The organism is Acidobacteriota bacterium (assembly GCA_022340665.1).
In the GTDB taxonomy this organism is placed as follows: Bacteria; Acidobacteriota; Thermoanaerobaculia; order Thermoanaerobaculales; family Sulfomarinibacteraceae; genus Sulfomarinibacter.
Genome location: JAJDNM010000106.1, coordinates 1 through 57,671, shown reverse-complemented (window position 1 = coordinate 57,671; position 57,671 = coordinate 1). Strand labels below are relative to the sequence as shown.

The window sequence follows — 57,671 nt, the reverse complement described above, 5'->3', positions numbered from 1 at the left end:
TGACGGACACGGATGCATCGCCGGGATTGTTGATATACAGATCGGCAATCCAGCGGTTGGTGCGTGCGGCCCCGGCGATCAAGAGATCGTCGCTGGGCGAGATCGCGCCGACCTGGGACGCCGCCAGCAGGACGGCGAGGCACATGACGGTAAGAGCTGAACGATTCATCGGAGACCTCCTTGGTCGTATCATCGGGTCGCAATCTGACAGACGATAACAAAAACAAGCCAATATGTACCGCGTATTTCCATGATTGTCAGTGAAAGCATACGAGAAACCCCTGGAAAAGTAGGCTGAAGGACTCGGTGGCGCCCCGCCACCGCAGCAATCTCCGGGATCGGATAAGATGCCCGGATGACCTATCAGGTACTCGCGCGCACCTGGCGGCCGCAGAAGTTTTCCGAGCTTTTCGGCCAGGATGCCGTCGTCCAGACCCTGTGTAACGCCCTCGATTCCGGGACATTCGGCCAGGCTTACCTGTTTTCCGGGTTGCGTGGCGTCGGTAAGACCACCGCCGCCCGCCTGTTGGCCAAGGCTGTCAACTGCGCGGAGGGCCCAACAGCGGAGCCCTGCGGCACGTGCGACTCCTGCCGGGAGGTGGTCGAGGGATCGAGCATCGACGTCATCGAGATCGACGGGGCTTCCAACCGCGGTATCGACGACGTACGGGAATTGCGCGAGCTCCTTCAGTTCCGCCCGACCAGAGACCGGTTTCGCGTCATCATTGTCGACGAGGTCCACATGTTGACGCGCGAGGCCTTCAACGCGCTGCTCAAGAGCCTTGAAGAGCCGCCGCCGTACATTCTCTGGATCTTTGCCACGACCGAGCGGCTCAAGGTCCCGGACACCATCCAGAGCCGATGCCAGCAGCTCGAATTTCGGCCTGTTGGAGCGGAGCTGATTCGTGGCCGTCTCGAGGAGATCGCGGCCAGCGAGGGTTTCACTCTGACCCCTTCCGCCGCGGCTTCGATCGCCGCCGCATCGGACGGGAGCGTCCGCGACGCGCTTTCGCTGCTCGATCAACTGCGCGCGTTCGCGGCGGACGAAGTTGATGATGAGGCCGTAGCAGCGATTCTCGGTGTCCCTCCGATCGAGGTAACTGTTGGACTGGTGGGCGCTCTGGCGGAGGGCCGAATCGGCGACGGCCTGGCGCTCCTCCGCGAGCAGCTTGCAGCAGGCCAGGATCCATCGGTGCTGTATCGGGAGGTCGGTCGCACCCTGCGAACCGCCCTCTATCTGGCGATCGATCCGAAGCTCGCTCCGGTCATATCAGATTCACATCGAAGACTGTTCAGCAGCCTTGCTGACGGGCTCGGAGAAAACGCGCTCGGCCGGATGCTCGGGCTGTGGCTCGACCATGAGGCGTTGCTGCGAGGGGCCGGAAACCGCGAGGTGGCACTCGAGGTAGCATGCCTCCGGCTCGCCCGATGGCCGTCGGTGCGCCGGGTCGAAGATTGGCTCGGGGGATCCGGCGCTGCTGATCCGGATGCCGGAGCAGGCGCGGCCGGTTCGGGCTCCGAACGTGGTCCCGGTTCGCAGGCTGGGCGGACGTCGGCCGTACCCGGAACATCTGCCACGGAGGAGGGCGCGGCACGGGAACAGGTGCCCGACGCTGAGGGAACACAACCGGACGATGCCGTCTTGACGAAGGAAGCCGGTGCCGACCCCGGCGTGATTCTCGCGACCCGGATTCTCGGAGGAGAGGTTGTAGCGGTGCAATCGGACGGTGACGGCTCGTGAAGATGAGGATGTCGCACATCCTCCGGAGTCACTGATGGATTTGCGGCCACCGATCGTCCGGTCACTCCTGGAGCATCTCGAGCGTCTCCCAGGGGTCGGTCCGCGGACTGCACAACGCCTCGCAGAACATCTGTTGACCATCGACCCGGTTGAAGTCGCTGACTTCGCACGGGTCCTTCACGAGATCCGTCAATCCGTAGGTTTGTGCTCGAGGTGCTCATTGCTGACGGAGGATGACCCCTGCGCGGTGTGCACCGATCCAAGCCGCGATCGCGGCGTGATCCTGGTTGTCGAGGAGCCGACGACCGCCTGGGCTGTGGAGGCAACCGGAGAGTTCCGCGGCCTTTACCACGCGCTGCTCGGCCATCTTTCCCCACTTCACGGTGTCGGTCCGGAGGAGCTGACAATAGATCGGCTGGAAACGCGCTGCAGGTCGGGAGAGGTGAATGAGGTCATCCTGGCTACTGACCCGACGGTCGAGGGCGAGACCACCGCGCTTTACATAGCAAGGCGGTTGCAGCCGCTTGGTATTGCCGTGAGCCGCCCGGCGTCCGGCATCCCGATTGGTGGTGAGGTGGCCGCAGTGGATCGTGTGACTCTCGCTCAGGCGCTCCAGCTACGGCGCAAGGTGTAGGCTCCATTTTCCAGAAAATGCGGGGTTTATGACTACCCTCGAGGGGCAGGGCGAAATGCGTCCGGCTTGCCTCGAAGGACCGGTTGGGTTTAGAATTGAGACTACTGGGAGCGTAACGGATTGAATACGTCTTTTGTCATGTACGAGGAGGAGTTCGAGCGAATCAAGCATCTCCTCAACACGCTGCGGATGGATGCCTCCGCGAAAATCGTGTTTCTGGTTGACAAGAACGGCCAGCAGATCGCGGGCGCCGGCGAGGTGAACCTGGTCGATAGCACCTCTCTGGCATCGCTCACCGCTGGCAATGTAGCCGCCACAGATGGCCTTGCCAGGTTGATCGGCGAGAAGGAGTTTTCGATCCTCTTCCACGAGGGACGGAAGGACAATATTCACATCTCGATCGTCGGCCAGAAGTTGATTCTGGTCGTCATTTTCGACGAACGCTCGTCGCTCGGCCTGGTCAGACTTCGGGTGCGCAAGGCGTCGGCCGATATTGAACGGGTGCTCAACGAAATGGATTCCAAGGCTCAGGTAGTCGGTTCCGTGGAGGCCGCTTCGCCCTTTGCAGAAATCACTGACGACGATATCGACGCTCTGTTCTCCGAATGAGCTTCATCAATTACGCCGCCCGTGAGATCAACGTCAAGATCGTATTTTACGGTCCTGGCCTGTGCGGTAAAACAACCAATCTCCAGTACATCTACGAAAAATCCAGCCCGCAGCAGAAGGGCAAGCTGATATCTCTCGCGACCGAAACTGATCGGACGCTCTTCTTCGATTTCCTGCCGCTCGACCTCGGAGCGGTGAGAGGGTTCAAGACGCGGTTCCACCTCTACACGGTCCCCGGACAGGTCTTCTACGATGCCAGCCGCAAGCTCATCCTCAAGGGTGTGGATGGTGTTGTGTTTGTCGCCGACTCGCAGGAGGCGCGGATGGATGCCAACGTCGAGTCGCTCAGAAATCTCGAAGAGAACCTCGCCGAGAACGGCTTCGAACTCAAGACCATTCCGTACGTGCTGCAATTCAACAAGCGAGACCTCCCGAGCGCAATGTTGGTCGATGACATGTATCGCCTCCTCAATTTCAAGGGCGAGCCGACCTTCGAGGCAGTGGCTACCAAAGGGATCGGCGTATTCGAGACCCTCAAGGCGGTGGCCAAGCAGGTTCTGTACGAACTCCGGAGCCGCTGAGCACCATAGCCGGTCAGCATCAAATCTCGACACGAAAGCACGATGTCAGAATCCAAACCGGCAGTGGTAGGCTGCCGGTGGCGGAGAGTCCCACACGAGGAGGAGCCGTGTCCCACCACTTTGATGAGGTCGATCAACTCGCGGTGACCACCATCCGTACGTTGGCGATAGACGCCGTCGAAGAGGCCAACTCGGGACATCCGGGAGCGCCGATGGGACTCGCCCCGGTTGCCTTTGTCCTGTTCTCGAAATTCCTCAAGCATGATCCGGCAGATCCCCAATGGCCGGATCGCGACCGCTTCGTGCTCTCCTGCGGTCACGCTTCGATGCTGCTCTACAGCGTCCTCCATCTCATGGGGTATGACCTCGACCTCGAAGACATCAAGAACTTTCGCCAATGGCAATCGAAGACCCCCGGCCACCCTGAGATCGGAGTGGTGCCAGGCGCCGAAATGACAACCGGGCCACTCGGCCAAGGTGTTGCTACGTCGGTCGGAATGGCCCTTGCGGAAGCCCATCTTGCTGCAACCTTCAATCGCCCCGGTCATGCGGTGGTCGATCACCGGACATGGGTAGTGTGCTCAGACGGCGACCTCATGGAGGGCGTGAGCGCCGAGGCGGCGTCGCTTGCCGGGCATCTCCGTCTCGACAAGTTGGTGTGGATCTGGGATGACAACCGCATCACGATCGAGGGGAAAACGGATATCACGCTCTCGGACGACATTCCCGCCCGGTTTCGCTCTCATGGCTGGCGGGTTCTGGAGGTCCAGGACGCCAACGATTTCGAGGCGCTGGCCGAAGCCTTCGAGACCGCAAAGTCCGGGGGAGGGAAACCGACTCTGATCAGGGTGCGAACTCACATCGCGTACGGCGCGCCGACCAAGCAGGACACGGCCGGAGCTCACGGTGCGCCGCTCGGGGCGGATGAGGTCCGTGCTACCAAGGCCGCATACGGGTGGCCACATGAGGAACGCTTTTTCGTGCCACCGGAAGTTCGCGAGCATTGCCGGCAGGTCGGTCAACGGGGGAAGGAACGGCGGAGCGACTGGGAGGAGAGGTTGTCAGACTGGATGGCATCGGAACCGGAGTTGGCCGCTGAGTGGGAGAGACGGCTGGACCGGCGACTGCCGGGATCGTGGTCCGATGCGCTGCCAACCTTCGATGAAGGTGCCAAGGTCGCCACCCGCTCGGCCTCGGGAACCGTACTGAATGCAATCGCCGAAAAACTGCCCGAACTCATCGGCGGGTCCGCCGATCTCGCGCCTTCGAACAAGACCTTCATCTCCTCGAGCGGGGTACTCCAGGCCGATGCGCTCGCCAACCGCAATCTGCGATTTGGAATTCGCGAGCACGCGATGGGCGCGATCCTCAACGGTCTTGCCCTGCACGCAGGTGTGCGCCCCTATGGCGGGACATTTCTCGTCTTCTCCGACTATCTGCGTCCCGCCATCCGCCTCGCAGCACTCATGGAGCAACCCGTGATTTACGTGTTCACACATGACTCGGTGTGGGTGGGGGAGGATGGCCCGACACACCAACCGGTCGAGCACGCGATGGCGCTTCGCACAATTCCTGACCTCGTCGTGTTGCGTCCTGCAGACGCCAACGAAACGGCAGCGGCCTGGAAGGTGGCGCTCGAACGGACCCACGGCCCGACCGCGCTCCTTTTGAGCCGCCAAGGCCTGCCGACACTCGAGGGTGCCCGTCAACATGGGCGTGAGGGCGTGGCGCGAGGGGCGTACACGATTGTCGATGCGGTGGACCAACCTCCGGCCATCGTGCTGATCGCGACAGGCGGCGAGGTGAGCCTGGCCGTCGATGCTGCGCGCCAGCTCGCGGATCGTGGCATCGGGACGCGTGTTGTCTCGTTGCCCTCATGGGAGCTTTTCGCCGAGCAGTCCGAGGCATACCGGCGGGAAGTCCTGCCGCCAGGTATCCCGCGATTGGCGGTGGAGGCGGGCGTGACGCTCGGGTGGCGGGACGTCGTCGGCGACAGCGGGTCGGTCATCGGGATTGACCGCTTCGGCGCCTCGGCGCCCGGGGCCGAGGTGGCCGAGAAGCTCGGATTGTCAGCCGAAGCGCTCGTGGGGGAGGCGATACAGTTGTTGGGAGGAGGAAGCTGACGCTTTCTCGATCTGAACGGAACGAGATCACGGAGACGGCATGAATAAATTGAAGAGATTGTGGGATGAGCACCAGCAGGCGGTGTGGCTGGATTTCATCGAGCGCGACCTCCTGACCGGTGGCGGGCTGGCAACATTGGTAGCGGAGGACGGAGTTCGGGGCGTCACTTCGAACCCCTCGATCTTCCAGAAGGCGATCGAGGGCGGTGGGGCGTACGACGAAGCGGTGGCAGGCTTGCTCGCCAACAACCCGGAGATGGAAACCATCGCTCTTTATGAGACTCTCGCGATCGAGGATATCCGCGGAGCGGCAGACCTTTTGCGAGCGGTGTGGGACTCGAGTGAACAGTCTGACGGGTTCGTGAGCCTCGAGGTATCGCCCCATCTCGCCCGTGACACCGAGGGTACGATCGCCGAGGCGAAACGACTGTGGGCCGCGGTAGACCGACCGAATCTAATGATCAAGGTGCCCGCGACCCCCGAAGGAATTCCAGCGATCGAGTACCTGATCGGTGGCGGAATCAATGTCAATGCGACCTTGATGTTTTCTCTCGCCGACTACGAGGCAGTGGCGAGTGCATACCTTCGCGGCATCGACACCAACCCGCACCCGGCGGGTGTTGCGTCGGTCGCATCGTTCTTCGTCAGTCGGGTCGACACCAAGGTTGACGCGGCGCTCGAGGAGATCGGGACGCCCGAGGCCCTCGGGCTGCGTGGTCAGGCGGCGATCGCCAACGCCAAGCTCGCCTATCGTCGATTCGAGGAGCTTTTCGGAGCCGACTCCTTTGCAGCTCATGCGGCGCGGGGCGCTCAAGTGCAGAGGCCGCTGTGGGCGTCGACGAGTACGAAGAACCCGGATTATCGAGACGTGGTATACGTCGAGGAGTTGATCGGTTCGGAAACCGTCAACACCCTTCCGGTCGCGACCCTCGAGGCGTTTCGCGATCACGGAGAACCGCGTGCAAGCCTGAAAGAGGACGTTTCCGGGGCAGAACGCGTCCTTTCGGAGCTCGAGGGCCTTGGAGTCGGCCTCGACGACATCACCATGGAGCTTCAGGTGGAGGGAGTAGCAGCGTTCGCCCGCTCCTTCGATCAACTTCTGGAGGCTCTCGACAGGGCACGGGCTGGAGTGGTGGCAGGCTGAGTCCAACGGGAGGTCGAAATGTGCGGCATCATCGGTTACGTCGGCTCTGGCGAGGTCGTACCGGTTCTGCTCGATGGCCTGCGCCGCCTCGAATATCGCGGATATGACTCTGCCGGCATCGCCGTGATGGGTACCGCTGGTATCGAAATCCTGCGTGCCGCGGGAAAGCTCGGAAATCTCGAGCAGAAGGCCTATCTCGAGCCGCTGCACGGCTCGGTTGGGATCGGTCATACAAGGTGGGCAACCCACGGCGCACCCACCGAGGCCAACGCCCATCCGCAGGTCGATAGCAGCGAACAGGTGGCCGTCGTGCACAACGGAATTCTCGAGAACTATGGTGCTCTCCGCAAGGAGCTTCTCGAGGCTGGGGTCGAACTGCAGTCGGATACCGATACTGAACTCATCGCTCAGCTTCTGGGCCGCGAGGAAGGCACCCTCGGTAAGCGCGTCCTTGCGGTGTTGCCTCGTCTCGAGGGTCAATACGCGGTGGTGGCTGTTCATCGCGCCGATCCCGATGTCGTGGTTGCCTTCCGCAACGGGCCGCCGTTGGTCGTCGGGCTGGGCGAAGACGAAAACCTCGTGGCCTCCGACGTCACCGCGCTGCTGCATCGGACCCGCCAGGTGGTGTATCTCGAAAATGGCGATGTGGCCGAAGTGAGGAGAGACAGTCACAGGATTTTCGGCGCCACGGGCACCACGGTCGATCGTGCGGTCGACAGGCTCGACTGGGATGCCGCCCGGGTGGAGAAGGGCGGCTATCGCCACTTCATGCTCAAGGAGATCTATGAGCAGCCCGACGCAATTCGCAACACGGTTCTCACCTACCTTGACGAGAATCGCCTCGGAGTCAATCTGGATGGACTCGGATTCTCCGACCAGCAGCTGGAGAATCTGCGCCGCGTACACCTGGTGGCTTGCGGGACTTCGTGGCACGCATGCCTGGTCGGGAAGTTCGTGCTCGAAGAGCTGACTGGCCTGCCGACCGAGGTCGACTACGCGTCGGAGTATCGCTATCGTTCGCCCCTGGTCGGTGAAGATGTCCTGGTCATCGGCGTCACGCAATCGGGCGAGACGGCCGACACACTTGCGGCGATGGAGATGGCGAGTGACGCCGGCGCCTTGCTGGCGACGGTCTGTAACGTCCGTGGCTCCTCCGCCTGGCGCCTCGCCTCGTCGCAGATCTTGACCCAAGCGGGACCCGAGATCGGAGTTGCTTCGACCAAGGCCTTCACATCCCAGTTGGTGGCGTTGGTGCTGATAGCGCTTGGCCTGCGGTCTGCCGGTGGGCGAGCCGACGCCACTGATGTCGAGCTCGTGGCTGGTCTGCAACGGCTCCCGCAGGCGGTCGAGCGAGCGCTGGCAATCGACGCGCGGCTTTTTGAGCTGGGAATTGACATGCTGGCCGACGCCACCGATTCTCTCTACCTCGGGCGCGGCATTCTCTACCCGATTGCCCTCGAGGGAGCGCTCAAACTCAAGGAGATCTCGTATCTCCATGCCGAGGGCTACCCGGCGGGCGAGATGAAGCACGGGCCGATCGCTCTTCTTCAAGAGGGGTTTCCGGTGGTGGCGGTGGTACCCGGCGGCTCCAATCGCGAGAAGCTGATCAGCAACCTGATGGAGGTCCGAGCCCGCGGTGCGGTAGTGCTCGCGGTGGCGGAAGAGAACGCAGAAGGCCTGTCAGATGTTGTCGACCTGATGTTGGCGGTTCCCGCGGTGCACCCGCTTCTCCAGCCAATCGTGACGGTGGTGCCGCTGCAGCTGCTCGCCTATCACGTGGCGGTTGAACTCGGGCTTGACGTCGATCAGCCGCGCAATCTCGCGAAGAGCGTCACCGTCGAGTGATGCGTCCACCCGCCTGATGCTGGATTCTTGATACTGGATTCCCGATCCACTCGCCCACCCCGGGAGAATTCAACGAGAGAGATTGTTGATCCGGCGCCTCTAGTATCGAGCATCCAGCATCTCGCATCCAGGGAGTTGAGTCTCTGCCTTCGTGCTGTTACCTTCTTGCCTCCCGTGGAGGTGGGTGCGGCGTGAGCTTCCCTTTCGATGATCTCAACCAGCAACAGCGCGTGGCAGTCGCTCACGGCGAGGGGCCGCTGCTGGTATTGGCGGGCGCTGGTTCGGGCAAGACCCGTGTTCTCACCTACCGCGTCGCCCACCTGCTCTGGTCGAAGGCCGCCGGTCCCGCAGAGATCACGGCAGTGACGTTCACCAATAAAGCGGCGAGCGAAATGCGAGACCGTGTCGAAGCTCTTCTTGGGCAACCTCTGCATGGCGGCTTCGTCGGCACCTTTCACCGTTGGGCACTGGAAGTTCTGCGCCGATATCCGGCCGCGGCGGGTCTTCCTCCCCGTTTCGGAATTGCCGACGGAGACGACCAGCGAGTCTTTGTCAAGAAGGTACTCAAAGAGCTCGGCTTGGACCCGAAAGAGCTGCCACCACGGATGGTATTGTCGCGGATTTCGGGCATGGTCAATCGTGGGCACGACCTGAGGACATTCACGAATCGAGCAGCCAGCGCAGCGGACGAGAATTTTGCTCGCCTTTGGGAGCGCTACGAAGAACTCAAGAAGAGGGCTGCTGTAGTCGATTTCGATGACATGCTGGTGCGCGCGCTGAGCGCGGTCAAGGCTGACTCCGCTGTTCGCGATGCGGTTTCCCGGCGCGCTCGATACCTGCTCGTCGACGAGTTTCAGGACACAAACAGCCTGCAGATGAATCTGCTCACGGTGGTCCTGGGCGGCCGCGGCAACCTCACTGCGGTCGGTGATGAAGATCAGTCGATCTATCGCTGGCGTGGCGCCGAGCTCGACAATATTCTCTCCTTCGAGCGCTTCTTTCCGGGTGCCCGCGTCGTCGCTTTGGAAGAGAATTACCGTTCCACCGAACCCATTCTCAGAGTTGCAGGCAGACTCATCGCTGCGAACCGCGGGCGCCGTGGCAAGAAGCTGTTCACGAGCCGTGAAGGCGGCGAATCGGTGAGGCTCCATATCGCGGTCGATGATCGCGGCGAAGCTCGCTGGGTCACAGACCGTATCGAGGAAAGACGTAGCGATCTCCGGCTCGAGGAGATGGCCGTGCTCATGAGGACCAATGCGCAAACCCGGCCGTTCGAGGAGGAGCTGACGCGTCGACGCATTCCCTACAGGGTGTTTGGAGGACTCCGCTTCTGGCAGCGTGCCGAGATCAAAGACGCGCTCGCCTATTTGCGGCTGGTGGTGCGGCCGGATGATCTCCTCTCCTTCGAGCGGGTGGTCAACGTCCCGGCGCGAGGCGTCGGAGCCGCCACCCTCGATGTGCTCCATCGCGCGGCGCGAGAGATGGGCGTTGCTCTCCCGGAGGCCGCCCGTCAGCTCCCTGAGGGTCTCAGTCCGCGCGCACGCCAGTCACTGGATACGTTCTTTGCGGTTCTGACAGAGGCGCGAGCTCAGCGCGAGGAGCTGTCGCCCGGGGACCTTGTCGGATGGTTGCTCGAGGCTTCGGGGCTCTTTGCCATGTATGAGGGTGAAGCAGAAGATCGGGTGGCGAGGCGGGAAAACCTTCAGCAGCTGGCTGCTGCGGTGGCCGAAGCTGCGTTGCGGGGTCAGGACCTTGACGAGTTTCTCGACGCGGTAGCACTTCTTGAAGAAACCGATGACGAGGGTGCGGCGGAAGGCGTGGCCCTGATGACCCTTCATTCGGCCAAAGGGCTGGAGTTCGACGTGGTCTTCCTAGCCGGTTTGGAAGACGGCCTGCTGCCGCATGCCAATTCGCGAGACGAGCCGGAGAACCTCGAGGAAGAGCGTCGCCTGGCTTATGTCGGAATGACGCGAGCGAGAAAACTGTTGTATCTAACTGGTGCCCGGAGCCGGTTCCTCTTCGGCCAGCGGCAACCCACCCGCCTTTCGCGTTTCCTGGATGAACTGCCGAAGGGCGGTGTTGAAGATGTTTCAGAATCGGCGTTCAGCTGGGAAGATCCGTCCACCAGGCGCGCTTCCCGGAGGCGCGAGAGCCGGGGTGGATTCCCCCGACCATCGAAGCGACGGGCGGCTAAGGTCTCGGCGACTGTCACCGACGGCGACGGAACCGGGTGGCGGCCGGGAGACCGGGTCCGGCACCGGAGATTCGGAACCGGGGTCATACTCGCCTGCCAGGGAAGTGGCGCCCAACTCAAGTTGGTGGTTTTCTTCGATCGGGCCGGACGCAAGACCCTTGTCCCGACGATCGCCAAGCTCGAAAGGCTGTGACCAGGAATCCGGCGGGAGTATTCTTCGTATGTTTCGTCCGCCCAGCTCGGATGGACAACGCACACTGGAGGCAACATGAATAATGAATGGCACCACACGACCGTGGTGGCGGTCCGACGCGGAAAAGTCGTTGCGGTGGGCTCAGACGGCCAGGTAACCCTCGGAACGACGGTTCTCAAACATGGGGCGGCAAAGGTACGAAAACTCGCCGGCGGCAAGGTCATTGCGGGATTTGCCGGCTCGGTGGCCGACGCGCTGGCGCTTTTCACGCGCTTCGAATCCAAGCTCGAGGAGTTCGGCCACAACCTCGAGCGGGCAGCCGTCGAGCTTGCCCGCGATTGGCGGACAGACAAGGCGTTACGCCACCTCGAGGCGCTTCTGATCACCGCAGACGCCAAAACCACGCTGCTGGTTTCAGGCACCGGCGAGGTCCTCTCCCCGGACGACGACGTGGTGGCGGTTGGCTCGGGCGGGAGCTATGCGTTGGCCGCCGCGCGAGCGCTCCTCAAGTACACCGAGCTGAGTGCTGAAGAGGTGGTCAGGGAAAGCTTGTCGATCGCCTCCGACATCGACATTTACACCAACAACCACATTACGGTTGAGGAGCTGAAAGCGTGAATCTGGACACATTGACCCCGCAAGAAACGGTATCGGAACTCGACCGGTTCATCGTCGGTCAGGACGCGGCCAAACGTGCCGTTGCGGTGGCGCTGCGCAATCGCTGGCGCCGCCAACAGCTCGAACCTGAGCTGCGCGAGGAGGTGGCGCCGAAGAACATCATCATGATCGGGCCAACCGGTGTCGGTAAAACCGAAATCGCACGGCGGTTGGCGCGCCTCACCGCGTCACCCTTCATCAAGGTCGAGGCGTCGAAATTCACAGAGGTCGGATACGTCGGCCGTGACGTGGAATCGATCGTCCGCGATCTCGTAGATGCGGCGATTCAGCTGGTCCGTTCTGAAAAAGTAGCTGAAGTCGCAGTGCGCGCTGAAAGGATTGCCGAGGACCGGCTCCTCGACCTGCTCGTGATGAGCTCGGGCTCCGCGGCGGAATCCTCGCTCGAGGAAAAACGGCGAGCGATGAAGCGTCCCCTCAGAGACGGCCTTCTCGAGGAGAACGAGGTCGAGCTCGACGTGTCCGAAGACCGCACACCGACGGTGGAAATGTTCACTCCGCAGGGCATGGAATCGATGGGAATCAACCTCAAGGACATGTTTGGCGGCCTCATGGGACGCAAGGCGCGCAAGCGCATGACGGTGGCGGAGGCAAGGAGAATCCTGATCTCCGAGGAGGAAGAGAAGCTCATCGATCGCTCGCAGGTGGAAGCCGAGGCCATCAGCCGGGTGGAGAATTCAGGCATCGTTTTTCTCGACGAGATCGACAAAATCTGCTCCCGCGAGGATGCGGGCGGACGGGGGCCGGACGTGTCGCGCGAAGGCGTACAACGTGATCTCCTGCCGATCGTCGAAGGCACGCATGTCAACACGCGTTACGGCGTGGTCAGCACCGACCACGTGCTGTTTATCGCGGCTGGTGCCTTCCACGTATCTCGTCCCGCAGACCTCATACCGGAGATGCAGGGACGCTTTCCGATTCGGGTTGAGCTCCAATCGCTCGGTGCGGCAGAATTCGAGCGGATCCTGACCGAGCCCGAGAACTCGTTGATTCGGCAGTACACGGCACTTCTCGGGACCGAGAATCTCGAGCTTCGGTTCAGCGAAGACGCTGTCCAGACGATTGCGCGAATGGCTGCCGAAATCAACGAGACGGCGGAGAACATCGGTGCGCGACGCCTTCACACGGTTCTCGAGCGCCTGCTGGAAGAGATCAGTTTTTCGGCCACCGAGCACTCCGGGGAGCTTTTCGAGGTTACGGCTGACATGGTGAAGGAGCGGTTGGGCGAGCTCGTTGGTGACAGTGACTTGGCGAGGTATATCCTGTAGGCATGAATTCGGAGCTCGGAGTTCGGAATTCGGAATTTCCGAACCCGGCGATACTGCCGGTTATGGGATCAATGTCAGAGATTCGTTCACCGGGCCTTTTGCTGGCTGGGATCATCGTGCTTCTCTGCCTGGGGTGCGGGAAGGAAGGTGCGCCGATGCCGCCGCTGATCCGGGTGGCCGAGCGGACGACTGATCTTGCTGCTTTCCAGGAGGGTCACGAGGCGGTCTTGCGGTGGAGCTATCCGTCCTTGACCACTTCCGGTCAAAACCTGACCGACATCGAGGAGATCCAGGTCTGGAGGGCAGTCCTCCCCCTCGGCCAGGAACCCCCACCGCCAATCTCTGCCCAGGACCGCCAGATGCAGCGGCAGCTTTTGCAGACTCAAGGGGAAATTCTGCGGTCGATTGACCCGGAAGACATACCTGAATCGACCCGCGGCTCGGACATCGTCATTCGTGACGATCTCGACCTGTGGCGGCAGAGCGTTGAAGATCCGAGCTCTTGGGTGCTCTGGTATGGAGTTCGCACTGTGTGTTGTCGTCATCGCGAATCGGAGCTTTCCAACGTTGCGCGCCTCGCGCCTCAGGCCCCCCCCGAGCCACCGGTTGATCTCGCACTGAGTGCAGACAGCGGCGGTATCGAACTGACGTGGACGCCCTCTTCCGAATCGAAGACGCTGGTCGAACGGTCGCCTGACGGCGCCAAATGGACGGCGTTGACGTCTGAAGGCGTGGAGGGGGGCAGCTGGAAAGATGAAAAAGCGCCCCAGGGGCAGGCCTGGAGCTATCGACTGCGGTCGGTGGTTACCGCGCCCGGCGGCGGCCGAGTGGTCGGCCAGCCATCTTCGCCAGCTCGCGTGGATCATCCGGACACCTATCCCCCCGATGCGCCCTCGAATGTCGTGTGTCTTCCGGAGGGCGCTCAGGTCCGCATCCGTTGGCGATCCGTGGCGAGCGCGGCGGTCTACATCGTTTCGCGCAAGGTGGGTGACGGGCCGGTGAAGATTCTCGCCGAGGACCACCGTTCGATCGAGTTCACCGATGATGAACCGCCACTTGGCGAAATTGTTTATCAAATCGCTGCCCGGGATGCTGCCGGGAATCTCGGCGGCACGTCAAGCTGTGTCGTCGTGATGGGCGCGGTGCCATGACCTCGAGACTCTTCAAGCTCGAGGGCGCCGGGAACGACTTCCTTCTTGGCATGGGAGCCTGGGCCGAACGTTTCGATTCCGAACCCGACCTCGTACGCCGCCTCTGTGATCGTCGACGCGGGATCGGAGCTGACGGGACTCTCGCCCTCGAGTCTGTCGCAAGCGGCCGGGTTCGTCTCGGATACCGGAACGCCGACGGCAGCAAGGGCGATTTCTGCGCAAATGGCACGCGCTGCGCCGCTCGCGCTGCAGTCGAGATCCTCGGTTGCCAGGAGAATCTCGTGGTAGAGACTGGCTGGGCCGAAATCCCGGCGGAGGTCAGCGGCAGACAGGTGAGCCTGGTCCTGCCTCTGCCACCTCCTGGAGTTCGTGTATCTGAAATCGAAATTCCGGAAAGCATCTCTGGAGTCCGCCTGATGAAGATTGGTGTTCCGCACCTGGTCATCGAGACTAAGGGACTGTCGGACCTCGACCTTCGATCCATCGCTCCGTCACTTCGTCGGCATGAAGCGTTGGGCCCCGAAGGGGCAAATGTCGATTTCTTCGAGGTGGCGCCGACCGGTGAAGTGTTGCTGCGAACCTGGGAGCGCGGGGTGGAGGGAGAAACCCTGGCATGTGGATCGGGCATGGTAGCGGTGGCGCTGATCGTCATGGCTGAACGAGATACGGAAAGGGTAGAGCTCGTTCCCGCATCTGGTGATCGCTTGGTGGTAGATGCGCTGGGCAAGGCTCCTGTTTGTGCGACGCGTCTCACAGGTCCGACACGAATCGTGGCCTCGATCGAGCCCGCGGAAGAGCTCCTGAGTTAGCCCACGATCATCCCGAGTTGGTTCCTCGATCGAACTGAAGCGCTGGCCAGAAATTTACCGCTCTCAGGTCAACACCCGCCATCCGACGGCCAGGCAGGCGGCGGCTATATATCCGGCCGCGAGATCATCGGCGACGATGCCGATTCCGCCAGGCAACTTCTCGAAGGCCTTGATCGGCCAGATCTTGACGATGTCGAAGACGCGGAAGAGGAAGAACCCCGCTGCGGCGAAAATGGCGATTTCAGTCGTGGTCAGAAGCGGCAGGAACGGCAGCGCGACGAGATAGGTCAACCATTGGCCGGCCGCCTCATCGATGACGATTGGACGTGGATCGGCGCTCTGTCTGCGCTCCGCCTCGCGTTCGGAAGACCAGATGCCGGCGACCGTGAAGATCACGAGGCCGATGGCTGTCGTCACAATGCGAGGGGTATTGCCCGATGCGATAACGCATATGCCGAACCACAGTAGGGCTGGCAGCAACGACCCGACGGTTGTTCCCGGTGCCGGGAGCTTGTCCCCAAGCCCGCCAAAGGTTGCAACTGCTCGTGCGAGAGCCTGGTTTGTGCTCATCTCTCGTCTCCAGATTGCAGGGCCTCGATCAGTTTTCTGTGCATGCCGCCGAAGGCGCCCGAAGAACAGCCTATCACCACATCACCTGGTTGGAGGACCCCGAGGAGTTGGTCGACCACGTCGTCTTCTTCATTGGGCATGAGAGCCGTCACTCCGCGTTCCTCGAGCGCCCTGGCGAGGTCGCATCGGTCGAGGACATCGGTGGCTTCAAGGCGATTGCGATGGTAGGGAGGCGCTACCATCACGAGGTCTGCGCCGGCCAGGTTTGCAACATACGCGTCGTGGAAAGATCGTCGGGCTGCAGTCAGAGAGCGGGGCTCGAAGGCGACGACCAGTCGGCGGTTTGGCCATCGCTGTCGGGCGGCAGCAACCGTCACCCCGAGGGCCGTCGGATGATGAGCGAAATCGTCAACCACAATGACGCCAGCAGCTTCACCGACGACGTCCATCCTCCTCGCAACGCCCGGAAAGGACTTGATACACGTCACCGCCGTTGCGATCCCTATCCCGGCCGAAACAGCAGCAGCAACCGCCATGGCGGCGTTTTGTAGATTGTGAAGGCCGGCGTGCGAGAGCTCAAGAAGATGCTCCTCCCCCCGCCACCGGATGATGGCTGTGCTGCGATCGCCCTCAGGCTGCCACGAGGCGAGCTGCAGCGGGCAGTCGGGATGAGGTCCAACGAGGATGATGTGCGCTGTCGCGTCCCGGGCTGCGGTGACCGCCTCCTCGCGCCATGCGTTGACGATTACCGAGCCGTCACGCGGGACGAGAGCCGCCCCGGCGCGGAAAGCGGTCAGGATACCGTCCAGGTCAGGGTATAGGTCGGCATGGTCGAACTCGACCGGACCGATCAGGAAGATCCGCGGACGGTAATGAAGGAACTTCGCGCCTCGGTCAAAGAACGCAGAGTTGTACTCGTCTCCCTCGATGACCAGGTGGCGCCCACCACCGAGGCGGAAGCCACGTTGGTTCCATCGTGGCAGGCCACCAATGAGATAGCTCGGGTCGACTCCCGCCCGCTCCAGGATCCACGCCACCATAGCTGACGTGGTGGTTTTTCCGTGGGTTCCTGCAACGACTATACTGTCGAGACCGCGAGCGAGGACGTAATGCGCGACAGCCTCCGCTTGCGACAGGTGGGGAATGCGTTGCTCGAGGACCGCCGTAGCCTCCGGATTGTGACGGGGAATTGCGTTGCCGATGATGACTCGGTCGATATCGGTCGGCATCTTCTCGGGATCGAAACCGAGCCGAACCGGGATGCCAAGCTCTGCGAGAAGGGTGCTCATGGGGGGATAAAGCTCAGAGTCGACGCCCTCGACGTGATGACCGGCCTCATGCAACATCCCGGCCAGTGGCGCCATCGCCGTGCCCCCGATCGGTAGGAAATAGAGACGCTCGGCCCTCTCGTATAAGTTCTGCAAAAAAACGCTCCTGTGGTTGCGGCTCGATAGGCAGCTCCCTAAGATTGTCTCTGTTTGTGGATGAGAAGACAAGGAGGACAGAAAATGTCGAACCGTCGTTCCGTGATTATTACGACCGCTCTTGTAGCGGCAATGGTAGTGGCCGCTGCGGGGTACAGTGCCGCTGCGGACGGACCCAAGATGGTCGTGCCCGAGAAAATCAAGGACATGGGCAAGGTCGCTCAGGGTGATGTTCTGAATGTGGATTTCGCAATCGTCAACGAAGGTGATGAGGCGCTCGAGATCAAGGCCGTGAGGCCAACGTGTGGATGTACGGTGGCGGACTTCGATCGTGAGATCGCTCCCGGCAAGACCGGGTATATCAAGGCGAAGCTTGAAACTCGCGATTTTACGGGACCGATATCGAAATCTATCCTGATCATGACCAACGACCCTCAGGATCCGACGACCACTGTGGTTATCAAGACCACGGTCCATCCCTACGTCCAGGTTTTGCCGAGACCGCTGGTTCGTTTCAACGCTGTTCAGCACGAGCCGATGGAGCAGAAGATCACCGTTGTTGCCGATGAAGAAGAGAAGAATTTCAAGGTGACGGGAGTGAAGAGCTCGGTGCCGTTCCTGCTCGCATCGGTCAATCAGGTTCCGAGCGATCGACTGCTGGCCGGAAAGTCGCCGCAACAGTACGAGATCGTGCTGTCGATGGAGGAGAAGCCTCCGGTTGGTCCGGTCAACGCGGTGCTCGAGATCGAGACCAATCATCCCAAAGCGAAGATGGTGCCGGTCAAGGTCTTTGGTGTCGTTCGTGCGCTGCTTCACGTGACTCCGTCGCAGGTTCAATTCGGCTCGGTGGAGGCCAAGAAGCAGCCCGGGCGGAACATCATCGTTGTCAACAACCGCTCAGCAGGAGTGGCTGTCACGGTAGACGACGCTTCGGTGAACGACCCGGCGTTTGATGCCGAGATCGTGACGATCGAGCGTGGTCGTCGATACCAGGTGACGGTAACCGTCAAGCCGGACGCCGATGCTGGACCGAGGGATGCTGTGTTGACTCTCAAAACCTCCGATGCCGAATTCCCGGTCATTGAGGTGCCGGTGAGGGCGAACATCGGCTGAGCCGTTGATGTGGATACCTTCGACGGGGAGGCGTTGCCTCCCCGTTCTTGTTCGTAACACCGGTTGTGTCAGGATCAGATGAACATGCTCCGAACACTGGGTGTTGAAACCTCCTGCGACGAGAGCGCTGTGGCGATATTGGACAGCGACGGCGCGGTGGAGGTGAGCTTGTTGTCGAGCCAGATCGAGGCCCATGCCCGATACGGGGGTGTGGTCCCCGAGTTGGCTTCGCGCGAGCATCTCAAGGCCCTGCCATTCCTCGTCGATCGTGCTCTCGAATCAACCTCCGGACCGATTGAATTGGTCGCGGTGACTGCTGGCCCGGGCCTGGTCGGCGCGCTCCTGGTGGGCGTTCGTTACGCAGCAGCCTTTGCCTGGGCGAGACGCCTTCCGCTGGTCGCGGTCGATCATCTGGAGGGCCACCTGGTGTCGTCGCTGTTGAGCCTCGAGGGAGAGCCGGCGAAACAGGAAGCCCACCGTGCGCTGGCGTTGGTGGCCTCGGGTGGCCATTCGAGCTGGTACCTGATGGAGTCTGGCGCTCGGAATCGCCTTGGACGCACTCGTGATGACGCAGCAGGGGAGAGCTTTGACAAGGTCGCGCAGGTGCTTGGCCTCGGATATCCGGGCGGGCCTGCGATTGACGATCTCGCCCGACGTGGCGACCCGACAACGGTTGTTCTGCCACAGCCCCGCCTCCGAGGTTCGCCATTCGACTTCTCGTTTTCGGGTCTCAAGTCGGCAGCCATTCGCTGGATCCGTGCAAATGAGATGGCCGGGGTTGCCACAAAAACCGAAATTGCGCCGCCGGAGATCTGCGACTTCGCCGCGTCCTTCGAATCTGCGGTGATCGGGCAACTTCTGGCCCCGTTACCGGAGCTCGTCGAGCTCCACAAGCCGACGCAGATCACGGCGTCGGGAGGTGTCGCAGCCAACTCGCTGCTGCGCCAGCGCCTCGAGGAGAGTGCTCACGACTTGGGGCTGGAGTGTCTCCTTCCCCCGCTCCCCTGGACCACCGACAACGCCGCAATGATCGCCCATGCCGGTCAGCTCGCTCACCGCGACGGTCGCACCGATGACCCACGGCGTCTCGATGCCCGTGGTCGTGAACCCTGGCAACCTCCGGGAATGCGAAAGCCACCGATCCGGGTGAGTGTGTAAAATCCTCCGATGTTGGGAGAAGCCTGATGTCGAAATCAGTCGTTCGCGAGTACTACGAAGCCATTCTCGTGGCGTTCATTCTTGCTCTGTTCGTCCGCACCTTCGTGTTCGAAAACTTCAAGATTCCGTCGGGGTCGATGGAGGACAATCTTCTCATCGGCGATCATCTCGTGGTCAACAAATTCATCTTCGCCGGAAACGCAGACACCGTCCTTCACCGACTCTTTCCCTACCGCAGTCCTGAACGAGGTGATGTCGTTGTATTCAAGTTCCCAGAAGATACCCGCCGCGACTTCATCAAGCGATGTGTGGCTGTGGCCGGGGATATCGTAGAAATCAGGAAAAAGGAGCTGTATATCAACGGCGAGCTTCAGATCGAACCAATGGTTGTCCACAAGGACACGCGTGTGTACGAGGATTCCTCGTCGACTCCGATTTCATCTCGAATCCGCGACAATTTCGGGCCGTTCACGGTTCCGCCCGGGACCATATTCTGCCTTGGCGACAATCGCGACAACTCGCTCGACTCGAGATTCTGGGGTCCTGTACCTTTGAGCTACGTCAAAGGACGGGCGGTGATCATCTATTGGTCCTACGAGGCCGGGCGAAATGATTGGCAGTGGCAGGGCTTCGGACATCGGCTGAAACAGCTGGCTGGGGTGTTCTTCAATTTTCTTACGAAGACCAGGTGGGAGCGTGCATTTCGACTCATTCGGTGAGAAGACCGGGCTAGGATGATACGATCGAAAAGAGATCGCACTCGGAGGCGCTTCCATGAGAATGTGGCGATATCAACGCGGTGACGTGCCCCTCGGTTGCCTGGTCGGCGGCCTTGTGGCGCTGATAGTTGTGCTTGTGGCCATCAAGGTCACACCGATCATGCTGCGTGTCGGTGAACTCGACAAGGAGATCGGTGCTCTCTCGGATCGTGCCAATCGGCGGGTATACACCGACAAGCGAATCGAGAAAGATATTCTCGACAAGGCGGAAGAACTTGACCTTCCGGTAACCAAGAAGAATGTGACGATCAAGCGGTCATCGAACAGGATCAAGGTAACGGTCGTCTACGACCTCCCGATCGAGTTTCCTGGCTACACGTATGTCTGGCACAAAGAGCATTATCACGAACGACCGCTCTTCTACAACTGACACCGGGCCGAAATAACGGCCCCACTATCGCATCACCGCGGCCATCTCTTCGACGATGTCTGAAGCAGCCTGAGCGGGATCGTCCGCACCGGTAACGGGTCGTCCAACCACCAGAACGTTTGCTCCCGATCGGACCGCTTCGGCAGGGGTGACCACGCGACGCTGGTCGTCGGTTGCGCTCGTTGCCGGCCTGATCCCCGGCGTAACGATCAGGAAATCGACTCCACAGTCCCGCCGCACCGCGGCAGCCTCACAGGCTGAGGACACAACACCGTCGAGCCCGCTATTCTGTGCGAGGCGTGCCCAGGTCACGACCAAGTCTCCGATCTGCGCCGGAATTTGGAGTTCCGCGAGAGACGCGCTGTCAAGGCTGGTGAGAACGGTCACCGCAACGACCTTCGGTGGACTGGAGGTCGATCCCTGATGGGCGCCTTCGACGGCGGCCTCCAACATGTTTCGGCCACCGGCCGCATGAACGGTGAACATCGATGCACCGCAGGCGGCACAGTTGGCTGCCGCTCTCCGTACAGTTGCCGGGATGTCGTGCAGCTTGAGATCGAGAAAAACCTGCGGACCAAGAGCAGCCACCTCGTCCACGAGATCAGGACCATGGGCTGAAAACGCCTCGAGACCGACCTTGAGCCAACCGACGTGACCAACGAGCCTCTTGGCGGTCGTGACGACCCAATCGCGATCACTGCTGTCGAGTGCCACACACAGCGATGGTCTTCCGCCCATTCCACTTCCCCTGCAGAATTGAAATTCCAGCTTCCGTGACGAGTCTACGCCATCCGGTCACGGTACCATTCAAGGACCATGAAACTCCGCCTATGGATCGATGCGTTGGGTGCGGGAGCCGCCGCGGGCCTGGTTGCCGAGGTCCTCGTCCTGCGAATGAACCCCGAGGTCACGCAGACGGTCCGCGGTGTGCTCATCGGAGTGCCGCTGTGGGCTTCGTGGGGTATGGTCATGGTTGGGGTGCCGCTGCTCATCGGGTTGGTCGTCATCGAAAGACTGCGGCGGCGAGACGACCGTTGGGCGGCACCAGCCCTGAATGCGGGGGTGTATTTCGTGGCCGCTGCGCTGACTGCGGTAAATGCGAAATTTCACGCCCAGCTGCTTTCCGGGCCGGCGCACCGCGTACTCGTCCAGGACTCCGTGGCCTGGGCGATCGTCGTCGTCCTCGCGGTGTTCACCGGGTGGCTTGCGGGACGGTCCGACAACCGCACGAAATGGCGCGTCACGTTTTCGATCGTGATGGCAATCCTACCGGTCGTGCGACTGCTGACCGCACCGACGCCGCCGCGCGAGTACCTCGAAGTTGCAGCGCATCCTCTCGGCGAACCGGAGAGAACCTTGCTCGTCATCGGGCTTGAAGGGCTCGACGCCAAGGTCTTTCTGGCGGATGCGGTGAGCTCGAGCTACCCGAACCTCGCCGAACTCCGAGAGCAGGGGACCTGGGCGCCGATCTCTCCCCATCGGCCGTTTCTGAGGTGGGCTCTGTGGACGTCTGCCGCGACCGGCACCTATCCGGGGCGACACGGCGTCAAGGACAATCGGGGTTGGGATCTCCCCTTGATCTTCGACGACACCCTCCGCCTGTTGCCCTGGACGCCCGAGGGATCGCGGATGATCCTTCCCTGGGGCATCTCCGAACAGGTCGCGCCGCCACCTGCGACCGTCGCTCCGTTGTGGGCGCGCATCGCAGCGTCCGGGGTCGAGACTACGGTTCTCGGGTGGCCGGGTTCGTGGGGTGACGACCCCTCCCTGCAGTCCCCTGCACAAGATGACAACGAAGACCTCCTGGAGCCGGCGATGCGCGCGTCCCTTGAAGCTGCTCTCGAACCTTTTCCCGAACGGCGCTTCCAGATATGGTCGGCGATCGAGCGGGACCAGGCCAATCTGGCGAGGGCCGTAGACGCGCTGGATTCGGGAGCCGGGAATGTATGGGTTCATTTCGAAACCCTCGCGGTGGCCCGGCGCTTCCATGAACCCCTCAAGCCGCGGCACACGCGCGAGCGTTTCTTCCTCGAGCTCGTGATGGAGCTTGTCGACCTCCAGGTCGGAGCGTTGCTCGATGCCGGTGATCGGCACGGGCTCACGGCGGTGGTGTCTCCCTTCGGGCTCGAAGCGCCGGGTTCCTTTGAAAAGCTGAAGAGGACGTTCGGCGCTGGCGGCTCCTGGCACACGTCGTCCGAGGGGTGTCCGGAGGGATTGTTCATCCTCCTCGGGGACGGTGTCACTCGTGGCGGGAAGGCGCAAGCGGTACGCCCGCCGGACGTTGCACCGACCCTGTGTTATCTGCTTGATCTCCCGGTTGCACAGTACATGGAGGGGAGCGTGTTGGTTGCCGCCGCGACGCCGGCATTCGTCGAAGAGCATCCTTTGCGGGTGGTGGACTAGTGTGAGTTAGAGTTAAGAGTTGAGAGTGGAGAATTTCGAGTTGGGGATGCTTTTTGAACTGGAGGGGGTCGGCTTGAACTCTCGACTCTTAACTCAACAATCTCGGGTGCGCTACGCTTGACTCGATGAAGCTTTCAGTGGTGATTCCGGTCTACAACGAGGAAGGGACGTTGAGCGCCCTCCTCGACAAGGTTGCGATGGCGCCGTTGCCAGACCCGGTCGAGGCGCTAGAAATCGTCGCGGTCGATGACTGCTCATCTGACGGAACCTGGTCGGTGCTCGAGGCATGGGTACCACCGGGTCGTGGCGACCAGCGCCCGGCGACGATGAAGCGCGAGCGCCACCAGGTGAATCGGGGCAAGGGTGCGGCCCTGCGGACCGCGCTCTCCGCCGCCACTGGTGATGTGTTGCTGATTCAGGATGCGGACCTCGAGTACGACCCGGCGGAATATCCGGTCCTGCTGCAGCCGATCATCGACGGGTTTGCAGACGTGGTCTACGGCTCGCGCTTTCTCGGTGGACCGCATCGAGTTTTGTTCTTCTGGCATTACCTCGGCAACCAGTTCCTGACCCTGCTGTCCAACATGTTCTCCGACCTCAACCTGACCGACATGGAGACGTGTTACAAGGTATTCGTGCGGCAGGTCCTGGACCGCCTCACACTGAAGTCGGATCGTTTCGGTTTTGAACCGGAATTCACCGCCAAGGTCGCCCGCCTCGGAGTGAGGATCTACGAGGTACCGATTTCCTATCATGGTCGGACCTACGCCGAAGGGAAGAAGATCGGGTGGCAAGACGGCGTGTCGGCGATTTGGTCGATTCTGCGCTTCAACCTCTGGGATCGATGAGGCGCTACCGACCTGTATGTTGACGACCTTCGGACGAGCCTGTGCAGCTCGACCAACGCTATCGCGCTCTCATCGCGATACTGGCAATCGGCTCACGCTTCGAGGCAAGAGCGAACCCGGGCAGTTTGTTTTCGCCTGAAAACACGACGAGCTTGTCGTGTTTTTCGCGTCTCGATCAACGCTAAGAGGGCGACGAGGATGAAGACATGAGCCACCAGCTGCTGATGCATGATGCTCGGCATCCGCAGGCTGGAAAATGCGAAAAGCCAGGCTCCCGCGGGGCTCCCAAAGGTCGCTGTTTCCAGGTGTTGCCGCAGGAGCGAATAGCAGGTCACGAATGTGAGAGCCGGTCTGGATCTTGCGATCTTCCCATATCAAGACTCTTTCGCTATCTTAGCGCCTGCGATCGGCGCCGAGCCGAACGAAGGTGAAGGAGAACTCGACATGACGAAACGATCCGTGATCGTGATGCCCGGCGACGGAATTGGAAACGTGGTGCTCCCGGAGGCCCTGCGAGTGCTCGAGGCAGCCGGATTCGAGGCCAACTGGATTGAGGCGGGTATCGGCTGGAAGCACTGGATCGCGGAAGGCAACCCTCTTCCTGAGGAGACGGTCGACCTGATCGCGGAGCACAAGGTAGCGCTCTTCGGCGCGATTACGTCGAAGCCGAAGGACAAGGCTGCGGCGGAAATCAGACCGGAGCTCAGAGACAAGGGCTTGGTGTATTTCTCGCCGATCGTCGGTCTGCGTCAACGCTTCGATCTCGATGTGTCGATTCGGCCGTGCATTACCTTCCCTGGAAACCCGCTCAACTTCATTCGCCGGGGCGCCGATGGCGGTACGGAGGAGCCCCGGGTCAATGCGGTGATCTTCCGCCAGAACACCGAGGGCCTCTACGGTGGAGTCGAGTGGACCAACCCCCCGGATCAGGTATGGGAGGCCCTCGACACGCATCCGAAGTTCCGCGCCTTCAGAGACGTCCCGCGAGAGGACCTGGCGGTGTCGACCCGAATCTTCACCCGTGCCAAATGTCGTCGAATCTGCAAAGAGGCGTTCGCCTACGCTGCAGCCCACGGTTACGGCAGCGTCACGGTGTGTGAGAAGCCAAACGTTATCCGCGAAACCTCGGGCATGATGTTGGCGGAAGCCCGGAAGGTCCATCAGGAGTATCCGCAGATTCAACTGTGGGACACCAACATCGATGCCCAGATGATGTGGTTGACCAAGAACCCCGAGGATTACGGTGTCATTGTCGCCGGCAACATGTTCGGTGACATCATTTCCGACGGCTTTGCCGGACTCGTTGGCGGACTCGGTTTCGCGGCCTCCGCCAACATCGGTCAGGAGGTCGGAGTCTTCGAGCCGACCCACGGCTCCGCGCCGAAGTACGCCGACCTCGATCCCTCGATTGTGAATCCGATCGCCATGGTGCTGTCGGCGGTTATGATGCTCGATTGGTTGGGCGAGGCCGAGATCGCGACCAGGATCCGAAATGCGGTGGCAGCCGTGATCGCGAGTGGTGAGGTGAGGAGTTACGACATGCTCAAGTTGCGTGGCGGGCCGGACGCGATCACCCAGGGCGCGGCGACCACGACCCAGATGACTGACGCGATCATTGCGTCGCTCTGACGTTTGAACGTTCAACGTTCAACGTTGTAACGTTGTCGGGTCTCAGGAGGTGAGCATGGGTGAGGCCAGGATCAAACCGGCTTCCGCGGGCCCCGCGGGAGAGCACGTGCGCTCGGACCTCAACGTGAGATTCGAGCCGACTTCCGAGCCGCTGGCTGTCGAGCTGTTCTCGAAGGTCGACTATCTCTACGGTGAGGTGATCGATAATGCGGTCCGTCGAGTCACAGACGCCTTCGGCGTCACCACGGGGCGGATCACGGTCACGGATGCGGGAGCGCTCGAGTGGGTGATTCTCGCCCGCACCGAAAGCTGTCTTCGCCGTGCTGGACTGGACGGGCCGCCGGTTCTGCCAAATCCGGCGCCCGGGGCGGACGCTCCTCGTCGGCGCTCCCGGCTTCGCCGCAGCCGTCTCTACATACCCGGCAACCAACCCAAGTTGATGATTTCGGGCGGCTTGTACGGCGCCGACGGCATCATCCTCGATCTCGAGGACTCGGTCCCGCCGGCCGAAAAGGACACCGCCCGCCTACTCGTCCGCAACGCCCTGATCGCCCTTGACTGGGGGCAGTCGGAGCGAATGGTGCGGATCAACCAGGGGCCGCTGGGCGAAGAGGATCTCGACGCCGTAGCCATCCACAACCCGCACACGGTGCTCCTGCCGAAAGTGGAAACGGAGGAGTTGGTCAGTGCAACGGCGGAGACGCTCCAACACCTCGCAGGAGAAGGTGCAGCATTCCTGATGCCGATCCTCGAGTCGCCCCGGGGTATCCACCGTGCCTTCGAAATCGCGTCGGCGGACCCCTCCGTCGTCGCCCTGACTCTCGGTCTCGAGGATCTGTCGGCAGAGCTCGGCGCGCCACGAACAACCGACGGCTCCGAGAGCTTCCTCGCCAGACAGACGACGGTCTTTGCGGCGCGCGCGGCGGGCATTCAGCCCATCGCCTCGGTCTTCTCGGATATCGAAGATGAGGGTGGTCTTGCCGCATATGTGCGACGTGAGCGCGGCCTCGGGTTCGATGGTATTGGCTGTATCCATCCGCGCCAGATCCCGGTCGTTCATCGTGAGATGACGCCATCCGAGTCCGAAACCGAGCGCGCTGTTCGAGTCGTGCGGGCGGCTCGCGAGGCCGAGGAGCAGGGGCTGGGAGCCGTCGCGGTCGGCTCGAAGATGGTGGATCCACCGGTCGTGCAACAGGCTTTCCGCACCGTGGAACTCGCGGTGGCGGGCGGCTTATTGGCGAAGGACTGGGACGCGGAAGGGTAGGAGATTGATGAATTCGGAATTCGGAATTCGGAATTCGTTATTCCCGCCCGAACTCCCGAAACCGGGGGATCGGGGTCAGCGAGAGCGGGAGTCTGAATTATGGCAATGAAGTTGGAACGAAACGCTGCCGGACGGATGGTCCCGGTGGAGGTGAACGGCCGGGCATCCATACCGTATCAGGGGTTCGGAAACCACCGACCCGACGGGGTGAAGGCCGCTCCACGAATCGCGAGCTGCGTCGACTACCCCGCGGACGGTGACAAGAGAGTGTCTTCTCTGAAAGAGGCGCTCGAAAAGGTCGGTCTGACGGACGGCATGGTGGTTTCGACGCATCACCACTTGCGCAACGGCGATGCCGTTGGAAATCTCATCTTCGATGCCGCCGCCGAAATCGGGGCCAGGGACCTGATGTGGTTCCCCTCGGCCTCCTTCCCGGTTCACGCCAACCAAATCGGACACCTCGACTCCGGCGTGATCCACCACATCGAGGGTTCGATGAACGGTCCGCTCGGAGCCTATTGCTCGGCCGGCAAGATGCGCGGGCTCGGAGTGCTGCGTTCGCACGGGGGGCGCTGGCAGGCGATCCAGGATGGGGAGGTCCACATCGACGTGGCGGTGATCGCCGCCCCGACCGCTGATAGCTTCGGCAACGCCAACGGGCTCCGAGGTCCGGCAGCCTGCGGCCTGCTCGGTTTCGCGCTCGCCGACTCGATCTACGCCGAGAAGGTGATTGTCGTGACCGACAATCTGGTGCCTTTCCCGTGCCTGCCGTGGCAGATCCAGGGCAACAACGTCGATGCTGTCGTGGAGATCGGGTCGATTGGCGACCCCTCGAAGATCGTTTCCGGCACGACCCGGATTACGCAGAGTCCTGACAGGCGCCGAATCGCGGAGCTTGCGGCGAGGTTTTGCGCCGAGGCCGGCATCATGCGCGACGGGTTTTCGTTTCAGGCGGGGGCGGGTGGCACGACCCTCGCCTTTGCCATGTATCTCGCCCAGCTGATGCGCGACGCGGGCGTTACCGCGCGTTTCGCGCGAGGCGGGTCGACGCAGCACATGGTGGAAATGCTCGACGAGGGTCTGATCGAGTTCATTCTCGACGGCCAGACCTTCGACCTCGACGGTGTGCGATCGATGCGCGAAGACGCTCGTCACCAGGACACTTCCCCCTTCACCTCGTACAACTTCCACGGCAAGGGCAACTTTGCGTCGATGGTCGACGTCGCGGTACTGGGCGCGACCGAGGTCGATCTCGAATTCAACGGCAACGTCGTGACCCACTCCGACGGTCGCCTTCTGCACGGCATCGGCGGATGGCAAAACTGCCTCGCCGCCCGCTGCGCGATGCTGCTGGTGCCGTCGTTCCGCGACCGAATCCCGGTGATCGTCGACGAGGTCACCACCCTCTGCGGACCCGGCGAGCTCATCGATGTGGTGGTGACCGAACGGGGAATCGCGGTCAATCCACGCCGCCAGGATCTCCTCGATGCCGTTGCGGGGTCGAAGCTGCCAATCCGGCCGATCGGTGACCTCAAGGCAGAGCTCGATCGGATCTGTGGCGTACCGGCCAAGCCGGCGCTCACAGAGGAGCCGGTGGCGGTGGTCAAATGGGTCGACGGCACCGTCATCGACACCGTCTGGCGCGTCGATTGATATCGACTCGCCAATCTGGCCTCAGGAATACCAACTCGTCTCTGATCTTACTCGGCGGCCGGGTGGGTGGACGGGAATTCCGATTTCCTGACTCCTAATTCCTAATTCAAAGAGACTTGCACTTGAGTTCGGATAGGTGTAAGATCCTGCGTCCTTGGTTCGAAGGAGCCAAGTGGAGGTGTGAGATGAAAGCAGGAGTCCATCCCGAGTATCACGAGGTCGAGGTTCGTTGCGCATGCGGCAACACCTTCAAGACCCGATCGACGAAAACCGAGCTGCGGCTCGAAATCTGCAGTGCGTGCCATCCGTTCTACACCGGTAAACAGAAGCTGGTGGACACGGCCGGTATGGTCGAGAAGTTCGAGCGCCGCTACGGCAAGACCACCGACGCCAAGTAGCTCACCCGAGCCGCCGAAAGGCGGCGTGCCGACCCGCGCGCAAAAAACCGCGCGGGTTTTCGTTTGCGCCGAATTGCGGGTTAAGATCACGGCGGGATCAAGAGAAACACATGTTGGAACGACTGAAAGAAATCGCTAAGAAGCACGAAGCCCTCCTCGAGCAGCAGGCTGACCCAGAAATCGCAGTCGATCCCAAGCGTTCGCGCGAGGTGGCGCAAAAGCTGGCCGAAATCGAACCGATGGTGGTTGCCTACCGCGAGCACCAGACGATTGCTTCGGAGCTCGAGGGCGCCCGTGAGATCGCGGCCGAGGCGGACGATTCCGAAATGAGACAGATGGCCGAGGCCGAAATCGAAGAGTTGTCTGCGCGGATGGAAGACAACGAGCAGAAGCTGAAGCTGTTGTTGCTGCCAGTGGATCCCAACGATCGTCGCAACGTCATTCTCGAGGTGCGTGCCGGAACCGGAGGTGACGAGGCGGCTCTCTTCGCTGCGGAACTCCTGCGGATGTACGGCCGGTACGCCGAGTCCAGGCGATGGAAGATGTCGATCACCGATTCGTCTGACACCGGCCTCGGTGGCATCAAGGAAGCAGTAGCGGTGATCGAGGGGGATGGCGCGTTCTCCCGCCTCAAGTACGAGTCCGGAGTCCACCGCGTGCAGAGAGTCCCCGCAACCGAAGCTTCGGGACGCATCCACACCTCCGCGGCAACAGTCGCGGTAATGCCGGAAGCCGAGGCGGTTGAAGTCGAAGTTGACGAGAACGACCTCCGAATCGACCGATTCTGTTCCTCGGGCCCGGGCGGACAGAGCGTCAACACGACCTATTCGGCGGTCCGCATCACCCATCTGCCGAGCGGGCTGGTGGTTTCCTGCCAGGATGAAAAGTCGCAGATCCAGAACAAGGCCAAGGCGATGCGGGTTCTCAAGGCGCGCCTCAAAGAGATCGAAGAACGCGAGCGGGATGCGGAGCGGGCGGCCGACCGTCGTTCGAAGATCGGCTCAGGTGATCGTTCCGAAAAGATTCGCACCTACAACTTCCCTCAGGGGCGAGTCACCGATCACCGCATCTCGCTCACGGTTCACCGGCTGGGGGAGATTCTCGAAGGGCACCTCGATCTCCTGCTCGATCCCCTGATTGCCGATTTCCAGGCAGAACGCCTCAGGGAAGAGCTGGGTTGATCTCCAGAGTTCGGAATTCGGAATTCGGAATTCGGTATTCCACGTCCGACGCTGACCATGCGGCAAATTCGAAATTCGAAATTCAAAATTCGAAAAATGACCTCTGGACAGTCACATGAGAATCGACGAGGCGCTACGACTCGGTGTCGAGATATTGCCTCGTCGGGAAGGCATCCCCCATCCCCGGCGGGAGGCGAGGTGGCTGTTGGCTGCGGCTTGGGGTGTCGAGGAAACGACTCTGAGGCTCTATCCCGAGCGAGAGGTTCCGGCCGACGTCGAAAAGCGTTTTCGCGACTGGCTCGGCAGACGGGCTGCGGGCGAACCGGCCCACCATCTTACCGGCACCTGTCCGTTCTGGGGTCGCGACTTCGAGGTCAATCCCTCCGTGTTGGTGCCGCGTCCGGAGACGGAGCTCCTGGTCGAGACGGCCCTGGCCCTGCCGCTGTCCAGGACGGCGAAGGTCCTTGACGTTGGCACCGGTTCGGGCTCCATCGCGGTGACGCTCGCGGCCGAACGCCCCGGCTGGGAGGTGTCCGCGGTGGATCGATCGCCGGCAGCGCTGGCAGTAGCCCGCCGCAACTGCGTCCGTCACCGGGTCTCGGTTCCGCTCTTTGTCGGTGATCTCTGCTCTGCCGTTGGCCCGCCGTGGGACCTGGTGGTGGCCAACCTTCCATATGTCCGGTCGACCGACATCGTGCGCTTGCCAGTCGAGGTCAGCCACGATCCCGCGAAGGCTCTCGACGGTGGGATCGACGGCCTCGATCTCCTGCGCCGGCTGCTCGGCGATCTACGGCGTCTGGTGCGGCCGTGTGGGGGAGCGATCATCGAAGTCGGAGACGACCAGGCCGGTGCGGTGACCGAAATCGCGTGCGCGACCGGCCTCGCGGTTGCCCGGAGCGTGCAGGATGTCGGGGGTGTCGAGCGAGTCATCGTACTGCAACCGAGGTAGATCGCCGAGAATAAAGAATGAGCAGTGGACGGCGACAGACCTGATGTTGACACCGTCATGGCCCGGTCGGACAATGGGGGTTTCCCGTACTTCGGGCCGGAGGCGAGAATGACCGGAAAAAATCGCATCGAGCTCGACGGAGCGCAGCAACGCACCGCAGTCATCGCGTTCGGCGGGAACGCCCTGCTGCGGCCGCAGGACCACGGCACCCAGGAGGAGCAGTTCACCCTCAGCTGGAAAGCCACCAGATGGCTGGTGGAAATCATCCATCGCGGCTACGAGCTTGCGATCGTTCACGGCAACGGCCCGCAGGTCGGCAATATCATGATCCAGGTCGAAGAGGCCATCACCAAGATTCCGCCTCAGTCCCTGGATGTGGCGGTTGCCCAGACCCAGGGCGCAATGGGCTACATGCTGGCCAATCAGCTCCGCAATCGGTTCAACGAGGAACAACTCGAAAAAGAGATCGCTGCAGTCCTCACCGAGGTCGAGGTCGACCGTGAGGATCCTGCTTTCGAAAACCCCACCAAACCGGTCGGTCCGTACTTCACCGCGTACCGTGCGAACCTCCTGATGCAGGAACACGGCTGGCAGATGGTCGAGGATGCCGGGCGGGGCTGGCGCAAGGTCGTCGCATCGCCCAAACCGCAGAAGATTCTCGGCTGCCACCTGCTCAAGCGGTTGATCGAGAACGGTGCGGTCCTGATTGCCGGCGGTGGGGGGGGCATTCCCGTGTATCAGGATGTCGGTGGCTATTTCCGGGGCGTAGAGGCGGTGATCGACAAAGACTACGTGGCGTCGATGCTCGCCTGTGAACTTGAAGCCGACCTCTTCATCATGTTGACCCAGGTGCCGATGGTGGCCGAGAATTTCGGCCGCCCGAACCAGCGATGGTTGCGCCGGATGCCACTCAATCATGCAAGCAAGATGATGGATTCCCATCAGTTTCCCCCGGGTTCCATGGGACCGAAGGTGAAGGCGTCGATGGACTTCGTCGAGGCGACTGGAAAGAACGTCCTGATCACCGACGCGGATAGCTTGAGGCATGCTCTGGAAGGCCGAGCCGGCACCTTTCTGGTGGCCGACGGTGAGGTCGAGTACGCAACCCTGGCCTGATCGATCGATCACGCGTTACGAGGCGTCAACAACCCCAAGTTTCGAGAGCTCGCCGAGCCCCGACGTGGTTTATCCTAGGCGTGATGGCGAGCACCAGTTTGTGGGTTTACCGGTCGCTGTTCGGCGGTCTCCTACCCGTGGCATTACCGGTGATCAAGATTTGCCAGCGGCTTGCGGGCAAGAGTCGACCCCGGTTTCGCGACCGGCTCGCGAAATCGCTGCCCGATCTCCGGCCGGGGGGTGTCTGGATTCAAGCGGTGTCGGTCGGCGAAGTGGAGCTGGCTCGGAGGCTGGTGGCCGACCTCGAGGAGAAGGAGCCGGAGCTACCGATCTTCCTGACCGCGACCACCGCGACCGGTCTCGCGCTCGCTCGGCGCACCCTCGGAGATCGGCTGCCCGTGTTTCCTTGTCCGATCGACCTGCCCGGCCCTGTGATCCGGGTCTTCGAGGCGGGACGACCGCGCCTGCTGGTGCTGGTCGAGACCGAGCTCTGGCCAGAGATGATTCACCAGGCGGGATTGCGCCAGGTACCGGTGGCGGTGGTCAATGCTCGGTTGTCGGAGGGTTCGTACCAGCGCTACCGAAAGGTCGCCGGCGTACTGCGAACGCTCCTCGATCCACTGGCGCTGGTGCTGGCTCGGTCGGAAGCCGACGCCAAGCGATTCGCCGGGCTCCACGTGCCGGAAGAGCGGATTGTCGTCACCGGGAACGTCAAATACGATCTCGAGGCCGACCAACGCCCGCTGGATTGGGAAGACGACATTCGATCGGTAGCGGGTAACCGGCCGATCATGGTCGCCGGCTCGACCATGGAGGGCGAGGAAGCGCAGGTCCTCGACGCACTCGAGGGTCTCGGGACGGACGGAGCCGCACCCTTTCTGGTCCTGGCTCCTCGCCACCCGGAGCGATTCGACGCGGTGGCACGAATGCTCGCCAATCGCGGTCTGGCCTTCTCTCGCCGAAGCAGCGGTGAGGGCGTCGTCGCCGATTCGGACGTCTATCTGGTCGACACAATCGGTGAGCTCGCTCGCGCCTACCGCCTGGCAACGGTTGCATTCATCGGCGGCTCGATGGTGCCGACCGGGGGCCATAATCCGCTCGAGGCGGCGGTGTGGGGAGTCCCGGTGCTGAGCGGGCACCACGTCCACAACTTCAAGGAGGTCTACGACGAAATGACCGAGGCCGGGGGCGCCCGCCTGGTGGCCGACAGCGCCGAGCTGCGAGTGGCCGCGGCGGCGTGGCTCGACGAGCCGGACCTCGCGGCGGCCGCCGGTAACGCCGGACGAGAGGTGGTCGAGAGCAACCGCGGAGCCATTGACCGTACGTCATCCGCTCTGCTCGATCTCATCCACGGGACATGACAAGCATGAGCTGGCGGTTTCTGCTGCTGCCGATGACACCCCTCTACCGTGGCGCGGTGGCGGCGAGGAATGCCGCTTACCGGAGGGGATGGATCGAACGCACCCGGCTGGACGTGCCGGTCATCTCGGTAGGCAATCTCACCTTCGGTGGGACCGGCAAGACGCCGACGGTGATTGCCCTCGCACGGGACCTCGTTCGCAAGGGGCGACATCCTGCGGTACTCACCCGTGGCTATAAGCGCGACGACGATGCCCAGGCGGTAGTTGTCGGACCGGACCCGAAACAGACCGCGGCCGAGGTCGGTGACGAACCTCTGGAGATGGCGCGCCGCCTGCCGGGCGTGCCGATCGTGGTCGACCCAGACCGCGCCCGCGGTGGGGCGCGAGCCCAGCTCTTGGGCGCCGACGTCGTGGTGCTCGATGACGGCTTCCAGCACCGTCGCCTCGAACGCGATCTCGACCTGGTCCTGGTCGACGCCGGCGATCCCTTCGGTGGGGGGCGGCTGCCTCCACTGGGTCGCTTGAGGGAACCGCTGACCGGGCTCGCGAGGGCGGGCGCAGTACTGGTCACCAAGGTGTCGACCGAGTGGCGTGCCCAGGTGGCGGAGATCGAGAGGGTTGCTCACCGCGTCGCTCCCGGGCTCGAAATACTCGTCTCGCGCATTCGTCCGAATCGCGTACTTGTCCCTCCCGAAGGATGGCGAGAGCCGACGATCCTGTCCGGCCAGCGGGTTCTCGCCTTTGCCGGGCTCGGTCGGCCGGAAGGCTTTGCCGCGACCTTGGTCGAAGCCGGTGCGGAGATCGTTGCGACACGCTGGTTTCCGGATCACCACGCCTACACCGATCAGGACCTCGCTGACATCCTCAGCCAGGCGAGGGCGGCGTCGGCAGTGCCGGTCACGACTGCCAAGGATGCGGTCAAGCTCTCGTCGGAGGCCGGCGTCTGGGTGGTCGAGCCGATCGTGGAGCCGGTCGGCTGCAGTTGGGACGATCTGTGGCGGCTCCTGCCGGAGGTGGACGCGTGAGCAAGGACCGTTCTGCGTTGCGAAACCAGGTCGAGTACGCGGCTTACCGGACGGCCCGCGGGCTGACCGGCATGCTGTCGCCGGCTGGCCTCGCGAAGGTCGGCAACGCGCTCGGGACCGTGTACTCGGCGCTCGGCGGAAGGCGGCGGGAGATCATCGACTTCAACCTCCAGCTCGCCTTTCCGGAGATGGATGATGCGGCGCGCCGCGCCCTCGCGCGGGATGTCACGAGACACTTCGCCAGATCAGCCCTTGACGCGATACGGATGCAGAGGCTTCAGCCCGACGAGCTGATGGCCGCAGTCGAAATCTCGGGGCTGGAAAACGTAGAGAAGGCATTCAGCTACGGCCGCGGCGTGTTCTTCCTCACCGCCCACATCGGTTCCTGGGAGGTCGCTGCGCTGGTAACCGGACTCCTGCTCGAATCCGGGATAGCAGTTGTCAACCGACCACTCGACAACCCGCTCCTCGAGGTCGAACTCGACCGCCTGCGCAAGCTCTACGGCAACCGGGTATTCGGGAAACACAACATGCTGCGCGAGATGTTGGCGGAGCTCAAACGGGGTGGCGCGGTGGGCATCCTGATCGATCAACGGGCGTCGCCGGACCGCGGCGTCGAGGTGCCCTTCTTCGGTCGACCTGCGTGGGCCCACTCGATCCTCGCGCGCGTGGCCCTCAAGACCGGGGCGCCTGTAGTGCCGGTCTTTGCACTGCGTGAAGGGCCCGGGCGTTACAGTTTGCGGTATGACGAGCCTGTGGTTGTCGATGATCTGCCCGAGTCAGAGCACGACGATGTTTCACTGACCGCGCGCTACATGGGGATTCTCGAGAAAGCGATTCGTGGGAACCCGGACCAGTGGTTGTGGTACCACGACCGGTGGAAACAGCTGCGGCTGCAGAATTCGGAATTCGGAATTCGGAATTAGGAATGCCCACCCGCCCACCGGCATTTTGGAATTGGGAGTTCGGATTTCGGATTTCCCACCCGCACCCCCGGAACACGGAATGGTGAGTCACAACGCCCACGGGCCGCCGGCAACTCAAAACTCAGAACTCAGAACTCAGAACTCAAAACTCGGGTCAGATGTCATCCCGCTCCAGCGGGTGGGTGAGGCAATGTGGTCCGCCGCGGGCGCGTGACATTTCGTGGCTGTCGATCAGCAGGCAGACACGGCCATCTCCATCGAGCGCCACCTCCTCTCGACCGAGGAGTACGTCTTCGGCCTGCAGGACCCGGAAGCCGGTACCGTCGAGTGCGTCGGCGGTGGCAAGGTTGCGATCGTAAAGAACGATGATCCCGGGGGACAGCGCAAAGGCGTTGGCGCCATCGGTCCACTGTTCGCGCTGCTGTGCAACCGGGTCGCTGCCGCCGCACGGGATCGGTTCAAGGTCGATGCCGCGCCGGGTCAGTGCGTCCAGCAGGCATCCGGTGTGATCGGGCGTGAGGTCGGAAGAGCCGAGGTCGATTTCGAAAGATTCGGCGACCTGTGGGCCGTCGCCGCAAATGACGGGTTCGAAGACAAGAGCTGCATCGCGGTCAATCGGGGTGAAGACGGTGTCCAGGTGCATGTAGGCGCGGCGCGCCGGGACGTTCACGATCTCGAGCCACCGCGGACCATCGTCGCGCCTCGCAAGAGCCTCGGCGAGGAGCTCGACCGCGACCGTGTTGGTCCGCTCCGAGACACCGACCACCACCACATCCTGCGAGAGGACGAGGACGTCACCGCCCTCGAGACGGGGACGATGGGGACCGAGGAACTGACCCGACTCCCGCGCCTCGAACATCGGGTCGAGGATCGTCGGTGTGCCGCTGAATTCTTGGTGAAAATGAAAGATACAGCGGGAAAGCAATCCCTCCCGCCAGCGGGCCGTGGTGGCCATGGCCGAATGGACGATGCCGTCGCCGAGGATCACCTGCGGATCGCGCTGGAAGCACCAGTTGGGCAGCGGCGGCAGCCGGAAAAGATCCTCCACCTCGATACCATGGCTGTCCTCCCCGGCGAGAAGGCCGGCGGTTGCGATCTCCACCGCCTCCTCGGCGGAGGTCGGTGGTGAGCTGGAGGTCAGCGTATGCGGTGCCTCGGGCCGTAATCTCGCCCAAAGCCAGGTGCGTGCCTCTTCACTTGCGAGCGACTGGCGGAGAAGATCGTTGGCCTCGATGACACTGACGCCGAGGAGTTGCAGAAGGCGGCGAAAGCGCCGGTGTTCTTCGCGGGCCCGGTCGCCGAACAGGATGTCGTCGAAGAGCAGCTCCTCCATCATCGGCGGCACCATCCGGTCCACCTCGAGCCCAGGTTCGTGCATGAGAACCTTACGTAGCCGACCAATTTCGCTCGAAACCTGGACCATGCCGCTCTCTCCTCTCGCGCAGGCATCATAGCCGGTGCGGCGCGGAGGAGCAGGGGGGCGGGGGAGAAAGGGAGATGGGAGAGTGGGCGGATCGAGCATCCAGCATCGGCAGGGTGGGTGGGAACTCAAAACTCAAAACTCAAAACTGAGAACTCAGAACTCTCCTCCCGCTATACTTCCCCAGGAGGACCAATGACCTCATTAGATCGCTTCGATCACCCGCTCACCGGTCGCTATGCTTCCGAGGAGATGCAGAAGCTCTTCTCGACCGGAAACCGGTATACGACCTGGCGGAGGCTGTGGCTCGCGCTGGCAGCCGCCGAACGTGAGCTCGGCCTCGAGATCCCGGGTGATGCGCTCGATCAGATGCTCGCCAATCTCGAGGTGACGCCGTCTGATCTCGAGCGCGTGAAGGACTACGAGAAGCGCACTCGCCACGATGTCATGGCCCACCTCGAGGCGTTCGCCGACCGCGCACCGGCCGCAAAACCGATCCTCCATCTCGGTGCGACCTCGGCCTATGTCGGCGACAACGCGGATCTCATCATCACGCGCGATGCGCTGGATCTCGTGATCACGCGGGTTCTGTCGGTGATCAAGGCGCTTGCCGTATTTTCCGAGAGGTGGGCGGACGAGCCAGCCCTCGGGATGACCCACTTCCAACCCGCACAACCGACAACGGTTGGCAAACGGGCCTGCCTGTGGCTGCAGGATTTCCTGCTCGATCTCGAACGCATCCGCTTCGAGCGTGACCGTCTCATGCTGCGTGGCGTGAAAGGCACGACAGGGACCCAGGCGACGTTTCTCGAGCTTTTCGACGGCAACCACGAAAAGGTGTTGGCCCTCGACCAGCGAGTGGCCGAGACTCTCGGCTTCTCGAACACCTATCCCGTGACCGGACAGACCTATCCGAGGAAGGTGGACGCCTTCGTGCTCGACGCACTCTCCGGGGTCGGCCAGTCGGCGTCCAAGTTCGCCACCGACATCAGGCTTCTCGCGAGACTGAAGGAGCTGCGTGAGCCTCTGGCCGAGGGACAGGTGGGTTCTTCCGCCATGCCGTACAAGGCCAACCCGATGCGCTCGGAGAGGGTCACCGCCCTTTCCAGGTGGTTGATGTCGATTGCCGCCAACCCGGCCCACACCGCTGCCGCACAATGGCTCGAGCGGACGCTCGATGATTCGGCCAACCGTCGTCTCTCGTTACCCGAGGCGTTCCTGGCCACCGACGCCATTCTGCGCATCGTGCACAACGTGGCGGACGGGCTGCAGGTTTTTCCGGCGATGATCGCGCGCAATCTCGGCGAAGAGCTGCCTCTCATGTCGTCGGAGGCGATTCTGATGGATGCGGTTCGTCGCGGAGGCGATCGGCAGGCGGTTCATGAGCGGCTGCGTCTTCACGCGCGAGCGGCGGCGACGGCGGTGCTCGAGGACGGTGGTGCCAACCCTTTCCTGGATCTGGTGGCGGACGATCCCGAGATCCCGCTCGATCGCGCGGAGCTCGACACGCTCCTCGACCCGGAGCGCTTCGTCGGCCGTGCGCCACAGCAGGTGCGAGAGTTTCTCGCCGGGCACGTCCAGCCAATTCTCGACCAGGCCGGGGAGCTGCCAGAGGCGAAAGACCTCGACGTCTAGTTTTGAGTGCTGAGTTATGAGTTATGAGTTGTCCCCCATCCACCCCCAAGAGAACCGGGGGGGTGGTCGGGAACTCAAGACTCAAAACTCAAAACTCATAACTCCTGCGATCTTCCTGTTCGCCTGTTTGGTGCTCTCCGTTGGTTGCGCACACCGCGGAGTCCAGCAACTGCAGGTGAGACCTGTACCGCCGCCGCCGACTCCGATACCGGCTCCAGCGTCGCCACCGGAGACGGACTGGGTCGAAAGAGGCCTCGCATCCTGGTATGGCGAGCCCTACCACGGTCGTCGTTCAGCGTCCGGCGAGACCTACGACATGCATCGGCTGACGGCCGCCCACCGGACGCTGGAGTTCGGCTCGTTGGTGCGAGTGACACGTCGCGACAACGGCGCAGCTGTGGAGGTCCGCATCAACGATCGCGGACCCTTCATCGAGGGACGCATCATCGATCTTTCCTTCGCCGCTGCGAAGACGATCGGTCTCGACATCGACGGAGTGGCCCCGGTCGAGATCAGGCTGATCGGACGCGCGGACCCGCCGGCACGGGAAAACGAGCCGGCAAACGACTCACCGTGCTTTTGGGTGCAGGTGGGCGCGTTCAGCGATGCCGACAACGCGCGACGAGCGGAGGCGGAGCTCGATCGGGCGGGTGAGAAAGCATTGGTACTCGACGGTATCGACAAGCTTTGGCGCGTCCGAATCGGGCCGTTCGACTCGAAGTCGATGGCCGAGCGGACCCGTAACCGGGTGACAGACGCCTGGCCCGGCGCACACGTCATCCCCTGCGGCGGATAACCTCTCGAATGAGGAAGTAGGAATGAGGAATTAGGAATGCTGCCCAATCACCTGAGGAACCGATCCGAAGGACGGGAGGGTGGGTGGGAATTCCGAAATCCGAATTCCATCGTTGTGCGCTACCATCACAGCGATGCTGAATCATCCCTCTTTTCGCTTCGCCGTCTCTGCCCTCGCTGTAGTTGCCTCGCTTGCGTTTGCCTGTCAGGGTAGCGTCCCCCAGGGAGGCCGGGCAGAACGCGTCATCGTAGCCTCCTTCGACAGCGTCGGCGCTGACCTCGTCCATCAGTGGCTCGAGGATCCGACGATTGCGACACCGAACGGCCTGGCCGGCATGGCCCAACAGGGCCTGGCCGCCGAACGGCTGCGCATCGTCAACCCGACCCTGACTGCGGTGGTGCACAACGTGCTCGTCACCGGCCGCGACGCAGCCGGCACCGGCATCGTCGGCAACGACTTCAAGAAACCGGGCGCGCCGATCACCGAGCGCGTTTCCGGTTTCACGACATCGAGCGATGCTTTGACCCTCTGGGAAGCTGCGCGCAGCAGCGGTCTGCGAGTTGCCACCCTGATGTGGCCCGGTGCGGACGCGGGCGCGGTCGATCGAATCGGTGATTTCGGTGCCGTATGGCCGGGTCCGCCGGTGTCGCCGTCTGAAATCATCGAGTTCAAGCCGGACATCGCTGAGACTACCGGCGAGGTGCCGTCCAGCGATGGTCTGTCACCGCTGATGTGGCGGTTTTCGATCAATCTCGGATCGTCCACACCGGACCGGGTCGAGGTACTGGTGGCGCTGGTCGACTCGAACCCGGATGGGCGCCCGCGGTATGACACGGTCGCTGTACGTCGTACGGATGGGGTCGACTGGAGCTATGCGGGGGAGATGGAGTGGCTCGAGATCGCCTTCGAGGCGCAGGGGCCCGATGATCTGCGGCCGCGCAGATACGGTGCCTGGTGCAAGGTGCTGCATGTCGACCGGTTGACCGGCGGAATGCGTTTCTATCGTGGGGGGGCCAATCGACTCACCGCCTATCCGGACAGCTTCGAGGACCGAATCACGGAGGCCATCGGCCCCTGGCCGGGCGAAGCAGATCGGATGGTGGCCGATTGGTGGCTGGACCTGGCGCACGGCATCGACCTCGACACCTTCGTCGAGCAGACAGAACGCCTAGACCGGTACCTCGATCGGATGCTCGGCTGGGTGCTGGCAGAGGAGGACGCGGATCTGGTCTTCGTCTACCACTCGTCGGCGGACGTCTACCAGCATGCGAGCCTGATCGTGGATACCATGCAGTGGGCCTTCAGCCCCGGTCGCGTGCTCGCCGCAGAGGAGGGACTCAAGCGGGTTGGCCGCTCGATAGACCGGTCCGTGGCCTCGATCTGGAACTCTCTCGATCCGCAGCGTGATGCGCTGGTGGTGGTGTCCGATCACGGCCAGATACCGATCTTCGACGTCGTGCGGCCGAACCGGGCGCTGGCCGACGCCGGCATGGTGACGATCATCGACGATGACGGGCACTCGCGACCGTCCCCTGATACGCCGATGCTCGCCATCACTGGCGGCGCGTTCTTCCACCTCTACCTCAACCTCGAGGGACGTGAGCCGGGAGGCGTTGTCTCCGAGGCGGAGGCGCCCGAGCTGCTGCGACGTGCCGCACGGGTGCTGGCCGATCTCGAGGTCGAGGGACGCCCGGCGGTGGAGAGGATCTTTACCCGTAAGGAGGCCGGGGCGGTCGGCCTCGACAGCCCGTCGAGTGGCGACCTGATCGTCTTCCTCGCCCCGGGCTTCGCCGCCTCGAGCGGCTTCGACGGACCGGCGCTGGAGCCGAGCCGCTACTACGGCCAGCACGGCTTCCTCGCATCGCATGACGAGATGTGCGGGATGCTCTTCGCTCGCGGAGCGGGCGTTCAAAGAACACACCTCGGTGAAATTCAGGTGACCGAGGTCGCACCGATGGTGGCGCGGTGGTTGGGTATCGATCTCCCCACCAGCCCCGGGTAGATGCGCTTCACACTGTTTTTACATTTCGAAGCGTTCTCCTTCACACCGTTCGGTTGAACTGTCCTCGGCATCGGATGGGATCGGTGCCGTGACCCTCAACGGACGGACGGAGGACACAGCGAAATGAATATCAGAAATATTGGGCCACTGGCCCTGCTCTGCGTGAGCATCATTCTGTTTCCGGCGATTGCGATCGCCGGGGGCACCATCACCGGTGTGGTCATCGATGGCTTCACCGGACAGCCGGTGCGTGGCGCCACCCTCACGGTGGAAGGCACCGACATCAGCTTCCCGACGGGAGTCGGCGGCGATTTTCGGGGTGAAGCCCCGCCGGGAACCTACACGGTGATCGTCAGCAAGGATGGCTTCGAGCCGAACAAGGTCACCGATGTGGTGGTCACGGACGGAAGCAACGCCGATTTCGCGGTCGTGCTGCTCCCATCGACAGACGCCCCGGTTGCGATGGCAGATGCGGAAGTGGCAGTGCGTGAAGCGGCAGACGAGATCGTTCCCGAAGACGAGAGTGAGCAGGTCGAGGACCTGGCCGGAGCTCCAGCGGCCACGTCATCTATCGATACCGGGAGCGAAGTGAACAGTGCCGCAGACAGCGGGGTTTTCGTTGGCGAAATCACCGTCGAGGCGGCCGCCGCCGACGAGTCGACCGAGCAGGCGCTGTTGGTGCAACGCAAGCAGGCGGCGGAGATCTCCGACGCCATCTCCAAACAGGAGATGAGCAGGAACGCGGGCGGCGACGCCGCTGGCGCGCTCCAGCGTGTGACCGGGATCTCGGTCCAGGACGACAAGTACGTCTACGTGCGGGGCCTCGGTGAGCGATACTCGAACACGACGCTGAACGGCTCCAAGCTACCCACCACCGAGTTCGACAAGAAGGTGGTGCCGCTCGACCTCTTCCCGACCAAGCTGCTCGACAACGTTCGGGTGTCGAAATCGTATACACCGGACCAGTCGGGTGACTTCGTCGCCGGTCTGGTCGAGATCGAGACCCTCGACTTTCCGACCTCGCCGACCCTCGAAATCGGCATCGGTGGCAAGACCAACTCGAACACGACGGGCGATGCCTTCGGCCGTTACCTGGGCGGTTTGAGCTTCTTCGGTGACGGCGGTCAGGGGCTTCCCGCCTCGATACCCGATGAAAAACTAGTGCGTGGCAACGCCTTCAAACCGGGCTTCGGCCCGGAGGAGATGCAGCAGTTCGGTTGGGACTTAATTGGTGCCTGGACGGCGGAGAACACCGCCAAAGGCTATGTCGACAGTCCGTACCCCAATGCCAGCCCCAGCTCGGACTTCAACCTGACCTACGGCGACACCTTCGGCAACTTCGGGATGGTGCTGTCCGCGACCCACGCCCACAGCTTCTACCACCAAGACGAGGAGCAGATCTACTACAGCGTCAGTAACGGTAACGAGCTGGCGGTGATGAACGACTACGACATGGCGACCGACTCCGAGGGTGTGCGGGCCGGCCTGGTCGGCAACTTCTCGCTCAAGCTCGGCCAGAATCACAAGCTCGAGCTGCGAACCATCTACACACGGGACTCGAAGGCCGGCAACCGGTACTTCGAGGGCTTCAACCGCGATCAGTCGACCAGCGTGTCGGATTACCGCATCGACTACAAGCAGGAGGAGGTCGGCTCCTACCAGCTGAGCGGAGAACATTTCTTCGAGAAAATCGGTCAGAGTGGAGGATTGCTCGAGTGGCGTGGCAGCTACGGGCAGGCCAACAACACCTGGAACCTCCGCGACTCCTTCTACAAGTTGGAAAACGGCGAGATGGTCCTCACGGCCGAGAGCCAGAGCGGTTTCCTGCTCTACAATGACCTCGCGGACGACATCGTTGACGGAGGCGCCGACTGGACCCAGTTTTTCATGTCGGGCGAAATCTTCGGCAGCGTGAAGGGTGGCGTCGCGTTCTACAACCGCGAGCGCGATTTCTCCTCGCGCCGTTTCAGGTTCACCTTCCGAGGCCTCCAGGGCATCGACCTGACGCCGGTTCCGGACGACATCTTCATCGAGGACAACATTCGCCCGGACGGCCTCGAAATCAAGGAAGAGACCCGGCCCACCGACACCTACAGCGCCAGCCACGATCTCGGCGCGGCCTACCTGATGGCCGACGCCACCATCGGCAAGTGGCGATTCAACGGAGGCCTGCGCTACGAGGACTCCGAGATCGTCGTCACCACCTTCGATCCGTTCAGTGTCGACTCACAAACAATCGAGTCGCGGGTCACGGACGGCGAGATCATGCCGGCCCTCTCCGCCACCTACCGCCTCAACTCCAACACCAACCTCCGTGCGGCCGTCAGCCGCACGGTCAACCGGCCCGAGTTCCGTGAGCTCGCACCCTTCGAGTGGACTGACGTGATGGGCGGCCAGTCAGCGCGCGGTAATCCGCTCCTCGAGACTGCGAAGATCTCGAGCTTCGACCTCCGTTGGGAGTGGTTCCCGGATCAGTTCGGGGTCATCGCGGCGAGCGTTTTCTACAAGGATTTCAGCAATCCAATCGAGCGCACGCTGCTGCTCGCGGTCGAGCTGCAGTCGACCTGGATCAACACCCCGGGCGCGACCAACATCGGCGCCGAGCTCGAGTTCCGCCGCGACCTCGGTTTCATCGCCGACGCGTTGTCGCCCTTCATGGTGCAGCTCAATTACACCTACGTCGACTCCGAGATCGATATCGGCGAGAATCCCATTCTCACCAGCACCTCGCGTCCGCTGGTCGGCCAGCCCGACTACGCCTTCAACGCGGTGCTCGAGTGGGCGCCCCCGCGCTGGGGGACGGCTGTCCGGCTGCTCTACAACAGCAAGGGCGAGACCCTCCACCAGGCGGGTGGCGTCGGGTTGCCCGACGTCTACCAGAAGCCCTACTCGACCCTCGATCTGGTGTGGAAGCAGCGGCTCGGCTTCCTGGGTGACGGGCTCAGCCTTTCGATCACCGCTTCGAACTTGACTGACGAGAAGTACGAGCTCACGGGGGGATTCGAGCAGCGCTACCAGCGCGGTCGGAGCTTCGGCCTGGGAGTCACCTACACAGTGTTCTAACACCTTCTTCACATTCACTCCACTCCGCCACGGTGGGATGACTGCCGGAAGAACTTTACGGCCTCAGCGGGGCCACACCTTTGATCCCATGAAAGGGGGAGAGTTATGAGAATGCGAGTGTTTCTGTTTCTTCTGGTGGCGGCGGTGATGCTGCACGGCGGCAGCCTCGATGCTGCCAATCCGCGAGTCCGGCGGGCCGACCAGCGTATGGGTGATTTCGATCAGCCGGGATATCCGCTCGCCATCGCGCCGTGGGTGCGCGCGGCCGATCTGTCGGCGATCCCGGCCAAGGCCGCGGTCGAGGCCAAGGCCTCCGCGTCCACGGCCAAGCCGGCGGTGCTGGTCGAGACCAATTACCCGGCCTACGATCCGGTCACCTACCTCGGCGACGGGATGTCGGTTTACCTCAGCATCGATCCCAACGGGTACTCGATGCCGGTGTTGATGGTCATGTACTGGGAGAACCGCGATACCGGCGAGCGCTTCTTCGTCAACGCGGTCGACGGCATTCTGCCGGCCGGCGAGGCGACCGACCTGTTCGGCTCCGAGGACGGGATCCCGGTATGGACGCCCACCATCGACCGCATGATGCTGTACGCGCCTTCGGCCGCCGCCTTCGGTCCGGCCCCCGCGGGTGCAACCGCCACCACCGGTCATTACCAGTTCGTCTGTGCGCTCCTCGACCACGAGTCCGGAGAGGCTATCTCGTACGGCAACGCGATGTATAACATCGTCGACGATATTGTCGCGGTTGACGCCAACGTCACCACCGACACGACCTGGGACGCTGATAACCTCTACTACCTCAACACCGCGATCTTCGTCGAGGACGGCGCCACCCTGACCATCGAGCCCGGCACGGTCATCATGGGCGACACCGAGGGCCTCGGCACCCTGATCATCGCCCAGGGCGCCAAGATCATGGCCGAGGGCACGGCCGAGCTGCCGATCATCTTCACCTCACCGCTGGAACTGGGTTCGCGCGCCCCGCAGGACTGGGGCGGCCTCATCCTCAACGGCTACGCTCACCTCAACTCGCCCGGCGGCGAGCAGGAGGGAGAGGGTGACACCGGCACCTTCGGCGGCGGGGAGAACCCCGATGACGACGACAACTCAGGCAACATGTCGTACGTGCGCGTCGAGTTCGCGGGCATCGAGTTCAGCCCCGACAACGAGCTCAACGGCATCGCCTTCCAGGGCGTCGGCAGGGGCGGCACTTACGACCACATCCAGGTCCACTACAACGAGGACGACGGCGTCGAGTTCTTCGGCGGTGCTGCCGAGCTCAAGTACGCCCTCATGACCGGAGCCAAGGACGACAGCTTCGACTGGACCCTCGGCTGGAACGGCAAGGGCCAGTTCTGGGTCGTGGTCCAGGATGGCGCAGTGTCAGCCGACCACGGCTTCGAGTCCGACAACTGGGAAGACGATATGACGGCAACGCCGATCTCCAACCCGCAGATCTACAACGCGACGCTGATCGGCTCCGCCGACACAGGTGACTCCGGCGACGACGGCCTCAAGCTGCGCCACGGCACCGGCGGCAAGCTCTACAACCTGATCGTCTCCTACTTCCGCGAGAACGGTGTGGTTGTCGGCTCACTCGACGACCAAGGCCAGGACGTGGAGAACAGTGCGACCTGGAACCAGGCCAACGGCACCGACCCCAACCTCACCCTGGCCAGCTCCATCATCTACAACAACGGCAGCTGGAGCGGCAAGGACAACATCCCCGACGATCCCTATGAAGATGACTGGCAGGGCGCACTGACCTGGTTCAACGAGGACATGCCGATGAATCGTGACGACGTCGATCCGATGCTCGCGAGCCCGGTCTACTACCTGGTTCCCGACATCTCCATCCTGCCCGGTTCGCCGGCCACGGACCCCAGGTACGTCCAGGCCCCGCCCAACGACCGCTTCTTCGAGCGCGTCAAGTACATCGGCGCGGTGGCCCCGGGCTCCAACTGGACCCTCGACGGCTGGACCATCTGGTCGAAGAACTAGGATTGAAGACCGTGTGGAACCGATTGATCCCGGCGCTCTGCGCAACCATGTTGCTAACGGCCTGTTCGGTCGCAGCCGATACGCCGAGCGGCGCGGTGGTCACCGCGTCGAATGGCGGTGACACCCCTGCCGCCGACAAGGTGACGGCCTTCGTCAACACCTTCGCCAGCCGCGAGGAGCTCTTCGATGCCCTCGAGGCGGCGATCGAGAGCGGCGACGTCGACGTGATGCGGTCTCTGGCGGTGAGCAGGGAGGAGTTCCGCGACCTCGTGTGGCCGACCCTGCCCATCGCCAACCGGCCCAAAAGCAATCTCACCTGGGATTTCGTGTGGCAGCAGCACCAGCTGCAACACGAAAGCTCCCTGAAGCGAATCGCCACCGATTTCGGTGGCCAATGCTTCGAGATCGTGGGTGTCGAGGCGCGCGGCAAAACGACGGATCACGACACGTTCCACATCCATCGCGAGAACTACGTTGAAGTTGTCCGGCCTGACGGGGATCGGGAGGAGCTGCGGCTTTTCGGCAGTCTTCTCGAGACCGATGACGGCCGGTTCAAGATCTACAGCTTCATCAACGATTAAGGAGTATTCCATGAAGCGAGTCATCGCATGCGTCGCGTTGCTTCTCCTGCCCCTGGCAGCGGGAGCCCAGACCTTCAATGTCAATCTGGACGGTGAGGCCGGCACCGGCTTTGCCGCCATCGTGATTGACGGTTCGGACATCGATTACACCATCATCTCTAGCGGCCTCGACCCGGCACCGAGCTCGGCCGAGCTCACCAATGGGGCGGATTCGGTCGACCTCGGGGCCAGCTTCGGCGACACCGGCACCGCGTCCGGCACCGTCAACTCCTCGTTTTCCGCCGACATGGTCGCCAATCCGTCGGGTTGGACGCTCAACGTCACCAACGGCACCGACACCCTGAGCGGCGTGCTCGGCACCGGCGGCGGCGCGGTCGCGACCGAGGCCTACTTCCCGGTGGCGGCATCCAACCCGGGCGCCAATCAGACATACTTCCGCACTGATGCCCGGATCATCAACCGTTCCGGCGAGGCAACCACCGCGACCATCGAATTCTATGCCAACGACATCGGTGGCAACACCGAGCCTGACGCCACCGAGACGGTGGATGTGGCCGCCAACGAGCAGTTGGTGCTCGAGGACTTCCTGGTCAACCTGTTCGGCTTCAATACTGCGCAGGGCGCGGTGAAGATCTCCTCGGAGAGCAGCCTGATCGCTGCCTCCCGGGTCTACAACGACCAAACCGCGCTTGACGCCGGGACCCTGGGTCTGTTCGTTAACTCCGTGAGCATGGACGAGGCCTACGAGTCGGGAATCATCTCCTTTCTCGAGAACGCCGATCGGAACTCCGGCGAGGGCTTCCGTGGTGCGCTTGGCTGGTTCAACCCGAACTCCAGCGAAGTCACCCTGACCCTCTCCGGTTGGGACACCGATGGCACCCTCCTCGGCACCGAAACCGTGACCGTCGCCGGGCTCGAGCAGAATCAGGATTTCCTGCAGGCCGTCTGGCCGGCGCTCGCGGGCTATGGCGATCTCTATGTCACCTATAGCGCCAGCGACAACATCTTCGTCTACGGAACAATCACCGACAACGTGTCGGGCGACGGAACATACATCCCGGCCACCCAGAGCCCGTAACGCCGAGATACATCTCCAATCCTCTTCCGTCCACTTGTCTTCATCTGCCCCGGTGCCCGCCGGGGCCTTTTTCGTTCTACCATGAGGAACCATGAGATCGTGGCGACGACTGTGCCGGTTAGCCTTGATTCTCGCTGCCCTGGGAGGGGTCGCGGGTGGCGGAGAGACCGATGATTCGTGGCGAGATAGGGTGGAGACCATCTCAGCGGAGGAGATTCGCCGGCACACCGTGGTTCTCGGGGGAGACGCGCTGGAAGGTCGTGCACCGGGCAGCCGAGGCGGCCGTCTCGCAGCGGCCTACATCGCGGCCCAGCTCGAAAAGCTTGGCGTTCAGCCACTCGGTGATGGCGGGTCGTTTTTTCAGCGAGTGCCGCTCGTGGGGAGCGCGCCGCTACCCGAGAGTCGGTTGACCATTTCTGCGTTCGGCGACAGGAGGACCCTGCGCCTCGGTGATGATTATCTCCTGCACTCGACAGGTGCCCAAACCTGGCTCGCCCGCCAGACGCCGATGGTCTTCGTAGGATACGGGATCGTCGCACCGGAGTTCGATTACAACGATTACGCCGACGTGGACGCGCATGGGAAGGTGGCGGTGTTTCTTCCCGGCGAACCGCCATCGGACCAGGCCGACTATTTCGCGGGCACCGAACCCACGGTGTACTCGGCGCTCGAAAGCAAGGTTCGCATCGCTCTGTCACGCGGCGCCGTTGGCAGCGTCCTCCTCACCCGAAAACGAGAAGCAGGTGGGCGGGGCTGGGACCGTCTGCAACGGGACTATTCCTTTGAGCATTTCAGCCTCGCCTCCTCCGTGCCGACTCACCTTGCGGTTCTGCTTCGGCCAGAAATTGCGGGGGCCCTCTTCGAGGACGCACTGTTCGATTTCGAGCAGGTCGAGTCGATGGAACGGCGACAGGCCCTGTGCTCTTTCCACTTGCCGGTGAGCCTGAGCTTCGAGGGAGAATTCCGGGTGCGCTCCTTCGTCGCTTCGAACGTGGTCGGGCGCATTCGTGGTGGCGGGAAACGGTTGCGAGACGAGTCGGTGGTCGTATCGGCCCACTATGATCATCTCGGGCTTGGTCCAAAGATCAATGGCGATCCGATCTACAACGGGGTGATCGACAATGCGATCGGTGCGGCGGGGCTGATCGAGGTGGCACGAGTCCTATCGGTGTCGACAGAGAGGCCGAGGCGGACGGTCATATTTCTCTTCACGACAGGCGAGGAGGAGGGCAACCTGGGAGCGCGGTTTTTCCTCGACCACCCCCCAGTTCCTCTGTCGAAAATCGTGGCGAACATCAACGTCGATGGACTCGCCTTTCAAGATCAGTTCAGTGATGTCATGGGCATCGGTGCAGAACTCTCGACTCTCGGCCGTCATTTGGAGAAGGTCGCTGCGGCTCGAGGGCTTGAAGTGGTCCGACCCGCCGAGGCGGTCATTGGGCACGAGGCGTTCAGCCGGTCCGAGCAGGCGGTGTTTGCGGAGGCCGGTGTGCCCGCGATGCTCGTGAATGAGGGTTTCAGCTGGCAACACCACAGCCGGGAACAAGCGGTCGCGTTGGCTGCTTCTTGGTTCAAGCAGCGGTATCACGCTCCCTCGGATGACCTTCACCAGCCGATTGATTTCTCCGCGAGCCGTCAGCACCTCGCCCTGATCTCGCACCTGATTCTCTCTGTTGCCGATGCTGATCTGGCTCCCGAGTGGAAGCCGGGTGTTCCGTACGCCTACCAGCGGTTGTTGAGTCTGGCAGAAGAGCAGAGGCGAAGATGAGGTCGGCAATGGTCCTTTCGGCACTTGTCGTGGTTGGGGTATGGTTTGGCTGTGTTGCGACCTCGCCGACCGCGGAAGGGGTCATAGTTATCGGCTCGGACACCATGCTCGAGCTGAACCGCCGGCTCGCAGCGGGATTCATGCGGACGCACCCGGGCGACAAGGTGGAGGTCGAGGGTGGTGGCAGCGGCACCGGAATCCAGGCGTTGATCGAGGGCCGCGAGGTGATCTCAGCGGCATCACGGCCGATGTCTTCGCCCGAGGTCGCGGCAATCCATGACCGTTTCGGCACTCTGGGCGTACGATTTCTGATTGCCCAAGACGCGCTCAGCGTCTGGGTCAACGAGGCCAATCCCGTGCGCGACCTCAGCCTCGACCAGCTCCGCGGGATATTCGCCGGGTCCATCGACGACTGGTCGAACGTCGGTGGTGCCGTGCTCGAGATCACAGTGATTGTCCGCCCACCGAACTCGGGGACTCACCGGTTTTTCCGCGATCATGTCCTCGGCGGAGCTCCTTACGCCCCGCACGCCACAACCCTGACAACCACTCGAGCCGTCCTTTCCGGCGTGGCCGAGGATCCGGCCGCGATCGGCTACGGCGGACACGCCTACTTTCTCGAGGGCGTCGTGCCGATCGCGGTCGATGGGGTGGCTCCGACCCTTGAGGAAGTGGGTCGAGGACGCTATCCCCTGACCCGGTATCTCGCCTTTTATACGACCGAGCCACCGATCGGACTGGCGAGTCAATTCATCGACTGGTGTTTGAGCACAGAAGGTCAGCGAGTGGTCGCCGAGGTAGGCTACATGCCACTCTGGAAAAATTGATCGCGACCCATTCTTAACACGAACTTCATACAGGTTAAGACTTAACATCAGCTTCACATCGGGATCATTTCCCCCTTACAACTCCTTTACATCATACGGGCGGCACGCGGATTCCGCGTGTCAAAGGGCATCAGTGGACGGAACGGTGAAGGGCCGCAAAGGAGGTATCGATGAGGCAATGGGCGACGTGGATTGCAGCACTGACCCTCGTATTCACGGGCGTCTTGGGTGTGGGTGCGCAGGAGCGCGAGCTCGATCCCCTGCTCGAGCTGCTTGTCGAGCAGGGTGTGATCACCATGGAGCAGGCGCTGGAAGTGCAGGCCGAGTACGACCGGAGGCGGTCGGAAGGTGAAAAGATGGCCGTTCCGGCGCCTGCGACTGAGGCGGTCCCGACCACCGCCGCGGAGACGGCGGCCGCACCAACCGCGGTGCGTGCGGAAGAGGAGCCGACGGTCCCCTCAAGTCTCCTCGGCGTGGAGGATCTCAAGATCGGTTCACTTGTCTACCTCTCGGGTCAGATCGGGGACACCTCGAGCGGGGACGACTACTCCCGATTCCTGATCAAGCGAGGCTATATCGATATCCGCAAGAAGATCACGCCACATTTCTCCGCGCGCATCACCCCCGACGTGCACCAAGACGAGAACGGCGATCTCAAAGTCCGCCTGAAGTACGCATACGGCCAATTCGCTTGGAACTGGGACGGCTTTGTTCAGAAGCCCCATGTGGAATGGGGTGTGGCCCACATGCCATGGCTCGACTTTGAGGAACACATCAACCTCTTCCGCATGCAGGACACGATGTTCATGGAGCGTAACGGGCTGTTCAACTCCGCGGATATGGGCGTTCTCTTTGGTGGCAATCTTGGCCGCGATATGCCAGACGAATTCAAGCAGAGCGTACAGAACCACTATGCGGGTCGCTGGGGATCTTTCGGCGTCGGAATCTACAACGGAGGCGGTTACCACGCCGAGGAGAAAAATACCAACAAGACACTCGAAGGACGTTTGACTATTCGGCCGGTCCCCGATCTCGTGCCGGGGTTGCAGGTTTCGGCGTTCGGGATCGCTGGCAAGGGCAACCAGAGTGAAGATCCTGGGGAAACGGTTCCGGACATGCAGGTCCTGGCCGCCATGGTCAGCTATGAGAGCGAGCGTCTTGTCGCCACTGCCCAGTATGAGCGCGGCGAGGGTAATCAGAAGGGGTCAGCGGTCGGTGCCGAGGGTAACGCGCTGCCCCATGACGGGTATTCGTTATTCACCGAAATTCGCCTCGACGCGGAGAAGCGTTTCAGTCTGATCGGTCGCTACGATTGGTTTGACACCAATCGCGATGACCAATCCGCGGACGTGAAGAAGCGCTTCATCGCCGGCATCGCCTGGCGGTTTTTCAAAGGCAACTACTGGCTCCTCGACTACGACCGGCTCGAGCACAGCGTTCCCGGCCTCGATACCGAGGATCGCATTCAGCTGACGCTTCAGGTCAAGTACTGATGACGAGAGAAAACCGTGATTGCTTTACAGGGGCTTAACCCGTGGTTCTTACGCTGCTCGTGAAACCCGACCAATCAACCGGGGCGGGAAATAGGAGGACTGTGATGAAAATCAAAACCATCGTTCTTTCGTGTGTGTTACCTGTGGCTGCGCTACCCGCTATGGCGGAAGGGCCGAGTCTTGATCCCGGTCTGACCGCGTATCGGAAGGTGGAGGGCCTGCGCGGCACACTCAACGCTGCGGGCTCCGACACCATGCTCGAGCTCCAGACCCTGATGGCCGAGGAGTTCCGCAAGATCTATCCACAGGTCAAAATCCAAGTCGAGGGCAAGGGCTCTTCGACCGCGCCGCCGGCACTCATCGAGGGCACCGTCCAGCTCGGCGACATGTCGCGCAAGATGAAGAACAAGGAACTGGACGCCTTCGAAGAGGCCTTTGGCTACGAACCGACCCGCTTCGACGTCGCGCTCGATACCCTTGCGGTCTTCGTCAACAAGGACAATCCCATCGGGTCGCTGACCATCCAGCAGGTCGACGCGATCTTCTCCAAAACCCGCAGGTGTGGAGTGGCTCTCGATATCGGCACCTGGGGCCAGCTCGAGCTCGGCGGACGGTACGCCACCGCGCCCATATCGCTCTACGGCCGAAACGCTGCCTCCGGAACCTACGGCTACTTCAAACAGCACGCGCTCTGCAAGGGTGACTACAAGGACTCGGTCAAGGAGCAGCCGGGCTCGGCCTCGGTGGTTCAGGGGATCGAAAAGGATGCGTACGGCATCGGATACTCGGGAATCGGTTATGCGACCTCAGGTGTGCGGGCTGTGCCGTTGTCGCCGGCTGACGGCCAGCCAGCGGTGGCTGCGTCGTCGGAGAACGCAGCTAACGGCAGCTACCCTCTGGCCCGATTTCTTCATATCTACGTCAACAAGGCACCGTCGAGATCGCTCGATCGCCTGACCGCGGAATACCTGCGATTCATCCTTTCAACCCAGGGGCAGCGGGTCATCATCAAGGCCGGGTTCGATCCGCTCGATGCCAACACGGCGTCCGTGCAATTGGCAAAGATCGCCGACTGAATGGGCCCCCTCTTTTCCGAGCACCGAAAGGATCGGATTGCGACCTCTGTCATTCGAGGGGGTGGGTTGCTGGTGATCCTCGTGGTCGTCGGTATCGTGATCAACATCGGCGCCGAGGGGCTGCCCCTATTCCGGAAAGCCACGCAGGGACCGATTGAGAGCTTCATCGGGGATGACTATCCCCTGTTGGCGGGCAGCGATCCGCGGCGAGGGCTGGTGTGGGCCCTCGAACGGGAAGGACGTATCCACTTCTCGGGCGAGGCCGCGTTGGCGGATCTGACGATCACCACAGAAACAGGTGCTCTGCTCGCCACCGCGGACCATGAGATTCATGACCTCCTGTCGGCTGTGACCGCGGACGGTGAGGCAATCGTTGGACGGATCCAATTCCGTGACAGATGGGAAGGAGAGGTCCGTCACACCTCAGCGCGATGGCGGGCATCGGCCGAACCCTTGACTCTCGGTGGTGACGACTGGGCGGGGATCACCGCAAATGGTGACGAAGACGGAAATGTGGTCCTTGCCGCGTGGAAGAGCAGTGGTGAGGTGCGACTCGCGCGATGGGATGCGGAGGAGGAAGGGTGGGAGATGGTGCCGGCCCCGAGAGCTCTTACCGGCACATCTTCAATTGCAGTGGCCGAGGGGCTCGGAGCCATTGCGGCGGTGACAACGTCCGGCGCGTTGAGGGTCCTCCGCTGGCCGTCGTTGGAAGACGTCTCGGTGGTGGGAGTCGAAAGCCCGATTGCAGTTTCGCGGTTTCTCATTGGAGGTGGAACCCTGGTGGCCGCGGGCATGGATGGATCGATTCACGTGCTCCTCGAGGTGCCGCGATTGAAGGTCGAGAATAGGGGGCAGGAGCGGTTGAAACTGGGCCGTTCGACGATCAGCCCGGGAGAGGCGGCCGTGGTGCCGGACGACGAGGTCAGCCAGCGTTTCTCGAACCGCCAGGATCTCGAGTTTTCAACCGCCCCATCGCAATGGACAGTTGTTCGAAGCGCACCACCGCTGCCGACGCGAGCTCGCGTCATCGCGCCGGCCAGCCGTCGTCGCGGGTTTGCTGTGGGGGGCGACGACGGCAGTGTCGGACTTTACTATTCGACGTCCGGCCGAAGATTGCTGATCGACCGCTGGTCGGAGGAGCCGATCAGCGCGCTGGCCATCGATCCCAAGAGTGATGGTGCGGTGGCTATCAGTAACGGTACCGTCCTGCGCCGCCTGATCGACAACCCGCACCCGGAGATCAGCTTCCGGACACTCTTTCTTCCGGTGTGGTACGAGGGCTATGCGGCCCGTAAATGGGTATGGCAGTCAACAGGAGGATCGGACGCATTCGAGCCGAAACTGAGCGTGTGGCCGCTGATCTTCGGCACGCTCAAGGCGACGTTCTACGCCATGCTCTTTTCCGTTCCGCTGGCCCTGTTGGCGGCGATCTACGTCTCACAACTCGCACCGCCGTGGATTCAAACGACGGTCAAGCCGACCCTCGAGCTTATGGCCGCCGTGCCGTCAGTTGTGGTCGGATTCCTGGCGGCGCTGTGGCTCGCACCGCGGCTCGAGGAGGTTCTTCTTGCTGTCCTTCTTGGAGTGATCGCGCTGCCATTTTCCATCCTGCTGGCGATGGCCCTCTGGCGATTGGTGCCCGTTGAGTGGCGCCGTCGCCTGCCAGATGGAGTCGAGCTTCTGGTCCTGCTCGTGGCAGGCTCTGCCGCCTTCGGTCTGGCAGCGCTGGTGGCGACGCCGATCGAGGCGCGTTTCTTCGATGGCGATCTCCAACGATGGCTCTTCACCGAATGGGGGCTCCGGTACGACCAGCGCAACAGCATAGTCGTCGGGCTCGGCCTCGGCTTTGCGGTCATCCCTGTAATCTTCACCATTGCCGAGGATGCATGCTCCGCGGTGCCGCGAGCACTGGTCAACGCGAGCCGGGCTCTCGGCGCGACGCGATGGCAGACCGCGATCAAGCTGGTCGTGCCGGCGGCCAGCCCGGGACTCTTCGCTGCAGTCATGCTCGGTCTCGGGAGGGCGGTGGGAGAGACGATGATCGTACTCATGGCGGCGGGTAATACCCCGCTGCTGGACCTCTCGATTTTCAACGGGATGCGAACGATGTCCGCGGCGCTGGCGGTGGAAATTCCTGAGGCGCCGGTCGGTGGGACGCTCTTCCGCGTGCTGTTCCTGACCGGCACCCTACTCTTCACCTTCACCTTCGTTCTTACGACCGCCGCTGATCTCGTCGGCACCTACCTGCGGAAGCGTTATGCCAGATTCTGAAGCCCGCGAGATGTCATTCGTCGGCGCCAGCCGAGGACTGCCCTCGGGGCTGCCCGGGATCTGGGGCACGGCTCTGGCTACGCTGATCGTGCTGCTCATGCTGGCCGCGCTGATGTGGATTGTTGCGGTCAACGCCTTCGGTTGGTTTTGGCCAGCGCGCATTTCGGAGTTCATTCTCGAGAATGGGTCGGTTCGTATCGGGGAGGTCGTCGGGCGTGAACCCATTCCCTCGACCGAGTCAGGGATCGACGCGGCCGGACATCGAATCCAGCTCAAGACGGGAAACCGCGAGCTCACACGAGCCGACTTTCTCTGGGTAGATGAGGCAGAGATCGTTGAAGAGTCGCAGCCGGGGGACCTCGTAAGGGTGGTACGGACGGAGTACGGTGACGCATTTGGCCGTATCGAGGGTGCGTTTCGAGAGGATGGAACCGAGGTCGATACGAATTCGCCGCAAGCGCTCGAGGCACTTCTCGAGACGGGCGAAGAGTGGCGCCGCGAGCGACGCCGACTCGAGGAGGCGCGCGACGACCTCCGCCGTCCGCTGACGCGGCTGGAGGAACGCCTGGATCTGCTCGAGCGTTCGACACGCGCGAAGAGCCCGGAAGGTGAGCAGGAGATCGCCGAGCTCGCGGAGGCGGTCTCGGCGGAAGCCGAGCGCCTCGCTCCGCGCCTCGATGCCCTACTCCATGATCTTGACGAATATTCGCGCCGATTGATGGATTCGCGAATCGTCCTGGTGTCGGGTGCCGACGAAATCGAGGTGCCGCTCGCCAACGTGATCGAGGTCGTGTGGTCAAACAAATTGGGATTCTCATCCCGGGTGCTCCACGCCGCTCGCGAGGGTGTCCTGTTCCTGTTTTCCGAGCCGAGAGAGGCGAATACCGAGGGTGGGATCTTTCCGGCTCTTTTCGGGACGGTGCTTCTGGTGCTGTTGATGAGCGTTGCGGTGGTTCCGCTCGGGGTCGTGACCGCCGTCTACATGGCAGAGTATGCAAGGCCCGGACTCCCTCTGCGACTTGCAAACCAGGCGGTTAACAACCTGGCCGGCGTGCCGTCCATCGTCTTCGGCATGTTTGGGCTCGCATTTTTCGTATACCAGGTGGGCGGCTCGGTGGACAAGACGTTCTTCTCCGACAAGCTGCCGACACCTACCTTCGGCACGGGCGGTGTGCTCTGGGCATCATTGACCCTGGCGCTCCTGACGGTGCCGGTGGTTGTGGTGGCGACCCGCGAAGGTTTGATGGCTGTACCGACAAGCTGGCGTGACGGATCGCTGGCGCTCGGGGCGACGCGCTGGCAAACGTTGCGGCAGATCATCCTGCCTGCCGCCATGCCGGGCATTCTCACCGGGCTCATTCTCGCCGTCAGCCGCGCGGCTGGCGAAGTGGCGCCGTTGATGCTGACCGGAGCGGTGAAGCTGGCGCCGAGCCTTCCGGTGGATGCGACCGCACCCTTTCTCCACCTGCAGAGAAAGTTCATGCACCTCGGCTTCCACATCTACGACATTTCGATGCAGTCGCCGAACGTGGAGGCCGCAAAACCGATGGCCTTCGCCACCACGCTGGTGTTGTTGTTGCTGGTCATCCTCTTGAATTTGACCGCCATCGTGATTCGGCGCCGTTTGCGTCGGGCCTATCAGGGACAGGTGGTGTGATGGAATTTTCCGGGAATGAAATGATGGTGAACGATCAACCGAACGTCTTCCGCAACCCTCTCGATCCGAAAAACGCCACCAAAGGTCGAGCAGAAGAAGCGACCACCGACATCGCCCTCGAAAGCGACGGACTCCACCTCTTCTACGGAGAAACACACGCTCTCAAGGGTATCGACCTCGAAATGCCGGCGCGTCAGATCACCGCCCTGATTGGACCGTCGGGGTGTGGCAAGTCGACGTATCTCAGGTGCTTCAATCGAATGAACGACATGATCGAGGGGGTCAGGGTCGAGGGCAAGGTGGTGGTCGAGGGGATGGATGTCCATCGGCCTGACGTCGATCTCGAACGCCTGCGGAAACGAGTCGGCATGGTCTTCCAGAAATCGAACCCCTTTCCGATGTCGATTCGCGAAAACATCAGCTACGGACCCAGGATGACCGGAATCCGGGGTCGTGGACGCCTCGATGAGCTGGTCGAGAGATCGTTGCGCCAGGCCGACCTCTGGGAGGAGGTGCGCGACCGGCTCGACAACTCCGCCCTCGATCTTTCAGGCGGTCAGCAGCAGAGGCTCTGTATCGCCAGGACGCTCGCCAATGAGCCCGACATCCTGCTTCTCGACGAACCGGCCTCGGCCCTCGATCCTATTTCGACGGCCAAAATCGAGGAAACCCTTTTCCAGCTCAAGGAGGCCTACACCATCGTCATCGTCACCCACAATCTTCAGCAGGCGGCACGCATCGCCGATCGGACGGCTTTCTTCATGCTTGGTGAACTGGTGGAGGTGGGAGATACGACCACCATGTTCACCAAGCCCGCGAAAGCGATCACCGAAGAGTACATCACCGGGAGATTTGGATAGAAG

Annotated in this window: 46 protein-coding genes and 1 pseudogene (1 of these 47 running past the window's edge); 42 read left to right on the top strand and 5 right to left on the bottom strand. The window is 62.3% G+C overall.

Features of this window, described 5'->3' with window-relative positions:
• Positions 1–169, bottom strand: partial view of a hypothetical protein gene (locus tag LJE93_12520; protein ID MCG6949727.1) — the start only. Its footprint begins 980 nt before the window's first position; only the first 169 of its 1,149 coding nucleotides appear in the window; the start codon lies at positions 167–169; the stop codon falls past the left edge of the window.
• Positions 170–355: 186 nt separating this feature from the next.
• Between LJE93_12520 and dnaX the strand changes: the two genes are divergently transcribed.
• The 12 genes from dnaX to dapF all read left to right on the top strand — a co-directional run bounded on the left by dnaX (position 356) and on the right by dapF (position 14,967).
• Positions 356–1,741 (top strand): DNA polymerase III subunit gamma/tau, encoded by a 1,386-nt coding sequence (gene dnaX, locus LJE93_12515; protein ID MCG6949726.1) that lies wholly within the window; start codon positions 356–358, stop codon positions 1,739–1,741.
• Entirely contained in the window at positions 1,728–2,375 is a 648-nt protein-coding gene (gene recR, locus LJE93_12510) for a recombination mediator RecR (GenBank protein MCG6949725.1), read from the top strand. The genes dnaX and recR overlap by 14 nt, the downstream gene beginning before the upstream one ends.
• Before the next feature lie 120 nt (positions 2,376–2,495).
• The gene (locus tag LJE93_12505) at positions 2,496–2,984 is read left to right on the top strand and encodes a roadblock/LC7 domain-containing protein (protein MCG6949724.1); all 489 of its coding nucleotides are present in this window, start codon (positions 2,496–2,498) and stop codon (positions 2,982–2,984) included.
• On the top strand, positions 2,981–3,565 hold the full coding sequence (locus tag LJE93_12500; GenBank protein MCG6949723.1) for a gliding-motility protein MglA: 585 nt from the start codon (positions 2,981–2,983) through the stop codon (positions 3,563–3,565). The genes LJE93_12505 and LJE93_12500 overlap by 4 nt, the downstream gene beginning before the upstream one ends.
• 107 nt (positions 3,566–3,672) lie before the next feature.
• Positions 3,673–5,688, top strand: a complete 2,016-nt coding sequence (gene tkt, locus LJE93_12495; GenBank protein MCG6949722.1) for a transketolase — start codon at positions 3,673–3,675, stop codon at positions 5,686–5,688.
• A 40-nt stretch (positions 5,689–5,728) separates the two neighbouring features.
• A complete protein-coding gene (tal, locus tag LJE93_12490) occupies positions 5,729–6,832 on the top strand; it encodes a transaldolase (GenBank protein ID MCG6949721.1) in 1,104 nt (367 codons plus the stop codon).
• A gap of 18 nt (positions 6,833–6,850) precedes the next feature.
• On the top strand, positions 6,851–8,677 hold the full coding sequence (gene glmS / locus LJE93_12485) for a glutamine--fructose-6-phosphate transaminase (isomerizing) (GenBank protein ID MCG6949720.1): 1,827 nt from the start codon (positions 6,851–6,853) through the stop codon (positions 8,675–8,677).
• 191 nt (positions 8,678–8,868) lie between these two features.
• Complete coding sequence (locus LJE93_12480; GenBank protein ID MCG6949719.1) at positions 8,869–11,064, top strand: UvrD-helicase domain-containing protein; 2,196 nt, start codon at positions 8,869–8,871, stop codon at positions 11,062–11,064.
• A 75-nt stretch (positions 11,065–11,139) separates the two neighbouring features.
• Positions 11,140–11,682, top strand: a complete 543-nt coding sequence (gene hslV, locus LJE93_12475; protein ID MCG6949718.1) for an ATP-dependent protease subunit HslV — start codon at positions 11,140–11,142, stop codon at positions 11,680–11,682.
• Positions 11,679–13,007 carry an ATP-dependent protease ATPase subunit HslU gene (hslU, locus tag LJE93_12470; protein MCG6949717.1) on the top strand — a complete coding sequence of 443 codons (1,329 nt, stop codon included), beginning with the start codon at positions 11,679–11,681 and terminating at the stop codon, positions 13,005–13,007. The genes hslV and hslU overlap by 4 nt, the downstream gene beginning before the upstream one ends.
• 71 nt (positions 13,008–13,078) lie before the next feature.
• Positions 13,079–14,158: a hypothetical protein gene (locus LJE93_12465; protein MCG6949716.1), complete on the top strand. Its 1,080-nt coding sequence runs from the start codon at positions 13,079–13,081 to the stop codon at positions 14,156–14,158.
• Positions 14,155–14,967 carry a diaminopimelate epimerase gene (gene dapF, locus LJE93_12460; protein MCG6949715.1) on the top strand — a complete coding sequence of 271 codons (813 nt, stop codon included), beginning with the start codon at positions 14,155–14,157 and terminating at the stop codon, positions 14,965–14,967. The genes LJE93_12465 and dapF overlap by 4 nt, the downstream gene beginning before the upstream one ends.
• Before the next feature lie 63 nt (positions 14,968–15,030).
• Here dapF and LJE93_12455 read toward each other — a convergent pair whose 3' ends face one another.
• Together LJE93_12455 and LJE93_12450 are read right to left on the bottom strand one after the other, a co-directional pair.
• On the bottom strand, positions 15,031–15,537 hold the full coding sequence (locus LJE93_12455; protein ID MCG6949714.1) for a phosphatidylglycerophosphatase A: 507 nt from the start codon (positions 15,535–15,537) through the stop codon (positions 15,031–15,033).
• Entirely contained in the window at positions 15,534–16,961 is a 1,428-nt protein-coding gene (locus tag LJE93_12450; GenBank protein ID MCG6949713.1) for a Mur ligase domain-containing protein, read from the bottom strand. Before LJE93_12450 ends, LJE93_12455 begins: the two co-directional genes overlap by 4 nt.
• Positions 16,962–17,045: 84 nt before the next feature.
• Here LJE93_12450 and LJE93_12445 point away from each other — a divergent pair, with 84 nt between their 5' ends.
• The 4 genes from LJE93_12445 (at position 17,046) to LJE93_12430 (ending at position 20,381) form a co-directional block, all read left to right on the top strand.
• Positions 17,046–18,074, top strand: coding sequence for a DUF1573 domain-containing protein (locus LJE93_12445; GenBank protein MCG6949712.1), 1,029 nt, complete (start codon positions 17,046–17,048; stop codon positions 18,072–18,074).
• Between the two features lie 84 nt (positions 18,075–18,158).
• Positions 18,159–19,232 (top strand): tRNA (adenosine(37)-N6)-threonylcarbamoyltransferase complex transferase subunit TsaD, encoded by a 1,074-nt coding sequence (tsaD, locus tag LJE93_12440; protein ID MCG6949711.1) that lies wholly within the window; start codon positions 18,159–18,161, stop codon positions 19,230–19,232.
• 26 nt (positions 19,233–19,258) lie between these two features.
• Positions 19,259–19,951, top strand: coding sequence for a signal peptidase I (lepB, locus tag LJE93_12435; protein ID MCG6949710.1), 693 nt, complete (start codon positions 19,259–19,261; stop codon positions 19,949–19,951).
• Positions 19,952–20,006: 55 nt separating this feature from the next.
• Entirely contained in the window at positions 20,007–20,381 is a 375-nt protein-coding gene (locus LJE93_12430) for a hypothetical protein (GenBank protein MCG6949709.1), read from the top strand.
• Between the two features lie 24 nt (positions 20,382–20,405).
• Here the strand turns inward: LJE93_12430 and pyrF are convergent, their stop codons facing one another.
• Positions 20,406–21,119, bottom strand: coding sequence for an orotidine-5'-phosphate decarboxylase (gene pyrF / locus LJE93_12425; protein MCG6949708.1), 714 nt, complete (start codon positions 21,117–21,119; stop codon positions 20,406–20,408).
• Positions 21,120–21,197: 78 nt separating this feature from the next.
• On the opposite strand from pyrF, the gene LJE93_12420 reads away from it, so the two are divergent.
• The 12 genes from LJE93_12420 (at position 21,198) to LJE93_12365 (ending at position 35,134) form a co-directional block, all read left to right on the top strand.
• Entirely contained in the window at positions 21,198–22,784 is a 1,587-nt protein-coding gene (locus tag LJE93_12420; protein ID MCG6949707.1) for an alkaline phosphatase family protein, read from the top strand.
• Between the two features lie 125 nt (positions 22,785–22,909).
• Positions 22,910–23,632 carry a glycosyltransferase family 2 protein gene (locus LJE93_12415; GenBank protein ID MCG6949706.1) on the top strand — a complete coding sequence of 241 codons (723 nt, stop codon included), beginning with the start codon at positions 22,910–22,912 and terminating at the stop codon, positions 23,630–23,632.
• A gap of 444 nt (positions 23,633–24,076) precedes the next feature.
• Positions 24,077–25,261, top strand: a complete 1,185-nt coding sequence (locus tag LJE93_12410; protein MCG6949705.1) for an isocitrate/isopropylmalate dehydrogenase family protein — start codon at positions 24,077–24,079, stop codon at positions 25,259–25,261.
• A gap of 55 nt (positions 25,262–25,316) precedes the next feature.
• The gene (locus LJE93_12405) at positions 25,317–26,525 is read left to right on the top strand and encodes a citrate lyase ACP (GenBank protein MCG6949704.1); all 1,209 of its coding nucleotides are present in this window, start codon (positions 25,317–25,319) and stop codon (positions 26,523–26,525) included.
• A 99-nt stretch (positions 26,526–26,624) separates the two neighbouring features.
• Complete coding sequence (locus LJE93_12400) at positions 26,625–28,178, top strand: citrate lyase subunit alpha (GenBank protein MCG6949703.1); 1,554 nt, start codon at positions 26,625–26,627, stop codon at positions 28,176–28,178.
• 185 nt (positions 28,179–28,363) lie between these two features.
• On the top strand, positions 28,364–28,576 hold the full coding sequence (gene rpmE / locus LJE93_12395) for a 50S ribosomal protein L31 (protein ID MCG6949702.1): 213 nt from the start codon (positions 28,364–28,366) through the stop codon (positions 28,574–28,576).
• Positions 28,577–28,686: 110 nt separating this feature from the next.
• Positions 28,687–29,757 (top strand): peptide chain release factor 1, encoded by a 1,071-nt coding sequence (gene prfA / locus LJE93_12390; GenBank protein MCG6949701.1) that lies wholly within the window; start codon positions 28,687–28,689, stop codon positions 29,755–29,757.
• Positions 29,758–29,872: 115 nt separating this feature from the next.
• Complete coding sequence (prmC, locus tag LJE93_12385) at positions 29,873–30,706, top strand: peptide chain release factor N(5)-glutamine methyltransferase (protein ID MCG6949700.1); 834 nt, start codon at positions 29,873–29,875, stop codon at positions 30,704–30,706.
• A gap of 108 nt (positions 30,707–30,814) precedes the next feature.
• Complete coding sequence (locus LJE93_12380) at positions 30,815–31,822, top strand: carbamate kinase (protein ID MCG6949699.1); 1,008 nt, start codon at positions 30,815–30,817, stop codon at positions 31,820–31,822.
• Between the two features lie 83 nt (positions 31,823–31,905).
• Positions 31,906–33,183 (top strand): 3-deoxy-D-manno-octulosonic acid transferase, encoded by a 1,278-nt coding sequence (locus LJE93_12375; GenBank protein MCG6949698.1) that lies wholly within the window; start codon positions 31,906–31,908, stop codon positions 33,181–33,183.
• 5 nt (positions 33,184–33,188) lie between these two features.
• On the top strand, positions 33,189–34,208 hold the full coding sequence (gene lpxK / locus LJE93_12370) for a tetraacyldisaccharide 4'-kinase (protein MCG6949697.1): 1,020 nt from the start codon (positions 33,189–33,191) through the stop codon (positions 34,206–34,208).
• A complete protein-coding gene (locus LJE93_12365) occupies positions 34,205–35,134 on the top strand; it encodes a lysophospholipid acyltransferase family protein (GenBank protein MCG6949696.1) in 930 nt (309 codons plus the stop codon). The genes lpxK and LJE93_12365 overlap by 4 nt, the downstream gene beginning before the upstream one ends.
• Positions 35,135–35,288: 154 nt before the next feature.
• Here the strand turns inward: LJE93_12365 and LJE93_12360 are convergent, their stop codons facing one another.
• A complete protein-coding gene (locus tag LJE93_12360; GenBank protein MCG6949695.1) occupies positions 35,289–36,557 on the bottom strand; it encodes a hypothetical protein in 1,269 nt (422 codons plus the stop codon).
• A gap of 192 nt (positions 36,558–36,749) precedes the next feature.
• On the opposite strand from LJE93_12360, the gene purB reads away from it, so the two are divergent.
• The 14 genes and pseudogenes from purB to pstB all read left to right on the top strand — a co-directional run bounded on the left by purB (position 36,750) and on the right by pstB (position 57,668).
• Positions 36,750–38,189, top strand: coding sequence for an adenylosuccinate lyase (purB, locus tag LJE93_12355; protein MCG6949694.1), 1,440 nt, complete (start codon positions 36,750–36,752; stop codon positions 38,187–38,189).
• Between the two features lie 250 nt (positions 38,190–38,439).
• Positions 38,440–38,985 (top strand): annotated as a pseudogene (locus LJE93_12350) (septal ring lytic transglycosylase RlpA family protein).
• Between the two features lie 133 nt (positions 38,986–39,118).
• Positions 39,119–40,987 (top strand): alkaline phosphatase family protein, encoded by a 1,869-nt coding sequence (locus LJE93_12345; protein ID MCG6949693.1) that lies wholly within the window; start codon positions 39,119–39,121, stop codon positions 40,985–40,987.
• Between the two features lie 123 nt (positions 40,988–41,110).
• Entirely contained in the window at positions 41,111–44,050 is a 2,940-nt protein-coding gene (locus LJE93_12340) for a TonB-dependent receptor (protein ID MCG6949692.1), read from the top strand.
• 111 nt (positions 44,051–44,161) lie between these two features.
• Complete coding sequence (locus LJE93_12335) at positions 44,162–46,057, top strand: hypothetical protein (GenBank protein MCG6949691.1); 1,896 nt, start codon at positions 44,162–44,164, stop codon at positions 46,055–46,057.
• Positions 46,058–46,068: 11 nt separating this feature from the next.
• On the top strand, positions 46,069–46,638 hold the full coding sequence (locus LJE93_12330; GenBank protein MCG6949690.1) for a hypothetical protein: 570 nt from the start codon (positions 46,069–46,071) through the stop codon (positions 46,636–46,638).
• A 10-nt stretch (positions 46,639–46,648) separates the two neighbouring features.
• On the top strand, positions 46,649–47,716 hold the full coding sequence (locus LJE93_12325) for a hypothetical protein (protein ID MCG6949689.1): 1,068 nt from the start codon (positions 46,649–46,651) through the stop codon (positions 47,714–47,716).
• Between the two features lie 91 nt (positions 47,717–47,807).
• Positions 47,808–49,484: a M28 family peptidase gene (locus LJE93_12320; GenBank protein ID MCG6949688.1), complete on the top strand. Its 1,677-nt coding sequence runs from the start codon at positions 47,808–47,810 to the stop codon at positions 49,482–49,484.
• 8 nt (positions 49,485–49,492) lie between these two features.
• A complete protein-coding gene (locus tag LJE93_12315; protein MCG6949687.1) occupies positions 49,493–50,311 on the top strand; it encodes a phosphate ABC transporter substrate-binding protein in 819 nt (272 codons plus the stop codon).
• 170 nt (positions 50,312–50,481) lie between these two features.
• The gene (locus LJE93_12310; protein ID MCG6949686.1) at positions 50,482–51,804 is read left to right on the top strand and encodes a hypothetical protein; all 1,323 of its coding nucleotides are present in this window, start codon (positions 50,482–50,484) and stop codon (positions 51,802–51,804) included.
• Positions 51,805–51,908: 104 nt separating this feature from the next.
• On the top strand, positions 51,909–52,880 hold the full coding sequence (locus LJE93_12305; GenBank protein ID MCG6949685.1) for a phosphate ABC transporter substrate-binding protein: 972 nt from the start codon (positions 51,909–51,911) through the stop codon (positions 52,878–52,880).
• A gap of 72 nt (positions 52,881–52,952) precedes the next feature.
• The gene (locus tag LJE93_12300) at positions 52,953–55,151 is read left to right on the top strand and encodes an ABC transporter permease subunit (protein ID MCG6949684.1); all 2,199 of its coding nucleotides are present in this window, start codon (positions 52,953–52,955) and stop codon (positions 55,149–55,151) included.
• Positions 55,138–56,808, top strand: coding sequence for a phosphate ABC transporter permease PstA (gene pstA, locus LJE93_12295; GenBank protein ID MCG6949683.1), 1,671 nt, complete (start codon positions 55,138–55,140; stop codon positions 56,806–56,808). The genes LJE93_12300 and pstA overlap by 14 nt, the downstream gene beginning before the upstream one ends.
• Positions 56,809–56,831: 23 nt before the next feature.
• Positions 56,832–57,668 carry a phosphate ABC transporter ATP-binding protein PstB gene (pstB, locus tag LJE93_12290; protein ID MCG6949682.1) on the top strand — a complete coding sequence of 279 codons (837 nt, stop codon included), beginning with the start codon at positions 56,832–56,834 and terminating at the stop codon, positions 57,666–57,668.
• Positions 57,669–57,671: the final 3 nt, after the last annotated feature.

What these genes read in the sequence shown, in the direction of transcription:
- dnaX (MCG6949726.1), top strand. Translation starts at nt 356, where the DNA reads ATGACCTATCAGGTACTCGCGCGCACCTGGCGGCCGCAGAAGTTTTCC.
- LJE93_12500 (MCG6949723.1), top strand. Translation starts at nt 2,981, where the DNA reads ATGAGCTTCATCAATTACGCCGCCCGTGAGATCAACGTCAAGATCGTA.
- tal (MCG6949721.1), top strand. Translation starts at nt 5,729, where the DNA reads ATGAATAAATTGAAGAGATTGTGGGATGAGCACCAGCAGGCGGTGTGG.
- glmS (MCG6949720.1), top strand. Translation starts at nt 6,851, where the DNA reads ATGTGCGGCATCATCGGTTACGTCGGCTCTGGCGAGGTCGTACCGGTT.
- hslV (MCG6949718.1), top strand. Translation starts at nt 11,140, where the DNA reads ATGAATAATGAATGGCACCACACGACCGTGGTGGCGGTCCGACGCGGA.
- LJE93_12465 (MCG6949716.1), top strand. Translation starts at nt 13,079, where the DNA reads ATGTCAGAGATTCGTTCACCGGGCCTTTTGCTGGCTGGGATCATCGTG.
- dapF (MCG6949715.1), top strand. Translation starts at nt 14,155, where the DNA reads ATGACCTCGAGACTCTTCAAGCTCGAGGGCGCCGGGAACGACTTCCTT.
- LJE93_12455 (MCG6949714.1), bottom strand. Translation starts at nt 15,537, where the DNA reads ATGAGCACAAACCAGGCTCTCGCACGAGCAGTTGCAACCTTTGGCGGG.
- LJE93_12445 (MCG6949712.1), top strand. Translation starts at nt 17,046, where the DNA reads ATGTCGAACCGTCGTTCCGTGATTATTACGACCGCTCTTGTAGCGGCA.
- tsaD (MCG6949711.1), top strand. Translation starts at nt 18,159, where the DNA reads ATGCTCCGAACACTGGGTGTTGAAACCTCCTGCGACGAGAGCGCTGTG.
- lepB (MCG6949710.1), top strand. Translation starts at nt 19,259, where the DNA reads ATGTCGAAATCAGTCGTTCGCGAGTACTACGAAGCCATTCTCGTGGCG.
- LJE93_12430 (MCG6949709.1), top strand. Translation starts at nt 20,007, where the DNA reads ATGAGAATGTGGCGATATCAACGCGGTGACGTGCCCCTCGGTTGCCTG.
- pyrF (MCG6949708.1), bottom strand. Translation starts at nt 21,119, where the DNA reads ATGGGCGGAAGACCATCGCTGTGTGTGGCACTCGACAGCAGTGATCGC.
- LJE93_12420 (MCG6949707.1), top strand. Translation starts at nt 21,198, where the DNA reads ATGAAACTCCGCCTATGGATCGATGCGTTGGGTGCGGGAGCCGCCGCG.
- LJE93_12415 (MCG6949706.1), top strand. Translation starts at nt 22,910, where the DNA reads ATGAAGCTTTCAGTGGTGATTCCGGTCTACAACGAGGAAGGGACGTTG.
- LJE93_12410 (MCG6949705.1), top strand. Translation starts at nt 24,077, where the DNA reads ATGACGAAACGATCCGTGATCGTGATGCCCGGCGACGGAATTGGAAAC.
- LJE93_12405 (MCG6949704.1), top strand. Translation starts at nt 25,317, where the DNA reads ATGGGTGAGGCCAGGATCAAACCGGCTTCCGCGGGCCCCGCGGGAGAG.
- LJE93_12400 (MCG6949703.1), top strand. Translation starts at nt 26,625, where the DNA reads ATGGCAATGAAGTTGGAACGAAACGCTGCCGGACGGATGGTCCCGGTG.
- rpmE (MCG6949702.1), top strand. Translation starts at nt 28,364, where the DNA reads ATGAAAGCAGGAGTCCATCCCGAGTATCACGAGGTCGAGGTTCGTTGC.
- prfA (MCG6949701.1), top strand. Translation starts at nt 28,687, where the DNA reads ATGTTGGAACGACTGAAAGAAATCGCTAAGAAGCACGAAGCCCTCCTC.
- prmC (MCG6949700.1), top strand. Translation starts at nt 29,873, where the DNA reads ATGAGAATCGACGAGGCGCTACGACTCGGTGTCGAGATATTGCCTCGT.
- LJE93_12380 (MCG6949699.1), top strand. Translation starts at nt 30,815, where the DNA reads ATGACCGGAAAAAATCGCATCGAGCTCGACGGAGCGCAGCAACGCACC.
- LJE93_12375 (MCG6949698.1), top strand. Translation starts at nt 31,906, where the DNA reads ATGGCGAGCACCAGTTTGTGGGTTTACCGGTCGCTGTTCGGCGGTCTC.
- lpxK (MCG6949697.1), top strand. Translation starts at nt 33,189, where the DNA reads ATGAGCTGGCGGTTTCTGCTGCTGCCGATGACACCCCTCTACCGTGGC.
- LJE93_12360 (MCG6949695.1), bottom strand. Translation starts at nt 36,557, where the DNA reads ATGGTCCAGGTTTCGAGCGAAATTGGTCGGCTACGTAAGGTTCTCATG.
- purB (MCG6949694.1), top strand. Translation starts at nt 36,750, where the DNA reads ATGACCTCATTAGATCGCTTCGATCACCCGCTCACCGGTCGCTATGCT.
- LJE93_12345 (MCG6949693.1), top strand. Translation starts at nt 39,119, where the DNA reads ATGCTGAATCATCCCTCTTTTCGCTTCGCCGTCTCTGCCCTCGCTGTA.
- LJE93_12340 (MCG6949692.1), top strand. Translation starts at nt 41,111, where the DNA reads ATGAATATCAGAAATATTGGGCCACTGGCCCTGCTCTGCGTGAGCATC.
- LJE93_12335 (MCG6949691.1), top strand. Translation starts at nt 44,162, where the DNA reads ATGCGAGTGTTTCTGTTTCTTCTGGTGGCGGCGGTGATGCTGCACGGC.
- LJE93_12325 (MCG6949689.1), top strand. Translation starts at nt 46,649, where the DNA reads ATGAAGCGAGTCATCGCATGCGTCGCGTTGCTTCTCCTGCCCCTGGCA.
- LJE93_12320 (MCG6949688.1), top strand. Translation starts at nt 47,808, where the DNA reads ATGAGATCGTGGCGACGACTGTGCCGGTTAGCCTTGATTCTCGCTGCC.
- LJE93_12315 (MCG6949687.1), top strand. Translation starts at nt 49,493, where the DNA reads ATGGTCCTTTCGGCACTTGTCGTGGTTGGGGTATGGTTTGGCTGTGTT.
- LJE93_12310 (MCG6949686.1), top strand. Translation starts at nt 50,482, where the DNA reads ATGAGGCAATGGGCGACGTGGATTGCAGCACTGACCCTCGTATTCACG.
- LJE93_12305 (MCG6949685.1), top strand. Translation starts at nt 51,909, where the DNA reads ATGAAAATCAAAACCATCGTTCTTTCGTGTGTGTTACCTGTGGCTGCG.
- pstA (MCG6949683.1), top strand. Translation starts at nt 55,138, where the DNA reads ATGCCAGATTCTGAAGCCCGCGAGATGTCATTCGTCGGCGCCAGCCGA.
- pstB (MCG6949682.1), top strand. Translation starts at nt 56,832, where the DNA reads ATGGTGAACGATCAACCGAACGTCTTCCGCAACCCTCTCGATCCGAAA.